General features: G+C 64.0%; 59 protein-coding genes (2 of these 59 only partly in view). 37 read left to right on the plus strand and 22 right to left on the minus strand.

All coding sequences use genetic code 11. The features are described from left to right. The 3 genes from rapZ to CJD35_RS22370 form a co-directional block, all read right to left on the minus strand. Positions 1-201, minus strand: the 5' end (the start) of a protein-coding gene (rapZ, locus tag CJD35_RS09300) for an RNase adapter RapZ (RefSeq protein ID WP_017181077.1). Its footprint begins 738 nt before the window's first position; only the first 201 of its 939 coding nucleotides appear in the window; it begins with the start codon at positions 199-201; the stop codon falls past the left edge of the window. Beyond that, positions 198-644 (minus strand): HPr kinase/phosphorylase, encoded by a 447-nt coding sequence (locus CJD35_RS09305; RefSeq protein ID WP_017181078.1) that lies wholly within the window; start codon positions 642-644, stop codon positions 198-200. Before CJD35_RS09305 ends, rapZ begins: the two co-directional genes overlap by 4 nt. Positions 645-857: 213 nt before the next feature. Continuing rightward, on the minus strand, positions 858-1,307 hold the full coding sequence (locus CJD35_RS22370; RefSeq protein WP_140159547.1) for a hypothetical protein: 450 nt from the start codon (positions 1,305-1,307) through the stop codon (positions 858-860). A gap of 35 nt (positions 1,308-1,342) precedes the next feature. Here CJD35_RS22370 and CJD35_RS22375 point away from each other — a divergent pair, with 35 nt between their 5' ends. Then, a complete protein-coding gene (locus CJD35_RS22375; RefSeq protein ID WP_017181079.1) occupies positions 1,343-1,663 on the plus strand; it encodes a hypothetical protein in 321 nt (106 codons plus the stop codon). Between the two features lie 198 nt (positions 1,664-1,861). On the opposite strand, the gene rplL is transcribed toward CJD35_RS22375, so the two are convergent. From rplL to CJD35_RS09325, 3 genes are all read right to left on the minus strand, one after another. Further along, positions 1,862-2,236 carry a 50S ribosomal protein L7/L12 gene (gene rplL / locus CJD35_RS09315; protein ID WP_017181080.1) on the minus strand — a complete coding sequence of 125 codons (375 nt, stop codon included), beginning with the start codon at positions 2,234-2,236 and terminating at the stop codon, positions 1,862-1,864. Between the two features lie 72 nt (positions 2,237-2,308). Next, positions 2,309-2,824 carry a 50S ribosomal protein L10 gene (rplJ, locus tag CJD35_RS09320; RefSeq protein WP_017181081.1) on the minus strand — a complete coding sequence of 172 codons (516 nt, stop codon included), beginning with the start codon at positions 2,822-2,824 and terminating at the stop codon, positions 2,309-2,311. Between the two features lie 383 nt (positions 2,825-3,207). Further along, a complete protein-coding gene (locus CJD35_RS09325; RefSeq protein ID WP_017181082.1) occupies positions 3,208-5,313 on the minus strand; it encodes a RelA/SpoT family protein in 2,106 nt (701 codons plus the stop codon). 111 nt (positions 5,314-5,424) lie between these two features. Here CJD35_RS09325 and CJD35_RS09330 point away from each other — a divergent pair, with 111 nt between their 5' ends. From CJD35_RS09330 to CJD35_RS09340, 3 genes are all read left to right on the plus strand, one after another. Then, the gene (locus CJD35_RS09330; RefSeq protein WP_019053964.1) at positions 5,425-5,907 is read left to right on the plus strand and encodes a winged helix-turn-helix transcriptional regulator; all 483 of its coding nucleotides are present in this window, start codon (positions 5,425-5,427) and stop codon (positions 5,905-5,907) included. An 85-nt stretch (positions 5,908-5,992) separates the two neighbouring features. Next, the gene (locus CJD35_RS09335) at positions 5,993-7,099 is read left to right on the plus strand and encodes a sensor histidine kinase (protein WP_017181084.1); all 1,107 of its coding nucleotides are present in this window, start codon (positions 5,993-5,995) and stop codon (positions 7,097-7,099) included. Next, complete coding sequence (locus tag CJD35_RS09340) at positions 7,096-7,899, plus strand: LytR/AlgR family response regulator transcription factor (RefSeq protein WP_017181085.1); 804 nt, start codon at positions 7,096-7,098, stop codon at positions 7,897-7,899. The genes CJD35_RS09335 and CJD35_RS09340 overlap by 4 nt, the downstream gene beginning before the upstream one ends. Positions 7,900-7,978: 79 nt before the next feature. Here the strand turns inward: CJD35_RS09340 and CJD35_RS09345 are convergent, their stop codons facing one another. Together CJD35_RS09345 and CJD35_RS09350 are read right to left on the minus strand one after the other, a co-directional pair. Further along, a complete protein-coding gene (locus CJD35_RS09345) occupies positions 7,979-8,272 on the minus strand; it encodes a GIY-YIG nuclease family protein (protein WP_017181086.1) in 294 nt (97 codons plus the stop codon). A 105-nt stretch (positions 8,273-8,377) separates the two neighbouring features. Next, a complete protein-coding gene (locus CJD35_RS09350) occupies positions 8,378-8,794 on the minus strand; it encodes a GtrA family protein (protein ID WP_017181087.1) in 417 nt (138 codons plus the stop codon). Between the two features lie 42 nt (positions 8,795-8,836). Here CJD35_RS09350 and CJD35_RS09355 point away from each other — a divergent pair, with 42 nt between their 5' ends. Further along, positions 8,837-10,735 (plus strand): hypothetical protein, encoded by a 1,899-nt coding sequence (locus CJD35_RS09355; RefSeq protein WP_017181088.1) that lies wholly within the window; start codon positions 8,837-8,839, stop codon positions 10,733-10,735. Here the strand turns inward: CJD35_RS09355 and CJD35_RS09360 are convergent. Both CJD35_RS09360 and CJD35_RS09365 read right to left on the minus strand, forming a co-directional pair. Then, positions 10,697-11,155, minus strand: coding sequence for a nucleoside deaminase (locus tag CJD35_RS09360; protein WP_017181089.1), 459 nt, complete (start codon positions 11,153-11,155; stop codon positions 10,697-10,699). The two genes, CJD35_RS09355 and CJD35_RS09360, sit on opposite strands and share 39 nt — an antisense overlap. A 40-nt stretch (positions 11,156-11,195) precedes the next feature. After that, positions 11,196-11,417: a hypothetical protein gene (locus CJD35_RS09365; RefSeq protein WP_017181090.1), complete on the minus strand. Its 222-nt coding sequence runs from the start codon at positions 11,415-11,417 to the stop codon at positions 11,196-11,198. A 143-nt stretch (positions 11,418-11,560) separates the two neighbouring features. Here CJD35_RS09365 and rpmB point away from each other — a divergent pair, with 143 nt between their 5' ends. Further along, positions 11,561-11,854 carry a 50S ribosomal protein L28 gene (rpmB, locus tag CJD35_RS09370; protein ID WP_017181091.1) on the plus strand — a complete coding sequence of 98 codons (294 nt, stop codon included), beginning with the start codon at positions 11,561-11,563 and terminating at the stop codon, positions 11,852-11,854. 186 nt (positions 11,855-12,040) lie between these two features. Here rpmB and CJD35_RS09375 read toward each other — a convergent pair whose 3' ends face one another. Beyond that, positions 12,041-13,024, minus strand: coding sequence for an esterase-like activity of phytase family protein (locus tag CJD35_RS09375; protein WP_017181092.1), 984 nt, complete (start codon positions 13,022-13,024; stop codon positions 12,041-12,043). A 208-nt stretch (positions 13,025-13,232) separates the two neighbouring features. Between CJD35_RS09375 and CJD35_RS09380 the strand changes: the two genes are divergently transcribed. After that, positions 13,233-13,643: a glycine zipper 2TM domain-containing protein gene (locus CJD35_RS09380; RefSeq protein ID WP_017181093.1), complete on the plus strand. Its 411-nt coding sequence runs from the start codon at positions 13,233-13,235 to the stop codon at positions 13,641-13,643. Between the two features lie 72 nt (positions 13,644-13,715). On the opposite strand, the gene CJD35_RS09385 is transcribed toward CJD35_RS09380, so the two are convergent. Next, positions 13,716-13,958 (minus strand): hypothetical protein, encoded by a 243-nt coding sequence (locus CJD35_RS09385; RefSeq protein WP_017181094.1) that lies wholly within the window; start codon positions 13,956-13,958, stop codon positions 13,716-13,718. 78 nt (positions 13,959-14,036) lie between these two features. Further along, positions 14,037-14,252, minus strand: coding sequence for a hypothetical protein (locus CJD35_RS09390; RefSeq protein ID WP_017181095.1), 216 nt, complete (start codon positions 14,250-14,252; stop codon positions 14,037-14,039). A 216-nt stretch (positions 14,253-14,468) separates the two neighbouring features. Here CJD35_RS09390 and CJD35_RS09395 point away from each other — a divergent pair, with 216 nt between their 5' ends. The 5 genes from CJD35_RS09395 to CJD35_RS09415 all read left to right on the plus strand — a co-directional run bounded on the left by CJD35_RS09395 (position 14,469) and on the right by CJD35_RS09415 (position 21,433). Then, positions 14,469-15,440: an ArsR/SmtB family transcription factor gene (locus tag CJD35_RS09395; protein WP_017181096.1), complete on the plus strand. Its 972-nt coding sequence runs from the start codon at positions 14,469-14,471 to the stop codon at positions 15,438-15,440. Then, positions 15,437-16,348: a methylenetetrahydrofolate reductase gene (gene metF, locus CJD35_RS09400; protein WP_017181097.1), complete on the plus strand. Its 912-nt coding sequence runs from the start codon at positions 15,437-15,439 to the stop codon at positions 16,346-16,348. Before CJD35_RS09395 ends, metF begins: the two co-directional genes overlap by 4 nt. Before the next feature lie 118 nt (positions 16,349-16,466). Further along, on the plus strand, positions 16,467-17,513 hold the full coding sequence (locus CJD35_RS09405) for a homocysteine S-methyltransferase family protein (protein ID WP_017181098.1): 1,047 nt from the start codon (positions 16,467-16,469) through the stop codon (positions 17,511-17,513). 65 nt (positions 17,514-17,578) lie between these two features. Continuing rightward, on the plus strand, positions 17,579-20,179 hold the full coding sequence (gene metH, locus CJD35_RS09410; protein WP_017181099.1) for a methionine synthase: 2,601 nt from the start codon (positions 17,579-17,581) through the stop codon (positions 20,177-20,179). 114 nt (positions 20,180-20,293) lie between these two features. Next, on the plus strand, positions 20,294-21,433 hold the full coding sequence (locus CJD35_RS09415) for a 2OG-Fe(II) oxygenase family protein (protein ID WP_017181100.1): 1,140 nt from the start codon (positions 20,294-20,296) through the stop codon (positions 21,431-21,433). 88 nt (positions 21,434-21,521) lie between these two features. On the opposite strand, the gene CJD35_RS09420 is transcribed toward CJD35_RS09415, so the two are convergent. Together CJD35_RS09420 and CJD35_RS09425 are read right to left on the minus strand one after the other, a co-directional pair. After that, positions 21,522-22,688: a pyridoxal phosphate-dependent aminotransferase gene (locus CJD35_RS09420; protein WP_017181101.1), complete on the minus strand. Its 1,167-nt coding sequence runs from the start codon at positions 22,686-22,688 to the stop codon at positions 21,522-21,524. Positions 22,689-22,824: 136 nt separating this feature from the next. Continuing rightward, positions 22,825-23,982 (minus strand): pyridoxal phosphate-dependent aminotransferase, encoded by a 1,158-nt coding sequence (locus CJD35_RS09425; RefSeq protein ID WP_017181102.1) that lies wholly within the window; start codon positions 23,980-23,982, stop codon positions 22,825-22,827. Between the two features lie 140 nt (positions 23,983-24,122). Between CJD35_RS09425 and ptsP the strand changes: the two genes are divergently transcribed. The 9 genes from ptsP to CJD35_RS09470 all read left to right on the plus strand — a co-directional run bounded on the left by ptsP (position 24,123) and on the right by CJD35_RS09470 (position 35,280). Beyond that, positions 24,123-26,399 (plus strand): phosphoenolpyruvate--protein phosphotransferase, encoded by a 2,277-nt coding sequence (ptsP, locus tag CJD35_RS09430; RefSeq protein ID WP_017181103.1) that lies wholly within the window; start codon positions 24,123-24,125, stop codon positions 26,397-26,399. Positions 26,400-26,483: 84 nt separating this feature from the next. Next, positions 26,484-27,428, plus strand: a complete 945-nt coding sequence (locus CJD35_RS09435; RefSeq protein ID WP_095686996.1) for a helix-turn-helix domain-containing protein — start codon at positions 26,484-26,486, stop codon at positions 27,426-27,428. A 94-nt stretch (positions 27,429-27,522) separates the two neighbouring features. After that, complete coding sequence (locus CJD35_RS09440; protein ID WP_017181105.1) at positions 27,523-28,464, plus strand: tol-pal system YbgF family protein; 942 nt, start codon at positions 27,523-27,525, stop codon at positions 28,462-28,464. Then, positions 28,455-29,435 (plus strand): tRNA lysidine(34) synthetase TilS, encoded by a 981-nt coding sequence (tilS, locus tag CJD35_RS09445; RefSeq protein ID WP_017181106.1) that lies wholly within the window; start codon positions 28,455-28,457, stop codon positions 29,433-29,435. The genes CJD35_RS09440 and tilS overlap by 10 nt, the downstream gene beginning before the upstream one ends. Positions 29,436-29,529: 94 nt before the next feature. Continuing rightward, positions 29,530-29,721 carry a hypothetical protein gene (locus CJD35_RS09450; RefSeq protein ID WP_017181107.1) on the plus strand — a complete coding sequence of 64 codons (192 nt, stop codon included), beginning with the start codon at positions 29,530-29,532 and terminating at the stop codon, positions 29,719-29,721. Between the two features lie 77 nt (positions 29,722-29,798). Then, positions 29,799-31,748 carry an ATP-dependent zinc metalloprotease FtsH gene (ftsH, locus tag CJD35_RS09455; RefSeq protein ID WP_026002053.1) on the plus strand — a complete coding sequence of 650 codons (1,950 nt, stop codon included), beginning with the start codon at positions 29,799-29,801 and terminating at the stop codon, positions 31,746-31,748. Positions 31,749-31,928: 180 nt separating this feature from the next. Beyond that, positions 31,929-33,386, plus strand: coding sequence for an IMP dehydrogenase (guaB, locus tag CJD35_RS09460; RefSeq protein WP_017181109.1), 1,458 nt, complete (start codon positions 31,929-31,931; stop codon positions 33,384-33,386). 105 nt (positions 33,387-33,491) lie between these two features. Beyond that, positions 33,492-34,667: an RsmB/NOP family class I SAM-dependent RNA methyltransferase gene (locus CJD35_RS09465; protein WP_086485408.1), complete on the plus strand. Its 1,176-nt coding sequence runs from the start codon at positions 33,492-33,494 to the stop codon at positions 34,665-34,667. A gap of 91 nt (positions 34,668-34,758) precedes the next feature. Beyond that, on the plus strand, positions 34,759-35,280 hold the full coding sequence (locus tag CJD35_RS09470) for a tetratricopeptide repeat protein (protein ID WP_026002692.1): 522 nt from the start codon (positions 34,759-34,761) through the stop codon (positions 35,278-35,280). Positions 35,281-35,500: 220 nt separating this feature from the next. Here the strand turns inward: CJD35_RS09470 and rsmA are convergent, their stop codons facing one another. The 4 genes from rsmA to CJD35_RS09490 form a co-directional block, all read right to left on the minus strand. After that, positions 35,501-36,358 carry a 16S rRNA (adenine(1518)-N(6)/adenine(1519)-N(6))-dimethyltransferase RsmA gene (gene rsmA, locus CJD35_RS09475; RefSeq protein ID WP_017184736.1) on the minus strand — a complete coding sequence of 286 codons (858 nt, stop codon included), beginning with the start codon at positions 36,356-36,358 and terminating at the stop codon, positions 35,501-35,503. Then, positions 36,348-37,388, minus strand: a complete 1,041-nt coding sequence (gene pdxA / locus CJD35_RS09480; protein WP_017184737.1) for a 4-hydroxythreonine-4-phosphate dehydrogenase PdxA — start codon at positions 37,386-37,388, stop codon at positions 36,348-36,350. Before pdxA ends, rsmA begins: the two co-directional genes overlap by 11 nt. Beyond that, positions 37,366-38,751, minus strand: a complete 1,386-nt coding sequence (locus CJD35_RS09485) for a peptidylprolyl isomerase (protein WP_086485409.1) — start codon at positions 38,749-38,751, stop codon at positions 37,366-37,368. Before CJD35_RS09485 ends, pdxA begins: the two co-directional genes overlap by 23 nt. An 86-nt stretch (positions 38,752-38,837) precedes the next feature. Further along, entirely contained in the window at positions 38,838-41,018 is a 2,181-nt protein-coding gene (locus tag CJD35_RS09490) for an LPS-assembly protein LptD (protein ID WP_420876372.1), read from the minus strand. A gap of 268 nt (positions 41,019-41,286) precedes the next feature. Here CJD35_RS09490 and CJD35_RS09495 point away from each other — a divergent pair, with 268 nt between their 5' ends. The 3 genes from CJD35_RS09495 to ndk all read left to right on the plus strand — a co-directional run bounded on the left by CJD35_RS09495 (position 41,287) and on the right by ndk (position 43,829). Continuing rightward, positions 41,287-42,732, plus strand: a complete 1,446-nt coding sequence (locus CJD35_RS09495; protein ID WP_017182741.1) for a leucyl aminopeptidase — start codon at positions 41,287-41,289, stop codon at positions 42,730-42,732. 147 nt (positions 42,733-42,879) lie between these two features. Continuing rightward, positions 42,880-43,317: a DNA polymerase III subunit chi gene (locus CJD35_RS09500; protein WP_017182740.1), complete on the plus strand. Its 438-nt coding sequence runs from the start codon at positions 42,880-42,882 to the stop codon at positions 43,315-43,317. Between the two features lie 89 nt (positions 43,318-43,406). Further along, the gene (gene ndk / locus CJD35_RS09505; RefSeq protein ID WP_006953431.1) at positions 43,407-43,829 is read left to right on the plus strand and encodes a nucleoside-diphosphate kinase; all 423 of its coding nucleotides are present in this window, start codon (positions 43,407-43,409) and stop codon (positions 43,827-43,829) included. 68 nt (positions 43,830-43,897) lie between these two features. Here the strand turns inward: ndk and CJD35_RS09510 are convergent, their stop codons facing one another. Both CJD35_RS09510 and CJD35_RS09515 read right to left on the minus strand, forming a co-directional pair. Further along, complete coding sequence (locus CJD35_RS09510; protein ID WP_017182739.1) at positions 43,898-44,542, minus strand: hypothetical protein; 645 nt, start codon at positions 44,540-44,542, stop codon at positions 43,898-43,900. 4 nt (positions 44,543-44,546) lie between these two features. Continuing rightward, positions 44,547-45,221, minus strand: coding sequence for a glutathione S-transferase family protein (locus CJD35_RS09515; protein WP_017182738.1), 675 nt, complete (start codon positions 45,219-45,221; stop codon positions 44,547-44,549). A 302-nt stretch (positions 45,222-45,523) separates the two neighbouring features. Here CJD35_RS09515 and CJD35_RS09520 point away from each other — a divergent pair, with 302 nt between their 5' ends. The 5 genes from CJD35_RS09520 (at position 45,524) to CJD35_RS09530 (ending at position 50,114) form a co-directional block, all read left to right on the plus strand. Next, positions 45,524-47,671 (plus strand): phage/plasmid primase, P4 family, encoded by a 2,148-nt coding sequence (locus CJD35_RS09520; RefSeq protein ID WP_157742295.1) that lies wholly within the window; start codon positions 45,524-45,526, stop codon positions 47,669-47,671. 120 nt (positions 47,672-47,791) lie between these two features. After that, positions 47,792-47,941 (plus strand): hypothetical protein, encoded by a 150-nt coding sequence (locus tag CJD35_RS22380; RefSeq protein WP_020821228.1) that lies wholly within the window; start codon positions 47,792-47,794, stop codon positions 47,939-47,941. Continuing rightward, positions 47,938-48,150, plus strand: coding sequence for a hypothetical protein (locus CJD35_RS09525; protein ID WP_095686998.1), 213 nt, complete (start codon positions 47,938-47,940; stop codon positions 48,148-48,150). The genes CJD35_RS22380 and CJD35_RS09525 overlap by 4 nt, the downstream gene beginning before the upstream one ends. 82 nt (positions 48,151-48,232) lie before the next feature. After that, complete coding sequence (locus CJD35_RS23565) at positions 48,233-48,532, plus strand: HNH endonuclease (RefSeq protein WP_380823328.1); 300 nt, start codon at positions 48,233-48,235, stop codon at positions 48,530-48,532. 82 nt (positions 48,533-48,614) lie between these two features. Beyond that, on the plus strand, positions 48,615-50,114 hold the full coding sequence (locus CJD35_RS09530) for a terminase large subunit (RefSeq protein WP_095686999.1): 1,500 nt from the start codon (positions 48,615-48,617) through the stop codon (positions 50,112-50,114). Here CJD35_RS09530 and CJD35_RS09535 read toward each other — a convergent pair. Continuing rightward, positions 50,111-50,317: a hypothetical protein gene (locus CJD35_RS09535; RefSeq protein ID WP_095687000.1), complete on the minus strand. Its 207-nt coding sequence runs from the start codon at positions 50,315-50,317 to the stop codon at positions 50,111-50,113. The genes CJD35_RS09530 and CJD35_RS09535 overlap by 4 nt on opposite strands. Positions 50,318-50,415: 98 nt before the next feature. On the opposite strand from CJD35_RS09535, the gene CJD35_RS09540 reads away from it, so the two are divergent. The 8 genes from CJD35_RS09540 to CJD35_RS09575 form a co-directional block, all read left to right on the plus strand. Beyond that, the gene (locus tag CJD35_RS09540; RefSeq protein WP_095687001.1) at positions 50,416-50,763 is read left to right on the plus strand and encodes a hypothetical protein; all 348 of its coding nucleotides are present in this window, start codon (positions 50,416-50,418) and stop codon (positions 50,761-50,763) included. 86 nt (positions 50,764-50,849) lie between these two features. Continuing rightward, positions 50,850-51,422 (plus strand): hypothetical protein, encoded by a 573-nt coding sequence (locus CJD35_RS09545; RefSeq protein WP_095687002.1) that lies wholly within the window; start codon positions 50,850-50,852, stop codon positions 51,420-51,422. 245 nt (positions 51,423-51,667) lie between these two features. Further along, positions 51,668-52,867 (plus strand): phage major capsid protein, encoded by a 1,200-nt coding sequence (locus CJD35_RS09550; RefSeq protein WP_244917179.1) that lies wholly within the window; start codon positions 51,668-51,670, stop codon positions 52,865-52,867. Between the two features lie 3 nt (positions 52,868-52,870). Next, the gene (locus CJD35_RS09555) at positions 52,871-53,137 is read left to right on the plus strand and encodes a spike base protein, RCAP_Rcc01079 family (RefSeq protein WP_020821223.1); all 267 of its coding nucleotides are present in this window, start codon (positions 52,871-52,873) and stop codon (positions 53,135-53,137) included. Next, on the plus strand, positions 53,137-53,676 hold the full coding sequence (locus CJD35_RS09560; RefSeq protein WP_020821222.1) for an HK97 family phage prohead protease: 540 nt from the start codon (positions 53,137-53,139) through the stop codon (positions 53,674-53,676). Before CJD35_RS09555 ends, CJD35_RS09560 begins: the two co-directional genes overlap by 1 nt. Then, positions 53,667-54,860, plus strand: a complete 1,194-nt coding sequence (locus tag CJD35_RS09565; protein WP_095687004.1) for a phage portal protein — start codon at positions 53,667-53,669, stop codon at positions 54,858-54,860. The genes CJD35_RS09560 and CJD35_RS09565 overlap by 10 nt, the downstream gene beginning before the upstream one ends. Next, positions 54,853-55,143, plus strand: a complete 291-nt coding sequence (locus CJD35_RS09570) for a head-tail connector protein (protein WP_095687005.1) — start codon at positions 54,853-54,855, stop codon at positions 55,141-55,143. Before CJD35_RS09565 ends, CJD35_RS09570 begins: the two co-directional genes overlap by 8 nt. A 23-nt stretch (positions 55,144-55,166) precedes the next feature. Further along, a protein-coding gene (locus tag CJD35_RS09575; RefSeq protein ID WP_216628939.1) for a phage head closure protein crosses the window boundary here: on the plus strand, positions 55,167-55,246 show its 5' end (the start). The gene runs 214 nt beyond the window's last position; only the first 80 of its 294 coding nucleotides appear in the window; its start codon is at positions 55,167-55,169; its stop codon lies off the right edge, out of view.

A 55,246-nucleotide genomic window follows, 5' to 3' on the forward strand; every position in this document is an offset into this window, starting at 1 on the left:
GATGCCGAGCGCCAGCGGCCGGTCGTCCGCGCCCGCATGGCCCGCGGGTAGGGGGGTGTCGAGCAGCCGGTCGAGCAGCACCAGCGGCAGATTGTCCACCACTTCCCAGCCCATATCCTCCAGCGTTTTGAGCGCCGTGGTCTTGCCCGCGCCCGACAGGCCGGACAGGAGGAGGATGGATTTGGGGTGAGACTGGGTCATGGGGTGTCCGCCCCCCGATCCGGCATCCGCAGCGCCAGTTCGACCTTGATCGGCGCGGAGGCTTCCAGCGGCGCGATTTTGACGACGCGCACGTTGATCCCGGCCACCGTGCGCATGACCGGCTCCAGCGGCATCCGGTCGACCTTGTCGAACAGATCGACGATCAGCGCGACCGGCACGTCGGCGACATGGGGCATCGCCACGATGCCAAGCCCGCGCACCTCCATCTTGCCGATGATGGTCGCGGGTGCAGTGGCGACCAGTTGCCCGTCCACCCGCTTGACCAGCGTGTAATCATCGCTGATCAGCACCGCCCCTCGGTCGATCAGCCGTAGCGCAAGGTCCGACTTCCCGATCCCGCTCACCCCGCACAGCAGCACCGCGCGGCCGCCAATGGCCACGCTGGTCGCATGAAGCGTTTCGGATGAAAGGGCGCGCGGCATATCTGTTCCACTTGTAGAACAGACTGGGGGAAAGTGGGAACGGGTTTTTGGGACAGGGGCGTGCCACTGTGGGGCGGGGAGGGGGGCGGTTGCGCGGGGGCTTCGTCATTGCGGCGCACGGCGGGATACAGGGTGGTGTGCGTGACACTGGATGCTGACTTTCGTCAGCATGACGGGGAGGTGGTGGGTAGCGGACTGGCGGCTTTTGGACGCTTAACGGCTTTGGCTGCCGTTGGGACATGAAGGAAGCTCGGTGCCGTAAATCATGTCCAAGTGGCCCTTACCGCCGTCAGACCAAATCGTCACGATGTAGTTCTTTCCTCTGATCAGCGGTTGAGCTTCTTGTTGGATTTCCCAACCAACATACCGATCACCGTAAAGAATGATGCTTCGCTGCGGCTGATATGTATGTTCCCGATTGTCAGCCAGGCCGAAGGGTACTTTCGTCTCCCAAGCCAGTCTGGTTCGATATTCGAATACTGACACGCTCCAAGGTCGGGCAACGCTATCTGAGAACCAACCGCGCGTATTCTCCACATGAAAAGCGAGATTTTTCCCGAGGAGGCACGCATAAATTTCGATTGGACTAGGCGAACAAGACGTCAATAGCGTTGCAGATGTTACCGCAACAATCATCGCAAGTTTTTTGTTTTGCGTCTGCATGTGAGGATGGTGCCGAAGCATGGGCGGGACCGCAAGTGGTCACCGTCGCCGCCGTTAAGGCGCTAATCATCTTCGCCGCGAAAAAGGGCATCAACGTCTTCCGGCCGCATTCGCTTGAGTTTTTCATCGAGTTTGCGATCAAAGCCGCGATCATTTGGTTCCTCGCCTTTTTGCGCCTTCCGCCCGATCTGCCGCAGATAGTGGGCAGTCGCTTCGGTCAACCGCAACTTCTTCTGGCGAACTTTCATGGGCTTGAAAATATCACGATGGGCGACGTCTGCAATCGGGATGTGCACGGCACGGCGGGAGCGGCAAAAATTGGTCGTCACCCGCCATCACCACTGCCGTCATCCTGACGAAAGTCAGGATCCACTGGCTCTACCTCTCGTAGAATCACGACCGCCCGGTGAAGGGATCCCGGATCAAGTCCGGGATGACGGAGAGTGCGAACGCAATATCGCAACACAGAAAAAGGGCGGCACCTTTCGGCACCGCCCTATATCCGCCAGCCCAAAGGCCAGCCGGTCAGCCTCGCATGAAGCGAGGCATCCCGATTACTTGAGTTCGACGGTTGCGCCGGCTTCTTCAAGCTGCTTCTTGACCTTCTCGGCCTCTTCCTTGTTCACGCCTTCCTTGATCGCCTTGGGAGCCGACTCAACCAGGGTCTTGGCTTCGGTCAGGCCCAGGCCGGTGATGGCGCGGACTTCCTTGATGACGTTGATCTTCTTGCCACCGTCGCCGGTCAGGATCACGTCGAATTCGGTCTGCTCTTCAGCAGCGGCGGCGGCGGGGCCAGCGGCGGGGCCAGCGACGGCGACGGCTGCGGCGGCGCTAACGCCCCACTTTTCTTCCAGAGCCTTCGACAGGTCGGCGGCTTCGAGGACGGTCAGGGCCGAAAGCTGTTCGACCAGTGCGTTGATGTCTGCCATGATATTTTTCCTTCTAAACGGGGTGAACCCCGCAATATGTTGAAACGATTACAGGAAGCTGGTTGCGACCGATCAGGCCGCTTCCTTCTCCGCATAGGCGTTGAAGACACGAGCGAGCTGCGAAGCCGGCGTCTGGATGACGGTGGCGAGCTTGGTTGCCGGGGCCTGGATGAGGCCGACAATCTTTGCACGCAGTTCGTCCAGCGAGGGCATCGATGCGAGCGCCTTGACGCCATTTGCATCGAGCAGCACACCGCCCATTGCGCCGCCAACGATCTCAAGCTTGTCGTTGGTCTTGGCGAAATCGATCACCACCTTGGCGGCGGCGACCGGATCGGCCGAGGTGGCCAGCGCAACCGGGCCGGTCAGCATGGAGCTGATCGTTTCGTATTGCGTGTCCTTCAGCGCGATCTTGGCGAGCTTGTTCTTCGTAACCTTGTAGGACGCGCCAGCTTCGCGCATCTTCTGCCGCAGGATCGTCGACTGTGCGACGGTCATGCCCAGGTTACGTGTGACCACGACAACACCCAGGTCGGCAAAAGTAGCGTTCAGCGTGGTGACGACCTCAGATTTCTGATTACGATCCATGCCATTCTCCACTTCATGTCCACCGGAAAACCCGATGAACGGCAAAAACCCGCGTGCAAGCACACGGGATGTTTAGTCCGAAGGGGAGAGATCGACTGGCCGTTCGTCCATATGAAGGAAAGCGGCAGACCCGAAACAGACCGTGATGGCCCGCCCGGTAAAGAACTTTTCCCCGTCTAGGCTGGACATTAAGAGGGGCAGATTCCCCTCACCAACTGTCTCGGACGGTGAACCCGCAAGGGGTTCGCTGCGGGGCCATTAGCGGGGAAGGGGCGCAATGTCACGCGGAAATTCCTGACACCGTTCGCCCTGAGCGAAGCAAGGTGCCTTCGCCTCCGCTCAGGGGAAGGCTTCGACTTCACTCAGCCCGAACGGCTGATGCCTTAAACCCTGTCCGCCTGTACCACTGTGTCGAGCGCGCGCAGCGCGGACAATATCCGCATCAGATGCTGGGCGTCGGCGACTTCCAGGTCGATGATGTCGGTGTGGAACGGGCCTTCGCGGTTGACCAGTTGCAGGTTGAGGATGTTCGCCTTGGTCGCGCCGAACACATTGGTGACCGCGGCCAGCGCGCCCGGCTGGTTCTGGACGATGACCTGCAATCGCGCGGTGCCGCCCTTCGACTTGCTGTCCCATGACAGGTCGACCCAGTCGTCATCCTGCCCCGCTTCGAGCGTGCGGCAGTCGATCGTGTGCACCTCGATCGGCCCGCCGGTGCGGCGGATGCCGACGATGCGGTCGCCCGGCACCGGGTGGCAGCAATCGGACAGGCTGTAGGCGATGCCCGGTGTCAGCCCACGGATGGAGATGGGCGCATGCTGGCGCGGATGGGATTGTTCCATGTCCTTGCCCGTGGTGGAGCCGGGAACCAGCGCCTCCATCACTTCCGAATCGAGCAGCCGATGCGTCGCGATCGCCACCATCAGCGCGGCGCGATCATCGAGCTTCAATCGCTTGAGCGCCGCCTTGAGCGCCTTGTCGCCCAGTTCGCTGGCCAGATCGGGAGAGAAGCGGCCGACGATTTCCTCATACAGTTTTTCGCCCAGCGCGACTTCCTCGCCACGCTGCTTCTGACGAATATAGCGGCGGATCGCCGCGCGCGCCTTGCCGGTGATGGCGAAGGTCAGCCAGCCCGGCTGCGGTTCCTGCCCGTCGGATTTGAGGATTTCGACCTGATCGCCATTGTCCAGGCTGGTGCGCAGCGGCACGACCCGTCCGTTGACCTTCGCGCCCACTGTCTGGTTGCCGAGCGAGGTATGCACCGCATAGGCGAAGTCCACCGGGGTCGATCCCTTGGGCAGCTGGTGCAGTTCCCCCTTGGGCGAGAAGGCGAAGATGCGGTCCTGATACATGGCCATGCGGGTATGTTCGAGCAGCTCGTCCGCATCCTGGCTCTGTTCCAATATTTCGACCAGATCGCGCAGCCATGCCGCATTACGGTCGCTCGCGTCGCCCTTCTGCTTGTAGGCCCAATGCGCTGCCAGTCCGAGTTCGGCGTCATGATGCATGTCGCGGCTGCGGATCTGCACCTCGATCCGGGCATTGTCCTGATGGATGACGGTGGTGTGCAGCGAGCGATAGCCGTTGCGCTTGGGCGTGGAGATATAATCCTTGAACCGGCCCGGCACCATCTTGAACGTCTGGTGGATGACGCCCAGCGCGCGGTAGCAGTCCGCGGTCGTCTCGGTAATCACGCGGAACGCCATCACGTCGGTCAGCTGTTCAAAGCTGATATGGCGCTCCTGCATCTTCTTCCAGATCGAGAAGGGATGTTTTTCGCGCCCCGACACGGTGACCGGAATGTCCGATCCGCCCAGCAACAGCTGCAATTCCGCGCCGATCCGGTCGACCTTGTCATGGCCGCCTTCCTTCAGCTGCTCCAGCCGCCGGGTGATGCTGGCATAGGCTTCCGGCTCAATCTCGCGAAAGGCCAGCAACTGCATTTCGCGCATGAAGTCATACATGCCGATCCGTTCCGCGAGCGGCGCGTAGATATCCATCGTCTCCTTGGCGATGCGGCGGCGCTTGTCGGGATTCTTGATGAAATGCAGCGTGCGCATATTGTGCAGCCGGTCGGCCAGCTTGACCAGCAGCACCCGGATGTCGTCCGACATGGCGAGCAGGAATTTGCGGAGATTTTCCGCCGCCCGCTCATTTTCGCTCATCGCCTCGATCTTGGAGAGCTTGGTCACGCCATCGACCATGCGCGCGACATCCTTGCCGAACGCCGCCTCTATCTCCGCATAGGTGACCAGCGTATCCTCGATCGTGTCGTGTAGCAGCGCGGTCACGATCGTCTGGTCGTCCAGCCCGAAATCAGTGAGGATGCCCGCCACCTCGATCGGGTGGCTGAAATAGGGGTCGCCGCTGGCGCGCTTCTGGCTGCCATGCTTCTGGACCGAAAAGACATAGGCGCGGTTGATCATCGCTTCATCCGCGTTGGGATCATAGCGTTTGACGCGCTCGACTAGTTCATACTGGCGTAACATCGTTTCCCGATTGTGTGGGAAGTGCCTTGCAGCGCAACAAAAAAATCCCATCTGCCCTAAATACACAGCGCTTTTGCAACTGTCGCTGCTTTGGGCTATCTAGTCATCACCATGAAACATAATCTGGCACAGGATCTGGAACAATGCGCGCTCCCCAGTGCGCTGGAGGCGATGGGAGAGCGCTGGTCTTTCCTTATCCTGCGTGGCGCCCTGTCGGGAATCCGCCATTTCGAGGAGTTTCAGTCGACGCTGGGAATCGCCCGCAACATCCTGGCCAACCGCCTCGCCCGGCTGGTCGAAAACGGCATCATGCTGCGCCAACCCATGCAGTGCGACCGGCGCAAGGTGGAATATCGCCTGACGGAAAAGGGGCGGGAACTGGCCCCGGTCATGATCGCCCTGCGCCAGTGGGGCGAAAAATGGAGCTGCGGCACCGTGTCGTGCCAGGTGCTGGCCGACCGGCGCGACGGCTTGCCGATCCGCAGGGTCACGATACAGGCGCATGACGGGCGCGAACTGGACCTGAACGATCTGGTCTGGCTGTGTCCCGACCAAGTCACCCCGATGGCGGAGGATTCCGCTGCCGCCGCCTGACGGGCGGGCGCAACGCGGCCAGGGTGAGGACGTCCTGGGCGGCGGCGGCTTCACCAGCCGCTTCAAATCGCCTAGGCTGCCTGCAATGTCTGTTCATCCCTTTCAGCCCCAGCCCTTTTTCGCGGACAAGAATCGCGCCTTCTGGAACCTGCAATCGCTGGGCTGGGCCGGCGCGTTCCTGTTGCGCGGATCGTCCACCATCGCCAATGGCCAGCCGCTATCCAGCCTGGTGCCGGTGCTGATTTCCACCGTCACCGGCTATTCGGTGACGTTGTTGATCGCGGTGATGTTTCGCTTCCTGCTCAAGCGCAAACCGATCGTCACCTGGGGCGCATCGATCCTGACGGTCGTGGCCGCCGCCGCGCTGGTCGCCTTTATCGACGCCTGGGTCTTTTCGACCCAGAACAAGGGCAGCGAGACGGCGGGGCTGCAACTGTTCCTGGGCGCTTTCTATCTGTCGATGACGCTATTGGGCGCATGGTCGGCGCTCTATTATGCAATCAATTTCTATCTTACGGTGGAGGAGCAGGCCGACCAGCTGCTCCATCTGGAAAATCAGGCGTCGAGCGCGCAGCTGGCGATGCTCCGCTACCAGCTCAACCCGCATTTCCTGTTCAACACGCTCAATTCCATCTCCACGCTGGTGCTGCTCAAACAGACCGATCGTGCCAATGCGATGCTCTCGCGCCTGTCCTCCTTTTTGCGCTACACCCTCATCAACGAGCCGACCGCGCAGGTGACGATCGAGCAGGAGATAGAGACGCTCAAACTCTATCTGGAGATTGAGAAGATGCGGTTCGAGGACCGGCTGCGTCCGGTATTCACCATCGACCCGGCGGTCGCGCGGGCGCGCCTGCCATCCCTGCTGCTTCAGCCGTTGGTCGAAAATGCGATCAAATATGCCGTGACGCCCAAGGAGGAGGGGGCGGACATAACCGTCAGCGCGCAGCCTGCCGGTGAAAATGTGCGGATCGTCGTATCCGATACCGGGCCGGGATTGAATGAAAGCGGAATGAAGCCACACATTGCCGTCAGCGAAGGGACGGGCGTGGGCCTGCCAAACATCCGCGACCGGCTCATTCAGGCTTTCGGGGAACGACAGAGCTTTGAAACACGTTCAAGTCCCGGCGGTTTTTCGGTGATCATCGAAATCCCGCTCAATTTGGAAGATTCATCGAAAGTGGCCGCATGACCATCAGAACAATCCTCGTCGACGACGAAAGCCTTGCTACGCAAGGGCTTATGCTGCGTCTGCAAGCGCATGAGGATGTCGAAATTATCGAAACCTGCAACAATGGGCGCGAAGCGATCCGCGCTATCAAGACGCATAAGCCCGACCTTGTGTTCCTGGACATCCAGATGCCCGGTTTTGACGGATTTTCCGTCGTTCAGGGGATCATGGAAGTCGAACCGCCGCTCTTCATCTTCGTCACCGCCTATATGGACCATGCGATTCGCGCGTTCGAGGCGCAGGCGGTCGATTATCTGCTGAAACCCGTGGAGGAAGGCCGTCTGGCCGACGCACTCGACCGGGTGCGCCTGCGCCTGTCGGACAAGCGGCAGGTGCAGGAAGCGGAGAAGCTGCGCGAGGTGCTGGCTGAAGTCGCGCCCCAGGCGATGAGCGACTTCATCGTGGCGGAGGAGGAAGGTCCGGCGTCCAATCGCTTCGAAAAGCTCATCAACATCAAGGATCGCGGCCAGATTTTCCGCGTCGATGTCGATTCGATCGAGCGGATCGATGCAGCGGGCGACTATATGTGCATCTACACCGCCGACAATAGCCTGATCCTGCGCGAAACCATGAAGGATCTGGAAAAGCGGCTCGACCCGCGCAATTTCCAGCGCGTCCATCGCTCCACCATCGTGAATCTCAGTCAGGTGAAGCAGGTCAAGCCGCACACCAATGGCGAATGTTTCCTGGTGCTGGAATCAGGCGCCCAGGTAAAGGTCAGCCGCTCCTACCGCGACGTGGTGGCGCGGTTCGTGCATTAAATAGAACATCGTATTCCCGCGCAGTCTGGAATCCAGTTCGCAGAACGGGACTGGGTTCCCGCCTGCGCGGGAACACGGCTTATGTGGCGATATCCTCAAACAGGTCGCGCCACGTTGGGTTCATTTCCTCGATCACACGCAGCTTCCATTTGCGCTCCCATTTCTTCATCCGCAACTCGCGCTGGCGCGCTTCCTGAATGTCGTCATAGGCTTCGTACCAGACCAGCAAGTGGCAGCGATATTTGGCGCTGAATTCACCGCCAAAGCCGTTGCGATGTTGCCAGGCCCGTTGAACGAGATCGCTGGTCACGCCGAGATACAGTGTCCCATTCTGGCTGCTTGCCATCAGATAGACGTAACCGGGCTTGGTCATGCCGAAATTCTACCGTGTTCCCGCGCAGGCGGGAACCCAGTCCAGAGGGCGGACCCAGGCTCCCGCCTGCGCGGGAGCAGGCTGTGTTAAAAATTGCCCAATGGACTATTTGAACACCCATTGGCGGTTCAGTCCGAACATGACTGCGGGCGTTACGAAGATCATTGCCGGGATCGGCGACCATTCGGGCCAGCCCATATGGGTCACGCACAGCCATACCCACAGGGCGTTGAGCGCATAGCTGACCAGTGACACCGCGACGAAGCGGATGCCGCGCGATGCGGCCTTGTCGCGGGTGCCGTGGCCGCGGAAGGTGAAGGCGCTGTGGCTGACATAGCCGATGACGACCGCCGCGCCATAGCCGATCAGATTGGCCAGTTGCGGATGCAGACCGGCGAGCGCGGCGAGGCTCCAGTAGATGACCGCCTGACAGGCGGTGACGAACAGGCCGGTCACGCCATAGCGGACGATTTGCCAGAAGAGCGCGCGATGCTGCGGTGAAAGTCGGTTGATGATGGCCATGGTCCCCGTTGCGCTTTGCCACGGCTCGTTTAGGGGGCATGAATGAGCTTGAAAAGCGCCGATACCCTGCGCGCGCGGGTGACCCATATTTGGCCTGTCCTGCTGGCGTGGAGCGCGCGGCACTGGAAGTGGCTGACCTTCCTTATCTGGATCGCGATTGCGGTCGCCATGGTCGTCAGCCGCTGGCCCGCCATACACTGGCTGGTGCTGGGCGATACGGACGACAATATCCGCTATGTGCAGGTGAAGGACTGGCTGGCCGGGCAGGGGTGGTACGACCTGCGCCAATATCGGCTCGATCCGCCGGGCGGCGCCAATATCCACTGGTCGCGTCTGGTCGATATTCCCATTGCCGGGCTGATCCTGTTCTTCCGCGCCTTTGTCGACCAGGGGCTGGCCGATCGGCTGGCCTGCGGCATCGCGCCGCTGCTGCCGCTGTTGCTGCTGATGCTCAGCCTGGGCTTTATCGGGCGGCGGCTGGCCGGGCCGCATGGCTGGTTGCTGGCCGCGCTTGCCCCGCTGGCCGCGCAGATGGGGCTGGGCATGTATGCGCCGATGCGGATCGACCATCATGGCTGGCAACTGGCGCTGGCGGTGACGATGCTGGCCGGCGTCATCGACACCAACCGGCTGCGCGGCGGGGTGATGGCTGGCGTCAGCAGTGCGCTGTCGATCGCGATCGGCATGGAGATGATCGTCTATCTGGCGGCGGGCGGCGGGCTGATCGCGCTGCGCTGGGTGTTCCGCGAAGGGGCGGAACGGCGGATGCTGCCTTATGCGCTCAGCCTGGGCGGGGCGACTTCGCTCTGCTATCTGCTGTTCGCCAGCTATGCCAATCGCGCGATGGTGTGCGATGCGATTTCGCCCATCTGGGTGGCGGTGTTCGGCGCGGCGTCGGCGGGCATGGTGCTGCTCTCGCTTGCCCCTTTGCGCGGCTGGGCGATGCGGCTGGCGGCAGGCGCAGTCGTGGGCGGCGCGGTGGCGGCCTTCTTCTGGCTGAACTGGCCGCAATGCCTGAGTCCCTATCAGATTTCGCCCGAACTCGAACGACTGTGGCTGGCCAATATCCGGGAGGCCAAGCCGATCACCGCGCAGGCGCAAAGCCTGGTCGTGCCGCTGCTGGCGATTCCGCTGGCGGGGCTGGTCGGGCTGATCTGGGCCTTGTGGGATGCGCGGCGCGATGCGGAGCGGCTATGGGCCTGGGCGACTGTCGGCCTGATGATGCTTTTTTCCACCGCCTTGCTGTTCTGGCAGTTGCGCGCGGGGCCAGCGGCGCAGCTGCTGGCGATCCCGCCTGCTGCCTGGGCCTCGCACCGGCTGATCGTCGCGATCTTTACCGGCACGCGCCGGGTGCGAATCGCGGCGGGGGCAGGGGTGGCGCTGCTGGCGGCGATCGCCTGCGCCTATCCGCTCTATCCGCAGATCATGCGCGGATGGGCGGAATTGACCGGCAACAAGCCCAGGCCCTGGCGGCCATCTGCCATCGCCCGCAACGATGCGATCAAGAAAGCCAATAGCCGGTGTCGCACGCTGCCCGCGCTGGAGGTGCTGGACCAATTGCCCCCCGCGACCATCTTCACCATGGTCGATCTGGGGCCGCGCCTGATCGCGACGACGCATCATAGTGCGCTGGCCGGTCCCTATCATCGCAATGGTGCGACGATCCTGGACATGCACCACGCCTATGACGGCCCGGCCGATGCCTTCCGCCCCATCGCGGCGCGGCATCACGCGACCTATTTGCTGGTGTGCCCCAATTTCCCCGAAGGCACGATCTATCAGTCGCGCAGCCCGCAGGGTTTCTATGCCGACCTGATGCGGGGCGCAATTCCGCGCTGGCTGGTGCCGGTGACGCTGAACAGCGGCATGACATTGCCCTATCAGCTCTACCGCATCGATTATTCAGCGTCGGGCGGCAAAAAAGTCCCTGAGCAGCGCTGAGGCTTCGGCTTCGGCCAATCCGCCATAGACTTCGGGCCGGTGCAGGCATTGCGGCTGAGCGAACAGGCGCGGCCCCTGCTCGATCGCGCCGCCCTTGGGATCGCCCACGGCATAATATAGCCGCGCGATCCGGGCGTGGGAAATGGCCCCCGCGCACATCGGGCAAGGCTCCAGTGTGACCCACAGGTCGCAGCCTGTCAGGCGGAAATCGCCCAGATGGATGGCCGCCGCCCGCATCGCGACGATTTCGGCATGGGCGGTGGGATCATGATCGCGGCGGTTGCGATTCTCGCCCTCGCCAATGATGATGCCGTTTCTGGTCACCACCGCGCCGATCGGCACTTCGCCCGCCGTTTCGGCCGCGCGGGCCAGCGCCAGCGCGCGGCGCATCGGATCAGGCAAGGGAAAGGGCGAGGACATGACATCCCCGCCCTTACAGCATCTTGCCCGTCACGCGAACTCAGGGTTTCTTGACGGCGACAGTCGGCACTTCGACGGTTTCGTTGCGGGTGCCAACCTCTACCTTGGCGACGCTGGCTTCATATTTGGGAAGCGCGCCTTCCTTGACGGCGATTTCGGGAAGCCGTCCGTCCCGCGTTTTCTGCAAGTCGATGAAGCCGGTGGCGATGCCGCCAGCCAGCACGAGCAACAGAATGATCAACAGCCCGCCAATGAATCGCATTTCAACCTCCCATATGTTACGGGGCGACAACGCTTCGCCGCGCAAAAGGGTTGCGACACGCCGAGCGGCGGGTTGACGGCCAGAGGGAATCCCGTTATCGGCGCGGCTTTCCGAACGAACCCGAATTACAAGGTTGATTGACTATGTCGCGCATTTGCGAGCTGACCGGCAAGGGTCGCCAGGTGGGTCACAATGTTTCCCACGCCAATAACAAGACCAAGCGGGTGTTCCTGCCGAACCTGCAGAATGTTTCGCTGATCTCCGAAGCGCTGGAAACCAGCGTGAAGCTGCGCGTGTCGACCCATGGTCTGCGTTCGGTCGAACATAATGGCGGCCTGGACAACTGGCTGCTCAAGACCAGCGACGACAAGCTGTCGCTCAAGGCGCGTCGCCTGAAGCGCGACATCGTCAAGAAGCAGGCTGCCGCAGCCGCCTGATTTCTCGATTCGTTTCGGCATAAGAAGCGGCCCCGCAACGGGCCGCTTTTTTGCGTGCGAATGGGGTGCAGGGTGGCCCGCAAGCCGCGCCTTTCTGCGCTTCCGGTGCTCACGTACTGAAGTACGCTGGGCGCCGGTTCTCGAAATTCACGACTTGCGATCCACCCTGCACCCCATTCGCAGCTATCAATCCAGCCCGAATTTCAGCAGCAAGGTCCGCTGGAAAAATTCGTGATTGTCGTCGGACACGACCCAGATGATCGTCCGTCCGTTCTCCCGGCTGATCGCCAGTCCTTCGAAATTGTCGGCCAGCAGCGGCGGGGCGAGGCGGGCGAGGGTGCGGGCCTTTAGTTCCATGCCCGGTTCCAGCCGTTCGGGCAGGTCGACGATCGCGATCGTCGCGGTGAACAGTTCCTGCAAGGTCAGGCGGCGATTGAGGACCAGCAGGTGCCGCGCATCCAGCGCCACAGCGTCGGTCGGGCGATAGCCCTGCGGCGGGGTGTAGCGCAGATGGATCGGATCGGCGGTGTCGCTTTCTGCCGGGTCGCCGGGAAATAGCAGCGTGTCATGACGCCCATCGGCCGTCATCCCCATCTCGCCGATTGCGATGAAGCGGCCATCGGGCAGGCGCGCGAGTGATTCGATCGATCCGGTCGGGGGCCATGCCATGATCTGCGGCCAGGTGCGGCACGCCTCCACCCGCGCAAAGCCGGGCGCATAGCGGCAGATTGCCTGCTGCAATTCGAACCCCACCCAATAACGGTCGGTCGCACGATCATGGGTCAGCGATTCTGAATCCCAGGCCCACCAGGGGCGATCGCGGTCCTGTGGCCGAATGGGCAGGGGGGCGATGAACGGGCGGCGGCGCGTTTCGCCCGGCCCGACATGCAGCCCCATCAATATGCCGGAATCGCTCAAGGCCAGCACATCGCCCGGCGGCGAGACCAGCATGGCGGAAATGCCGCCAAAGCCCGGATTGGCGCTGCGCAGTTCCCAACCGCCCAGATAGGCAAGCGCGCCCACACGCCGCAGCGCAGGATCGTTGGTGCTGAGCGGCAGCGCGCGCGTGGTCACGAGCAGCGCGCCCGGCTGCACGGTTGCGGGCTTGCTGTTGTGCGGGGCGGGCAGCAGCAGGATGGCGAGCGCCAGGACGATCAGGATTCGCGACATTCCCTTCGCCATAGGATAATATCCTGCCGGGCGCAGCAGGCGGTTGTGCGCTTCGAATTGTGCTTTTCAGCGGAGGTCGACTCTGAACCATGGCTGTCAGCCCCATTCAGGGTCGGCTCAAGGCGAATCGGTCATAAGACGATCATGACTGGCGAAACCCGTGCGTGGGACGCGCCAAGGCATTGATGGTTTTGGAAGGAGCAACGCCATGAAGATGAAGTTTCTGATCAATATGGGAGCCGCTCTGGCAATGGGCGCTGCTTCCCTGGCCGTGACTGCAACCCCGGCTATGGCCCGCGATGGCTATTATCGCGGTTATGACCGTGGCGACTATTATCGCGGTGACCGTTATCGCGGCTATCGCGGCGACCGCTATTATCGCGGCAATGACCGCTATTATCGCAACAACGCCTATCGTGGTGGCTATCGCGGCGGTTATCGCTGCCGGGACAATGGCACGGGTGGCACCATCATTGGTGCGATCGCCGGTGGCCTGCTGGGCAACGAGGTCGGCAAGGGTTCGGGCCGCTATGGCCGTCGCGGTGACGGCACGACCGGCGCGATCATTGGCGCAGGCGTCGGTGCCCTGGCGGGTCGCGCGATCGATCGCGATTGCTGAGCGGGTGATGTGAGGCCTGCGGTTTCCGCAGGATAAGGGAAAGGCCGTCTCTTGTGAGGCGGCCTTTCTGCGTCAGGGGTTGGAGGCTGGCGCTGGCGCTACCCGGCCGCGATCGGCGCGGGCCGCCGTGCTGGCCGCCGGATTGAGACCTGCGTTATCATTTTGCGCCGCCCCCTTTTGTGCGTCGAGCATCGCCGCTGCATCATTGAGCGCACTGGCTTCGCTGGCGCTGACCCCGCCGACGCCATCGGGCGACCCCGAACCGCAAGCCGTTAGCGACAGCAGCGCCGTGGCGATGAAGATGGTGCGGATCATCAATCGGTCCCCAATGGAAAAGGGGCCGCTCCGTTTCCGGCGCGACCCCCAATCAAATTCTGAAAAGTCCAGCTGGACTTACATCGCGTTCGCGACGTTGTTGGTCGCGTTCGACGCAGCGTTGGCGGCATTGTCGGCGGCGTTCATCGCAGCGTTCATGGCGTTGTCAGCAGCATTCGATGCGTTCTCAGCCGAGTTGGCGGCGTTGTTGGCAGCGTTTTCCGCGCCACCCGAGCAGGCGGCCAGGCCGAGCGAAGCAGCGAGAACGAGCGAAAGAGCGATAGACTTGGTCATGGGCAGAAACCCCTCTCTGAGAATAAAAACGGTGCAGACCACTCTCGGAGAAAAGCTCACCCCCCATTGCGCCTGCGCATCGATTCGTAATGCTTTGGATGATGCAAGGCAATCCCATTCCTGCAATCCGGGCCGCAAAGCCGGGCGCTTTTGTTCGCAGTTGCGGAAATTCTGCGGGCATTGACGTATATAAAGATTTCTTTATATGATGCCGCCATGCACACGGCACTCGATATTTTCCGGGCACTTGGCGACCCGACGCGGCTGCGCATCATCCACCTGCTGCGCGCGATGGAGCTGGCCGTGGGGGAGATTGCGCAGGTCGTGGGGCAAAGCCAGCCGCGCGTGTCGCGCCATGTCCGTATCCTGGCCGAAGCTGGCCTTGTGGAACGGCGCAAGGAAGGCAATTGGGTATTCCTGCGGCTGGGCAAGGGGGACGATGTTGCGCCCTTCATCGCGCTGTTCGACCGGCTGACGCCGTCGGAAAGCGAAACATTGTGGCAGGCGGCCGATCTGGCGCGACTGGCGGCGGTGCGGGCGGATCGGGCACGCGCTGCGGAGGATTATTTCGCCGACCATGCCGAAGAATGGGACGCGATCCGCTCGCTCCATGTGGCCGAGGCGGATGTAGAGGCGGCGATGACAGCGCTGCTGGAGCGTGAGCCGATCGGCCACTTGCTCGACATCGGTACTGGCACCGGGCGGATGATCGAGCTGTTCGGCGGCGCGGCGCAGGCAGTGACCGCGATCGACCGCAGCCCCGACATGCTGCGGCTGGCGCGGACCAAGCTGCCTGAGGATGCGCGCGACAAATATGCGCTGCTGCTGGGTGATTTTGGCGCGTTGCCGCTGGAGCCGGGCAGCGTGGATACGGTCGTGCTGCATCAGGTGCTGCATTATGCGCAGGCGCCTGAGCAGGTGATAGGGGAGGCTGCGCGTGTCACTGCGGCCGATGGCCGGGTGCTGATCGCCGACTTCGCGCCGCATGAGCGGGAGGAGTTGCGCGTGCGCGACCAGCATGCGCGGCTAGGCTTTTCCGACGAACAGATGGAAGGCTGGTTCGCCGCTGCGGGCCTGCAACTGGAACGGGTGGAGACTTTGCCCGGCCATGAACTGACGGTGCAACTGTGGCTGGGGCGACGCAAGGGCGCGCCCGTCCGGCAGCAAGAAGGACGGATTTCCGCATGACTTTGAACGATCCCGCCGCGCCGCTCTATGCGGACCTTGCGGGCGACTGCCATGTCAGCTTTGAATTTTTCCCGCCCAAGACGGAAAAGATGGAAGCGCAGTTGTGGTCGGCGATCGAAACGCTGACGCCGCTCCAGCCCAAATTCGTGTCCGTAACCTATGGCGCGGGCGGATCGACCCGTGAGCGCACGCATAATACGGTCGCCCGGATCGCGCGGGAAACGCCGCTGGCCGCCGCCGCGCACCTGACCTGCGTGGGCGCGAGCAAGGCGGAAATCGGCGAGATTGCAGACGCCTATTGGGAGGCGGGGGTGCGCCATATCGTGGCGCTGCGCGGCGATCCGCCCGAAGTGGGCGGGACGTTCGAGCCGCACCCGGAGGGTTACAAGGGCGCAGCCGAACTGGTCGAAGGGCTGATGCAGCGCCATCCGTTCGAAATTTCCGTGTCCGCCTATCCAGAGGTGCATCCCGAAGCGGCGAGCGCGCAGAGCGACCTTGATAATCTCAAGCGCAAGCTGGACGCCGGGGCGACCCGTGCGATCACGCAATTCTTCTTCACCCCCGACGCCTATTTCCGTTTCCTGGACAAGACTTTGGCGGCGGGGATCAAGGCGGACATCGTACCCGGCATCATGCCGGTCAGCAATTTCGCCGCGACGCAGCGCATGGCGGCGATGTGCAATACGCAGGTGCCCAGCTGGATGGGCCGCCTGTTCGAAGGGCTGGACGATCATCCCGCATCGCGCCAGCTGGTGTCGGCGACGATCGCGGCGGAACTGTGTCGCAGCCTTTACGGCGGGGGCGTGCGCGATTTTCATTTCTACACGCTCAACCGCGCTGAACTGAGTTTTGCGATCTGCCATTTGCTGGGCCTGCGGGCGGCGGCGAGCAATGGGGGAACGGCATGATCTATCCTCATCCGTTCGCCCTGAGCTTGTCGAAGGGTTCCACCGACCGCAGGGAGGTGTCTTTGCCTCCGCTCAGACAAGGGCTTCGACTGCGCTCAGCCCGAACGGAGTTTTTGATATGACAGCCGAACAGACATTGCGGGCGCTGGCCGCAGACAAGATCCTGATCTTCGACGGCGGCTATGGCACGTCGATCCAGAAACATGGCCTGACCGAGGCGGATTATCGCGGCACGCTCGACCTGCCCAAGGATCAGAAGGGCAATAACGACCTGCTCTGCCTGACCCGTCCCGACATCGTGGAAGGTATCCACAGCGCCTATCTGGACGCGGGCGCGGACATGATCGAAACCAATACGTTCAGCTCGACCAAGATCGCGATGGCCGATTATGGCTGCGAACATCTGGTGTGGGACATCAACATCGCCGCTGCGAAGCTGGCGCGCACCGCGTGCGAAAAGGCAACGGCCAAGGATGGCAGACCCCGCTTCGTCTGCGGTTCGATCGGCCCGACGAACAAGACGCTGTCCATATCCCCCGACGTCAACGACCCCGCTTTCCGCGAGGTCGACTTCGACACGCTGAAAGCCGATTATCGCGAGCAATGTGACGCGCTGATCGCGGGCGGGGTCGATTTCCTGCTGGTCGAAACCTGCTTCGACACGCTCAACGCCAAGGCGGCGGGCATGGCCGCGCGCGAGGCAGAGGAAGCGGCTGGCCGCTCCGTGCCGCTGATGCTCAGCTTCACCATCACCGACATGTCGGGCCGGAATCTCTCAGGCCACACGATCAACGCCTTCTGGTATTCGCTGCGCCATCTGAAGCCGCTCACCATCGGGGTGAACTGCGCGTTCGGCGCGGATCTGTTGCGGCCCTACCTCGCTGAACTGTCCAAAAATGCCGACACGCTGATCCTGGCCTATCCCAATGCGGGCCTGCCCAATGAACTGGGGCAATATGACGAGATGCCCGCCACCACCGCGCGGCTGATCCGCGAATGGGTGGACGAAGGGCTGGTCAACATGGTCGGTGGCTGTTGTGGCACGACGCCCGCGCATATCGGTGCGGTGGCCAAGGCGCTGGAAGGACACAAGCCGCGCGCGGTACCGCAATTGCCCGTCGTTACGCGGTTGGCGGGGCTGGAGCCGATGCATATCGCTGCCTAATACCATCCTCCCCTCGATAGCGTGATACCCCTCCCCCTAAGGGGGAGGATTTTTGGAAGAAGCGAATGACCACCAAATCCACCGCCAGCTTCGTCAATGTCGGCGAACGCACCAATGTTACCGGATCAGCCAAGTTCAAGAAGCTGATCATGGCGGGCAATTATGCCGCTGCGATCGACATTGCGCGCGAGCAGGTGGAAAATGGCGCGCAGATCGTCGACGTCAACATGGACGAGGGGCTGCTCGATGCGGTCGAGGCCATGACGACCTTCCTCAAGCTGATGACGTCGGAGCCGGACATCAGCCGCGTGCCAGTGATGATCGACAGCTCCAAATGGGAGGTGATCGAAGCGGGCCTCAAATGCGTGTCGGGCAAGCCGATCGTCAATTCGATCAGCATGAAGGAGGGCGAGGAGGCCTTCCTGTTCCATGCCCGCAAATGCATGGCCTATGGCGCCGCCGCGGTCATCATGGCCTTTGACGAAACGGGGCAGGCCGATACCAAGGCGCGCAAGGTCGAGATTTGCGAGCGCGCCTACAAGCTGCTGATGACCATCGGCTTTCCGCCGGAAGATATCATCTTCGATCCCAATATCTTCGCGGTCGCGACGGGGATCGAGGAGCACAACAACTACGGCGTCGACTTCATCGAGGCCTGCCGCGAGATCAAGGCGCGCTGCCCGCACGTCCATATCTCCGGCGGCCTGTCGAACCTCAGCTTCTCGTTCCGAGGCAACGAGCCCGTCCGCCGCGCGATGCACAGCGTATTCCTCTATCATGCCATCCCCGCTGGCCTCGACATGGCGATCGTCAATGCAGGACAACTCGACGTCTATGACACGATCGATCCCGAACTGCGCACTGCGTGCGAGGATGTCGTCCTGAACCGCGACCCGGAAGCGGGCGACCGTCTGGTCACGCTGGCGGAAAAATATCGCGGCACCGACGCGGTCGCCGACAAGGCCGCCGAAGCCTGGCGCAGCTGGCCGGTCGCCAAGCGGCTGGAACATGCGCTGGTCAAGGGCATCGACATGTATGTCGTCGACGATACGGAGGAAGCGCGCCTGTCCGCCGACAAGCCGATCGAGGTGATCGAAGGGCCGTTGATGGACGGCATGAACGTGGTTGGCGACCTGTTCGGCGCGGGCAAGATGTTCCTGCCCCAGGTGGTCAAGTCCGCCCGCGTCATGAAGAAAGCGGTCGCGCACCTGCTGCCCTTTATCGAGGCCGCCAAGGAACCGGGCGCCAAGGGCAAGGGCAAGATCATCATGGCCACGGTCAAGGGCGACGTCCATGACATTGGCAAGAATATCGTCGGCGTGGTCCTTCAGTGCAACGGCTTTGAGGTCATCGACATGGGCGTGATGGTCCCCTGGCCCGACATCATCAAGGCGGCGAACGAGAATGACGCCGACATGATCGGCCTGTCCGGCCTTATCACGCCCTCGCTGGACGAGATGGTGACAGTGGCTACCGAAATGCAGCGCGCGGGCATGACCATGCCGGTGCTGATCGGCGGCGCGACGACGTCCAAGGTGCATACCGCGCTGCGCATCGACCCGTCCTATACTGGCCCGGTGGTCCATGTGCTGGACGCCAGTCGCGCGGTCGGGGTGGCGACGGCGCTCGTCTCCGAAACGCAGCGCAATGATTTCGTCCAGAAGACCAAGGATGATTATGAGCATGTCCGCGTCGCCCGCGCGAACAAGGGGCAGAGCGCGCTCGTCAGCCTGGAGGACGCGCGTGCCAATGCGTTCGAGATTGACGAGAGCCTGAAAGCGCCGCGCCCGCGCCTGCCGGGCGTCCATCGCTTCCCCGACTGGGATCTGAAGGATCTCGTCCAATATATCGACTGGACCCCATTCTTCCGTGCCTGGGAACTGGCGGGCAATTATCCCGCGATCCTGACCGATCCGGTGGTGGGCGAAAGTGCGTCCAGCCTGTTTGCCGATGCGCAGGCGATGCTGGACAGGATCGTCAACGAAAAATGGCTGGTCGCGCGCGGGGTTGCGGGCTTGTGGCCGTGCCGTCGCGAAGGCGACGACATCATCGTCCATGTCGAGGATGAGAAGCACTACACCCTGCCGATGCTGCGTCAGCAGATCCAGAAGCGCGAAGGCCGGGCGAATATGTGCCTTGCCGACTTCATCAGCCATGACGGCGACTGGATGGGTGGCTTTGCCGTCGGGATGCACGGCATCGAGCCGCATCTCGCCCGGTTCAAGGCGGCGATCGATGACTATTCGGACATACTTTTGAAAGCGCTGGCCGATCGCCTTGCCGAAGCCTTTGCCGAACGCCTGCACCATTATGTCCGCACGGCGCTGTGGGGCTATGCGGAGGGCGAACAGCTTACCAACGAAGCCCTGATCAAGGAACAATATCGCGGCATCCGCCCCGCGCCGGGCTATCCCGCCTGTCCCGAACATAGTCTGAAACCCATATTGTTCGAGATGCTGGACGCCCATCACGCCACCGGCATCACGCTGACGGAGAGTTTTGCGATGCTCCCCACCGCTGCGGTCAGCGGCTTCTATTTCGGCCATGCTCAGGCGGAATATTTCGGCGTGGCCCGTGTCGGCCGCGACCAGCTGGAGGATTATGCGGTGCGGCGGGGGATCGATATTGATACGGCGGAGCGCTATTTGAGGCCGAACCTGGATTGAGGGGGCGGGCGACCGGGCGGTCTCTCTCCAACATCGACTGGGGCGGCGAAGGTTGCGTTGAACGCCGGGCTTGGGCAGACCTGTGCGAACGATCGTGATCCTCAAGGAATTGACATGCTGTTGGTCGGTGACCCTGTCCCCTCATTCTTCGCTCGAGGAATCACAAATCCCCGGTTTTCATTCGACAGCGCAGCCGGGCGCTACATCGTCGTTACGTTCCTGGGCAGCGGTGCTTCTCCCGGCGCGCAGGCGTTTCTGGCGGCCATGCACGCCGAAACCAAGTGCCTGGATGACCGGTTTGCATGTGCGTTCATCGTCACGAACGACCCGCGCGACGAACAGAGCGGGTTGCTGACGGAGCGTCAGCCCGGAATTCGGCTATTCCTCGACTTCGACCTGGAGATGGCGACATTATTCGGGGCTGTCGGGCGCCAGAAGGACAATGGCTCCGCCGTGGCGCTCATGACCTGGATACTTGACCCAGGCATGCGCGTACTCAGGATTTTGCCGATCAATGACCTGGCGACGCATTATGACGACATATGTGCTGCGCTGGACGGGCAACCGGCGCCGAAGGCGGATATGGATGCATGGGCGCCCATATTGGTGGTGCCCAACGTGCTGGAACCGGATTTCTGCCATAAGCTGATCACCTATGCCGAAACGGTCGGGCTGAACGACAGCGGCTATATGAAAACGGACCCAAAGACCGGCGAGACGGTCCAGGTGCTCGATCATGTCCACAAGCGCCGGTCCGACTGCAGCATTGATGACGAGCAGCTGCGCAATGCGTTGAAAGCGCGCATTCGCCGGCGGCTTGTTCCGCCGATCGCCAGGGCATTTCAGTTCACGGTGTCCCGGATGGAGCGATACATCGTTGCGCGCTATGATTCCAAGTCCGGGGGACATTTTCGCCCTCACAAGGACAATACGACGCTGGGAACGGCGCATCGCAGATTTGCGGTTTCCATCGGTCTCGACGCTGATCGCTATGAGGGCGGGGATCTGCGGTTCCCCGAATTTGGCCCGCGCACCTATCGGCCCCCGACCGGCGGGGCGATCATATTCTCCTGCTCGCTGCTCCACGAAGTTCTGCCCGTGACCAGTGGGGAGCGATATGCGGTTCTGCCATTTCTATATGATGAAGCGGCGGCCCAGATCAGGCTGGAAAATGCCAAGCATCTTCAGGATGCCGGACTGCGGGAAAATGTCATCCAGTCCGTGACGGGCGATTCCAGGTCCAAGGCGGAATAGGGCGCTTCTTCCGCACCTCCCCCCCTGGCCAAAAAGGGCGCCCGGTTGCCCGGACGCCCTTCTTCGTTTCGTAAGGAAAGGGGATGCCTTACGCTTTATAGACCTTGTCCACCGCTGCGCGGAATTTGGCCATGTCGTCGGCGGAGCCGACGGTGACGCGGGATACGGTGGGCCAGATCGCCCAGCTGCGGCCGATCTGTACCTTTTCCGGGGTCGCCAGCAGCGCGGCCTGCATGTCCTTGGCGGGCTTCTTCCAGTTCACCATGAACATATTGGCCTGGCTGCCCGGCTGGACCTCGATGCCCTTCTTGGTGAGCCAGGCGATGGTTTCGTCGCGATTGGCGATCATTTCATTGCGGCGCGCCTTGATAAGGGCGGCTTCGGTATAGACCGCATTGCCGCAATGCATCGCGGTGATCGCCAGACCGCCGGCTGCCGGGCCGAACAGCATGATGCGCTTCTGCACTTCGGGATCGGCGAAGGTCAGGCCAAGGCGCACGCCGGCCATGCCGAACAGCTTGGAGAAGGTCCGCATGACGATGATGTCCTTGCGGTTGCCGATCAGCGTGGCGGCGCTGGGGCTTTCCGAGAAGTGGATATAGGCTTCGTCCACCAGCAGCATCGAATCGGCGGGCTTGTTGTCGAGCAGCCACTGGATGTCGGCCAGCGGCGTGATCGTGCCGGTCGGGTTGTTGGGCGTGCAGATATAATAGAGGCCCGCATTGGGATTGGCGGCCAGCATCGCCTTTACGTCATGGCCCTTGCCGATGGCCTGCGGAGCCTTGGCGATGGGGGCCTTCATATAGTCGGCGGTGCGCCAGGCGGATTCGAAGGTCGGGTCGGCGGTGACCAGACCCTTGGTCGGCGAGCAATAGGCCGCGACGATGCTGACCAGCGGGCCGCCGGAACCGGGCCAGAGCATGACATGGGTTTCGGGAAGTCCCTCGACCGAGGCGACGGTCTTGACCAGATCGCCACGATAATTGTCGGGATCATACCAGTTGCCAAAGGATGCAGCCTCGGCGGCGGCGGCGACGCCAGACGGGAAGGGGCCGGTCCAGCATTCATTCGCACCGATGCGCACCGCGCCCTTGATGCCGCGCCCGGCCTGCTGCTGCGCCATCGCGCTGTTGTCCAGCAATGTGCTGGCGGCGACGCCTGCACCCAGCAGAGCGGCCACTTCGGCCAGTTGGCGGCGCGAATAGCCGCGTTCGATCAGATCGTCTCTGGCATCCTTGTCGAGCATCATCGTCATGTCGTCTGTCCCCTTTGTCCTGCCATCCGGGCGTTCGTTCCGGGCGTTCATGGGGTAAAACGAAGCGGCGGCGCATTTCCGCAATGCGCCGCCGCCAGAAATCGTAACTTTTTGACGTTGGGAAGGCGAGGTGCCGTCAGGCTTTCCACACCTTGTCCACGGCGGCGCAAAAGGCGTCCATGTCCGCCGCAGAGCCAACCGAGACGCGCGAGACATTGGGCCAGATCGGCCAGCTGCGCCCGATCTGCACATTTTCCGCCAGCAACGCATCGGCCATGGGCTTTGCGGGCTTGCCCCAATCGATCATGAACATATTGGCATGGCTGCCGGGGATGACCTTGATCTTCTTCTTCGTCAGAAAGGCGATCGCCTTTTCGCGATTGGCGATCATTTCGGCCCGCCGTGCCTTGATGAGGTCCGCCTGCGCGACCGACACCGTGCCGCACGCCACGGCGGTCATCGGCAACATCGCCGTCACCTGCCCGCCATCATAGCGCATCATCTTTTCCATCAGCGCAGGCGCGGCGAAGGTCAGGCCCAGCCGCATCCCCGCCATGCCGAACAGCTTGGAGAAGGTACGCAGCACGATGACATCGTCACGGGTCGCGGCCATTTTGGCGGCGGTGCCGATTTCGGTCCAGTGAATATAGGCTTCGTCCACGACCAGGATCGCGTCCTTGGGCTTGTTGTCGGCCAGCCACTGAATGTCGGCGACCGGCGTTACGGTGCCGGTCGGATTGTTGGGCGAACAGATATAATAAAGCCCGGCATTGGGGTCCGCCGCCAGCATCGCCTTGACGTCATGGGCATAATCCTTGGTCAGCGGCACCTTGGTCACTTTAGCGCCCAGCCAGTCGCCGGTCCGCCAGATCGCTTCATAGGTGGGGTTTGCCGTCACGATGCCCCGCGTAGGCGAGGCAAAGGCGACAGCGACGCGGCTGAGCGGATCGGACGATCCGGGCCAGGCGACGATGCGATCCACCGGGATGCCCTCTACCGCGGATACAGCGTCGAACAATTTCTGATGCTCATTGTCCGGTTCGTAGCGATTGCCTTCGGTCACCAGCTTGAAACCGGCTTCGGCTGCAATCGGGAAAGGGCCGGTCCAGCATTCGTTCGCGCCGATTCGGACCGCGCCCGCGACCGGCTTGGCCGCCTGCTGCGCCAGGGCGCCCGTCGCGCGGAACGCCGCTGCGCCAGCGCCCAGCAGGGCGGTTGCCTTGGCCAGTTGCCGCCGCGAATAGCCGCGGTCCAGAAGGTCGCGCTCAAACGCCGTTTCATCCCGTGTCGCCATGGTCCCATTCTCCCAGAAAGCCGATTTTATCTTCTTAGACGATCGTACAGAATGTTTCCGCCATGCAAATGACATCTGTCGGCGATCGCGCTGCATGAATGGCTTGGAAAGCAGGCCGCCGATCTGATAGCGCTGCTATCATGCCCAGCACGCCCGCCGCCGCCGCCCGCCAGATACTCACCCGCCTTCAGGAAGTGATGGCGTCGCGCACCAGCGCGCAGGCGAAACTGAACAAGGTGGTGGAGATTATCGGCCAGTCGCTGTCGAGCGAGGTCTGCTCCATCTATCTGGTGCGCGAAGGCGTGCTGGAACTGTTCGCGACCCGTGGCCTCAAGCAGGAAGCGGTCCATGTCACCCGCATGGCGATGGGCGAGGGGCTGGTCGGCCTGATCGCCACCAATGTCGAAACGCTGAACCTGGACGAGGCCGCGTCGCACCCCGACTATAGCTATCGCCCCGAAACCGGGGAGGAGCTGTTCCACAGCTTTGCCGGTGTGCCGATCGTGCGGCGGGAAAGGTCGATCGGCGTGCTGTGCGTGCAACATGCCGAGCCGCGCAAATATGAAGAAGTGGAGATAGAGGCGCTTCAGACCGTCGCCATGGTGATGGCCGAACTGATCGCCAATGCGGAACTGGCCGATGACGGACCAAGCGACCAGCGCGTCGCCGATACCGGCACGACCATGCTGCACGGCCTGCAACTGGTGATGGGCATGGCGCGGGGCCATGCGGTATTCCACCAGCCGCGCGTCCATATCGAACATACGGTTGCGGAGGATATAGAGGCCGAGCGGCAGCGGGTCATTTCCGCCTTCGCCAAGATGCGCGAACAGATTGACCGCATGACCGGCGCGGCCGAGTTCGGCATGGAGGGCGAGCATCAGGAGGTTTTGGAAACCTACAAGATGTTCGCCTATGACGAAGGCTGGACCCGCCGGATCAACGAGGCGATCGACAGCGGCCTGACCGCCGAAGCGGCGATCGAGCGGGTGCAGCAGCGCACCCGCATGCGGATGCGCCAGATTGACGATCCGCTACTGTCGGACCGGATGCATGATCTGGAGGATCTGGCCAACCGGCTGCTGCGGATCGTGTCGGGGCAACTGGGCACGGCGGCGCAGATGGGTCTGCGGCAGGACGCGATCCTGATCGCGCGCAACCTGGGCCCGGCCGAACTGCTGGAATATGATCGCCGCCGGTTGAAGGGCGTGATCCTGGAGGAAGGATCGCTGACCGCCCACGTCACCATCGTCGCGCGCGCCATGGGCGTGCCGGTGCTAGGCCGCGTCCGCGACATTCGCCATCTGGTCAATGAGGGCGACCTCATCCTGATGGACGTCAACACCAATACGCTGTTGATCCGCCCTACGCCCGACATGGACGAGGCGTTCGACAACAAGCTGCATGTCACGCAGAAGCGTCGCGCCGAATTTGCCGCGATGCGCGACCTGCCGTCTGTCACGGCCGACGACCAGCGGGTGGAGTTGATGGTCAATGCGGGACTGCGCGAGGATGCGCAGGCGCTCGACATGGTGGGGGCGGACGGCATCGGCCTGTTTCGCACCGAATTCCAGTTTCTGGTGTCCGCCACATTGCCGCAGCGGGAAAAGCAGCAGCGGCTTTACAAGGATGTGCTGGATGCGGCGGGTGACCGCCCCGTCATCTTCCGCACCGTCGACATCGGCGGGGACAAGGCGCTGCCCTATATGCAGCGCGACGATGACGAGGAGCTGGAGGATAATCCGGCGATGGGCTGGCGCGCGCTGCGGCTGGCGCTCGACCGCGATGGTCTGATGAAGGCGCAGGCCCGCGCCTTGCTGGAAGCGGCGGCGGGCAAGGTGTTGCATGTCATGTTCCCGATGGTGTCGGAACCCTGGGAATATGAGCAGGCGCGCGCGCTCGTCGAACATCAGCGCCTGTGGTTGCAGGAGCGCAAGAAGAAGCTGCCGATCGCGGTCAAATATGGCGCGATGCTGGAAGTGCCTGCGCTGGCCGAAGTGCTGGACATATTGCTGCCGCGGCTCGATTTCCTGTCGATCGGCACCAATGACCTGACCCAGTTCCTGTTCGCCGCAGACCGCGCCCATCCGCGTCTGGCGGAACGATATGACTGGTTGAGTATCGCCATTCTGCGCTTCCTGGACCGGGTAGTGCGGACCTGCGCCGACTATCAGGTGCCCGTCGGCGTGTGCGGCGAAATGGGTGGGCGGACGCTCGAAGCGATGGCGCTGGTTGGCCTGGGCATTCGCCGCCTCTCGATCACGCCTGCCTCGGTCGGTCCGGTCAAGGCGATGATCCGCGCGGTCGATGCGGCGGAACTGCAGGCGTTGATGCGCGAATTGCTGGACGGGGGCGCGCGCGACATTCGGGCGAGCCTGACCCAGTGGGCGGTTGAACGGAACATCGAACTGGGGTGAGGTGAACGGCAAAGGCGCGGCGCGCCGTTGACAATCCCCGTCCCACAGTGAGACAAGACCGACCATCGAAGGTCGCGGAGCAGCATGGCAGACGAAACAGAATTGGACACCGGTGCGGGCCCCGCACCGGAAATGCAGCCCGACACCCCCGGCGCGAAGCTGCGTGCCGCGCGGGAGGCAGCGGGCCTGTCGCTGGCGGAAGTCGCCACCCGCACGCGGATCGCGCTGCGGCAACTCGAAGCGGTCGAGCGCGACGATTATGCCGCCCTGCCTGGCATCCCCTATGCGGTCGGGTTCGCGCGCGCCTATGCCCGCGCGGTCGACCTGGACGAAGTGGCGATTGCCGCCGAAGTGCGCGAGGCCGTGCATAGCAGCGACATGGCGACCAATCGCTACGAAGTGTTCGAGCCGGTCGATCCCGCTCGCGTGCCCTCGCGCACGCTGGCCTGGACGGCGGCCATCATCGTCATCCTGCTGATTGCCGGTTACACGCTCTGGCGATCGCAATCGCTGACGCCGCCAACGGGCGAGGAAATGGCGCAGGAAGAGGCGAAGGCCAAGGCTCCGGTCGCCGCCAGCACCGCACAGGTCGCGCCAGCTGCGCAGCCAGTCGTCTTTACCGCAACCGACGATGTCTGGCTGCGTATCTATGACGAGGCGGGCGAGCGGCTGAAGGATGGCCTGATGAAGAAGGGCGAGGTTTTCACTCTGCCTGCCAGCGCGCGTAATCCGATGATCCTGACCGGGCGGCCACAGGCGCTCAGCGTCACTGTCGGGGGCAAGGTGGTGGCGCCTTTGGGCGCGCCGGACCGGACGATCGCCGACGTGCCGGTCAGCGCCGAAGCGCTGCTGGCGCGCGGGACTGCCGCCGCAGCGCCCGCTGCCGCTTCGTCTGCCGCAGCGCCATCCCTCCGGCCCGCGCAGCGCCCGGCAGCCCAGCGTCAGGCCGGGCCGTCCTCCGCTGGCGAAACCGCACCCGCGGCACCAGCGCCCGCGCCAGCGGCAGTGGGCGACGGAACGGGTGGCTAAGCCTGGTTCCGGACGCGGGCAGCGTGAAACGTGACGCTTTACCGCGCGAAATAACGCCTTATGGTTAAGGCGAGAGAATTAGTCGGGGAATATCATGCGTCACGCCTTTTTCGCGACCTCCTGTCTGGCATGGAGCGCGCCGCTTCTGCTGGCGATCGCGCCGCCCGCCATTGCGCAAAATGCGCCGGTCGAGGTGCGGGTCGACCGGCTGGAAAAGGAAATGAAAGCCGTTCAGCGCAAGGTGTTTCCGGCTGGCGCGCCCGTCGAAGCGCAGATCGTTCGCCCCGCCGCCCCGGCCGTCGCCCCCGGATCGCCATCCTCCTCGCCCATATCGGACCTGACGGCGCGGGTGGGGGCGCTGGAATCGCAGCTCGCCTCGATCACTGGCCAGGTCGAGGAAAACAGCTTCAAGCTCAAGCAGCTGGAAGAAGCTTTCACCAAATATAAGGCCGAAATCGAAGGCCGTCTGCTCCAGCCCGAAACCCCGCCTGAAGTCAGGCCGACCGCGGCTGCGCCTGTTGCGGCCGACCCGGCGCCGGTCGCGGCCAAGCCAGCGCCTTCCAAGCCTGCGCCCGCGCCCGCGACACCGGCCGCCAGCGAAGCCCGCAAGGCAGCGATCGCCGCGATCGAGCGACCGGATACCGGCGACGCAGCCATGGACTCCTACAGCTATGGCTTTCGCCTGTGGGACGCGAAATTTTATCCCGAAGCGCAGGCGCAGTTGAAGGCCACGGTCGACAAATATGGCGACGCATCCGTTGCCAGCCGTGCGCAGAACCTGCTTGGTCGCGCCTATCTGGACGATGGCAAGCCTGCTCTGGCCTCGGTCGCTTTCTATGAAAATTATCAGAAGCGTCCGCGCGGCGACCGCGCGCCCGATAGCCTGGCCTATCTGGGCGAAGCGCTGATCCAGCTCAAAAAGCCTGCCGATGCCTGCAAAGTCTATGCAGAGCTGGAGCAGGTCTATGGAACAAGCCTGTCCGCAAGTCTGCGCGGCATGATGGACAAGGGCCGCACCAAGGCGAAGTGCAGCTGAGCAGTGACCGATCCGGCCTGCAAGCGCGGCTGATCGCGGCGACCCGGGCGCTGGCGGGCGATGACCCGGCGGCGCGTTTTGGTGTCGCAGTGTCGGGTGGACCGGACAGCATGGCGCTGCTCTATCTGGCGGCCCGCGCCTTTCCTGAACGGGTGGCGGCGGTGACCGTTGACCATCGCCTGCGTCCCGCCTCCGCCGACGAAGCGGCCATGGTCGCGCGCTGGTGCGCGGGGCAGGGGATCGCCCATCATGTCGCAAAGCCGGACGCGCCGCCCTCCGGCAATATTCAGGCCTGGGCGCGGGCGCAGCGTTACCGCCTGATCGAACAATGGCGCAGCGCGCAGGGCGTCGACTGGATCATGACCGCCCACCATGCCGACGACCAGCTTGAAACGCTGTTGATGCGGCTCAATCGCGGATCGGGCGTTGGTGGCCTTGCCGGGGTGCGGGGGCGGTCCGGCACGGTCATCCGCCCGCTGCTGGGCGTGCGCAAGGCAGCGTTGCAGCGGCTTGTCGACGAAGAGGCGGTGCCGCATGTCCATGACCCTTCCAACGCTGACCCACGGTTCGACCGTGCGGCATTGCGCGTGGCCCTCACCGGAGCAAACTGGTTGAACCCGGAAGCGGCGGCCCGCAGCGCTGCCGCGCTGGCGGAGGCGGAAGCGGCGCTGGACTGGAGCGTCGCCGAACTGGCCGCACGCCATGTCGGCCGCGATGGCGATCAGTGGCGGCTTGATCGCACTGACCTGCCGCGCGAATATCTGCGCCGCCTGGTCCTCCACATGCTCAATGCCGCCGCGCCGAATGCGGCCCTGCCGCGGGGCGATGCACTCGACCGGGCGATCGGTGCTGCGCAGGTGGGAGGACAAGCGAATCTGGGCGACTGGCTGCTGCGCGGAGGGCGAGTATGGACGCTGCGCGCCGCGCCCCCGCGCGGACATTTCCAAAAAGTTCCGCAGTCCGACGCATGAACCCAACGCCCTGCCGTTTTTGTGCGCCGCAATAGTCTTTCTTTAACGCCGCCCATGCTTCATCCTGCATCCGAATGAGCGGAGATTTACAGTAATGATGGAATTTGCGGCGCTGACCTATGGCCTGTTGGCCAGTGTCATCCTTTCGGCAGCGCAACGTAATCATAAGCTGGCCCGGCCGCACCCGCCGTTGCTGCTGTATCTGGGCTATCTGCTGTGCGGCCTGTCAGCGGGCCTGGCGCTGGCGCTGGCCTGTCTCGCGATCGTCCAACTCACTGCCGGTTAATCCTTGTCCTGTAGGGCGGTTGCCAAGCTTGCGCTTTGGCCGATGCGCCCTATCTTGGCCGGTGAAAGAGAGTGATGATGAACGACGAGAAAGACCCGCAGGGCAACCCCTGGATCAAGAGCGCGATGATTTGGGCAGGGGTGATTGTCGCCCTGTTGCTGTTCGTGTCGATGTTTGACAGCCGTTCCGCCTCCACGGCAGGGACCGGCATCGCCTATTCCGAATTCCGATCGAAGGTGCAGGAAGGGCAGGTCAAGGATGTCGCCATCGCGCCCAACAAGATTTCGGGCACGCTGGCCAGCGGCCAGAAGTTCAGCACCGTTCCGGTCAATGATCCGGGCCTGACGGGCCTGCTTGACGATTATAATGTCAAATATTCGGGGCAGGCCGAAGAACAGCCCAGCTTCTGGATGATCCTGATCTACCAGTCGCTCCCCTTCCTGCTGATCCTTGGCATCGCCTTCTTCGTGCTGCGCCAGATGCAGAAGGGCGGCGGTGCAGGTGGTGCGATGGGCTTTGGCAAGTCGAAGGCCAAGCTGCTGACTGAAAAGCATGGCAAGGTCACATTTGATGACGTTGCCGGCATCGACGAAGCGCGCGAGGAATTGCAGGAGATCGTCGAGTTTCTGAAGAACCCGACCAAGTTCGCCCGGCTGGGCGGCAAGATTCCCAAGGGTGCGTTGCTGGTCGGTTCGCCCGGCACCGGCAAGACGCTGCTGGCCCGCGCGATCGCGGGCGAGGCGGGCGTGCCTTTCTTCACCATTTCCGGCTCCGACTTTGTCGAAATGTTCGTCGGTGTGGGCGCAAGCCGCGTGCGCGACATGTTCGAGCAGGCGAAGAAGAATGCGCCCTGCATCGTCTTTATCGATGAAATCGACGCAGTGGGCCGTCATCGCGGCGCGGGCCTTGGCAATGGCAATGACGAGCGTGAGCAGACGCTGAACCAGTTGCTGGTCGAGATGGATGGCTTTGAAGCCAATGAAGGCATCATCATCGTCGCGGCCACCAACCGTCCCGACGTGCTGGACCCGGCGCTGCTGCGTCCGGGCCGGTTCGACCGTCAGGTGGTGGTGCCCCGTCCCGATATTGAAGGCCGTGAGAAGATCCTTGCCGTCCATATGAAGAAGGTGCCGCTGGCGCCCGACGTCGAACCGCGCACGATCGCGCGCGGCACGCCGGGCTTTTCCGGCGCGGACCTTGCCAATCTGGTGAACGAGGCGGCGCTGATGGCGGCGCGGCGTGGCAAGCGGCTGGTCGCGATGGACGAGTTCGAGGCGGCCAAGGACAAGGTGATGATGGGCGCGGAACGCCGCTCTATGGTCATGACCGACGATGAAAAGAAGATGACCGCCTATCATGAGGCCGGCCATGCCATCGTGTCGGTCCATGAGCCTGCGTCCGACCCGATCCACAAGGCGACGATCATTCCGCGCGGTCGTGCATTGGGCATGGTCATGCGCCTGCCCGAACGCGACAGCTACAGCTATCACCGCGACAAGATGCATGCGAACATGGCCGTGGCCATGGGCGGCCGCGTCGCCGAAGAGATCATCTTCGGCTATGACAAGGTGTCGAGCGGCGCATCGGGCGACATTCAATATGCGACGAAGCTGGCGCGCGACATGGTCACCCAGTGGGGCATGTCCGACAAGCTGGGTCCGCTGCAATATGAAGAGCAGCAGGGCGAGACTTTCCTCGGCTATTCGCAGAGCGCCCGCGTCCATATGTCGGACGAGACCGCCAAGCTGATCGACAAGGAAATTCGCGGGCTGGTGGAGCAGGGCTATAATCGGGCCAAGGAATTGCTGACCGGTCATGAGGACCAGCTGCACCTGCTGGCCAACGCCATGCTGGAATATGAAACGCTGAGCGGCGACGAGATCAAGGCGCTGCTGGAAAAGGGCGAGATCACCCGCGACGATGGCACGACGATCAAGCCGTCGGTCATTCCGGCGGCAGGGTCTTCCATCCCGCGCGCAGGCAAGCGCAAGGGGCCTTTCGGAAACCCGTCTCCCGCCGGAGCCTGATCGGCAAGGACAGGAAATGGGGCGCGCGACCATCGGGTTGCGCGCCCTTTTTCATGTCCCCGCAACCCGCGCAATAAAATGGGCCAAAGGGACTGGCCGTCCGCGCCCATAGTGGTTACATGGGCCGCCACAAATCCCCGGAACCAACCCCAGGGTTCGCATCAGAAAGTGGCATTTTCCATGGACATCCGCCTCGGCCTCACCTTTGACGACGTGCTGTTGCAGCCCGGCGAATCCGACGTGCTGCCCAGTCAGGCGGACACGTCCACCTATGTCACGCGCGAGATAAAGCTGAACATCCCGATCCTGTCGTCGGCGATGGACACGGTGACGGAGGCCGACATGGCGATCGTCATGGCGCAGTTGGGCGGCATCGGCGTGCTGCACCGGAACATGACCGTGGAAGAACAGGCGGACGCAGTGCGCGCCGTCAAGCGGTTCGAAAGCGGCATGGTGGTCAACCCCATCACCATCCTGCCCAGCGCCACGCTGGCCGATGCGCAGATGCTGATGCAGAAACATCGGATCAGCGGCATTCCGGTGGTGGAGGAATCGGGCAAGCTGGTTGGCATATTGACCCACCGCGATACCCGCTTCGCCGAAAATCCGGCCCAGCCGGTCAGCGAACTGATGACCAAGGACAATCTGGCCGTCGTTCCAGCCGGTGTCAGCCAGGACGAAGCCAAGCGGCTTCTGCATCAGCGCCGGATCGAAAAGCTGCTGGTGGTGGACGACGCCTATCGCTGCATCGGCCTGATCACGGTCAAGGATATGGAAAAGGCCGTGACATACCCACAGGCGACCAAGGACGGGTCAGGCCGCCTGCGCGTCGCGGCGGCGACCACGGTGGGCGACAAGGGGCTGGAGCGCAGCGAGGCGCTGATCGACGCGGAATGCGACCTGATCGTCATCGATACCGCCCATGGCCACAGCAAGCAGGTTTCGGCTGCGGTAGAAGCGGTCAAGCGCCTGTCCAACCATGTCCAGGTGGTCGCGGGCAATGTCGCCACTGCCGAGGCAACGCGCGCGCTGATCGGCGCGGGCGCGGATTGCGTGAAGGTTGGCATCGGGCCGGGGTCGATCTGCACCACGCGCGTTGTCGCGGGCGTGGGCGTGCCGCAGCTGACCGCGATCATGGATTCGGCCGAAGCCGCCGCCAAGCTGGGCGTGCCGGTGATCGCCGATGGCGGGTTGCGCACGAGCGGCGACGTGGCCAAGGCGCTGGCGGCTGGCGCCGGTTGCGTCATGGTCGGATCGCTGCTGGCAGGCACCGCCGAGGCACCGGGCGAAACCTTCCTCTATCAGGGGCGGGCCTATAAGAGCTATCGCGGCATGGGCAGCGTCGGTGCCATGGCGCGGGGGAGCGCCGACCGCTATTTCCAGGCGGACATCAAGGACCAGATGAAGCTGGTCCCCGAAGGGATTGAGGGGCAGGTGCCGTTCAAGGGCCCGGCCAAGGATGTGATCCACCAGCTGGTCGGCGGCGTGAAGGCGGCGATGGGCTATACCGGCAGCCGCACCATTCCTGACTTGCAGGAGCGCGCCCGTTTCGTGCAGATCACCAATGCCGGGCTGTCCGAAAGCCATGTCCATGACGTCACCATCACGCGTGAAGCGCCCAATTATCCGACGCGCTGATGATATTCCCCTTCCGCTTGCGGGAGGGGTTAGGGGAGGGCGTGTGCTGATCGTCGATTACTGCGACATGCCCTCCCCCAACCCCTCCCTAAAGGGAGGGGAGTCTTGACCCCCGCCGCCCGCCTTCAGGCCGCGATCGAATTGCTTGACGCGATCATTGCGTCGGCGCGGGACGGCGGGCCTGCCGCCGACACGCTGATCGCGCGCTATTTCAAGGAGCGGCGCTACGCCGGGTCGCGCGACCGGCGGGCGGTGCGTGATCATGTCTATGATGCGATCCGCCGCGCGGGCGAACGGCCCGACACCGGGCGCGAAGCGATGATCGGACTTGCGATGGAGCGGCCCGATCTGGCCACGCTGTTCGACGGATCGACCCATGCGCCGATGCCGATCGAACCGGGCGAGGTCGGGGCCAGCGCCGGGGCGGTGCCAGCCTGGCTTGCGCCGCTGCTCGCTGCGCCGGTCGAGCAGGCGGCGCTGCTGGGCCGCGCGCCGGTCGATCTGCGGGTCAACCGGCTGAAGGCGACGCCTGCCACGGTCGCGCGGCAATTGCCCGACGCGCAGCCGATCGCGGGCTTGCCCGATGGCCTGCGCCTGCCCGAAGGCTTCCCGGTCGAACAGGCCGACCCATGGAAACAGGGTCTGGTGGAAGTGCAGGATGGCGGCAGCCAGATGATCGCGCTGGCCTGCGCCGCCGCGCCCGGCATGACTGTGGTTGACCTGTGCGCCGGGGCAGGGGGCAAGACATTGGCGCTGGCCGCCGCGATGGCGGGGCAGGGCATGCTGATCGCCGCCGATACGATCCGCGCGCGGCTGGCGCGGCTCAGTCCACGGGCGGAGCGGGCTGGCGCGACCTTCATCGAAACGCTGCTGATCGATCAGGGGCATGAAGGGCGGGGGCTGGACAGCCTGCACGGCAAGGCCGACGTCGTGCTGGTCGACGCGCCCTGTTCGGGCACCGGCACCTGGCGTCGCAATCCGGAGGCGCGCTGGCGGCTGACGCAGGCGCGGCTTGACCGGCTGGTCGCGGAACAGGCGCGCATCATGGATTTCGCCGCGCCCCTGCTGGCTCCGGGCGGCGCGCTGGTCTATGCTACCTGTGCGCTGACGGATCGGGAGGGACGCGATCAGGTGGATGGCTTTCTGGCCCGCCATGATGGATGGACGGCGGAAGCGCTGGATATGCCGCTGGGCCGCGCCCATGGCGACGGCTGGCTGTTGACGCCGGGGCATGACGGGACGGACGGCTTTTTCTTTGCGCGCCTGCGCCGGTCTGCCTGAAAGCGGCGGCGTGAAACAGGCCATGGACAAGCGCCCGCAAAATGGCGACACTTGGACAAAATCAACGCCTGAAACATGGCTGGAGACTCTTATGCGTTTTACCCCCGCCTCGATCGCGCTTGCCATCGTCCTGACCACTGTGTCCAGCGTCGGGCTGAGCCAGCGGCCCGATGCGCAGATCGAGCCGCGATCGATAGAATGGCAGAAGGCGGGCGCCGCGGCCTTCGCGGCGGGCAATCTGAGCGGTGCGACCGATGCGCTGGAAAGCGCGCTGGCGGTCGATCCGCGCAACCGCGCCGCCTATATCGATCTGGCGCAGGTCGCCCGTGCGCAGGGGCTGCAGGGCAAGGCGATCCGCCTCTACAAGGAAGCGCTGCTGCTGGACCCGACCGATGTGGTCGCGCTGGCGGGGCAGGGCGAGGCGATGGTGGAAAAGGGCGCGCTGGCCAAGGCCAAGGAGGTGTTGGCCAAGGCGCAGACGCTGTGCAAGGGTGAGTGCGCGCCCGTCAGCCAGCTGGCCGCCGCGATCCAGAAAGGCCCGCCTGCCGTCGCCCTGACGGCCAAGGATGCCGTCCCGACCGCGCCCAAAACGGTGCCGACCGAGACGCCGTAAAATAGGATTTGCGACGCTTAACTTCGCATATTTCCCGGTGAACGCGATATTTTATTATCGGGCTGGGATAGATTGTTGTGCGATCCGTTTGGCTGTCGACGGTGAGAAAGAGCCGGTCGGCGCGATAGTAGCAGGGCGGGCGGCGTGTAGGACAGTGGTTCCCGTGCGCCCGGTGTGGGGCGTTTAGGTTCAATTCTCTACCTCCGTGAAATCATCGCGCCTAAGGCGCAGCGCGAGCCTGCCGCCCCAGCACCCTTGCCACCGCGACAAATTCATCGACGCTGACCGTTTCGGCGCGGCGTTGCGGGTCGATGCCGACCTCTGCCAGGGCATCGAGCGCGCCGGGCAAGCCCTTGAGGCTTTGCCGCAGCATTTTGCGGCGCTGGCCAAAGGCGGCGGCGGTCAGGCGTTCGAGATGCTTTAGCTGCACGCCGTCCGGCGCGGCCTTGGGCGTCAGGTGAACGACGGCGGACATGACCTTGGGCGGCGGGGTGAAGGCGCTGCGGTGGACCTTCATCGCGATGCGCGCGTCGCTGCGCCATTGGGACAGGATGGCGAGGCGGCCATAATGATCCGTGCCGGGCTGGGCGACGATGCGTTCGGCGACCTCCATCTGGAACATCAGCGTCAGCGTGGACCACCAGGGGAGCGGCGACCAGTCAGCCGACAGCCAGCCGATCAGCAGCGCGGTGCCAACATTATAGGGCAGGTTGGCGATGATATGCGCGCCATCGCCCGCTTCCGCGCGGGCGTCGATTTCCATCGCGTCGCCCGACAGGATGCGCAACTGCCCCGGAAAGGCGGCGTCCAGTTCCGCCAATGCCGGCAGGCAACGCCGGTCACGCTCCACCGCGACGAGGCGTGCGCCCGCGCGCAATATGGCGCGGGTTAGGCCGCCGGGGCCGGGGCCGACCTCGAACGCGGGCTGGCCGTCGATCGCGCCGGGGATAGCGGCGATCCGGTCGAGCAATTGTTCGTCGAGCAGGAAATTCTGCCCCAGCGCCTTGCTGGCCTGAAGCCCGTGCGTGGCGATCACGTCCCGCAGCGGCGGCAGCTTCACCCTGGCTTCAGGCGGCATAGGCGAGGCGCGCACGGGCGGCGTCGGCGGCCATGCGCAGCGCCGCGATCATTGCGCCGGGATTGGCGCTGTCGGTGCCTGCAATGCCAAAGGCGGTGCCATGGTCGGGCGATGTGCGCACGATCGGCAGGCCGAGCGTGATGTTGACGCCATCGTCGAAATTCAGCGTCTTGATAGGGATCAGCGCCTGATCATGATACATGCACAGCGCCGCGTCATAGGTTTCGCGCGCGCGGGCATGGAACATGCCGTCGGCGGCGAGCGGCCCGACTATGTCGAAGCCTTCGTCACGCAGCGATTCGACGGCCGGGCGGATGATGTCGATTTCCTCCCGCCCCAGCGCGCCGCCTTCCCCTGCATGAGGGTTCAGCCCGGCGACGGCGAGGCGGGGGCGGGCAATGCCGAAATTCTTTTGCAATCCCTTGGCCGTCGTGATCGCGCGGGCGCGGATCAGGTCGATGGTCAGCGCCGCCGGCACTTCGCTCAGCGGAATATGGATCGTGACCGGCACCACCTTGAGCGATGGCCCGGCCAGCATCATCACGGCATTATGGGGCGATACGCCGCAACGTTCGGCGACGAATTCGGTCTGGCCCGGATGGGTGAAGCCCACGCCGTACAGCTGTTCCTTGCCCACGGGCGCGGTGACGATGCCCGCCGCCGATCCCGACCGGGCGAGGCCGACCGAGGCTTCGAGCGATTCAAACGCGGTGCGCGCGCCATCGACGCTGGGGGTGCCGGGAATAATCTCCCCCGCCTGTCCGACCTGAAGGCAGGGCAGCGCCGACCCGAAGGCGGCGGCAGCATCTTCCGGCGCGCTGATCAGCGCGATCGGGCCGAGCCAGACCGCGCGCAACGCCGCGACGTCGCCCACCGCGAAAAAGGGCGGCAGGCCACGCGCGTCGCGCATGACCCAGCTTTTGGCGACGATTTCCGGCCCGATCCCGGCGGGATCACCGAGCGAAACCGCAAAGGGCAGCGGCGACTGGCCGGGCAGGGGCGCGGTGTCAGTTATATTCGATGATCGCATCACGACGCAGATCGCGCAGATAGATGCGCGCACGCTTGTTGACCCGCTCTTCTTCCAGCTGCGCCATGATCTGTTCGGGATTGGGCGCATTGGCCGACACTGGATCATCGCGGCCGCACACGATCAGGACGCGCACGCCGTCGGTGATGGAGCCGAACGGGGGCGTGGCTTCGCCGACCTGGAGGTTCAGCAGAATCTCCTGCAGCTGGGGCGGCAGATCGCGCAGCTTCACATTGTCATTGTCGACCACGTCCGCGCCGATCTTTGCGCCGACCTCATTGGCCTGCCCGCAGCCCTTGATCTCCTTGATGGCGGCGGCGAAGCTTGCGGCCTTGGCGCTCGCCTGCTCCTTGGTCGTGCCCTGCGGGAACAGCACCGACAGCTGTTTCAGGCTGAGCAGCGAATCGCGCGGATCGGCGGTCAGCACCTTGCGCTTGTCCATCACGTAGATCAGCGACACGCCGCCAGCGACCTCGATCGGCCCGGCAATCTGCCCGACCTGCATTTCGACGGCGGCATTCGCCAGTTCGGGCGGCAGCTGGGCGGGGCGGACCCAGCCCAGATCGCCACCGACCGCTGCGGTCGATGCTTCGGAGAATTGCCGGGCATAGGCGGCAAAGCTGCCACCCTGCTTGATTTGTTCGATGATGTTGCGGGCGTTGGCGATGATCTGGTCGCGATTTTCCGGGGTCGCCGACAGATAGATTTCGCCGATCCGGAATTCGTCGCTGCCCTTGGCCGCGTTCAGCCGGTCGACCACCGATTTCACTTCGTCTTCCGACACGTTGACGAACGGCTGGATATTGCGCCGCAGCAGGCGGCTCCACGCCAGTTCGCCTTCAATCTGGCGCTTGATGCTGGCCGAGGAACTGCCCTGGCTGCGCAGATAGGCGTCGAACTGGGTCGGCGACTGGCGGAAATTGGCCGCGACACGTTCATAGCTTTGTTCGATTTCAGCCGGATCGACCTTGATGTCGTTGGCGGCGGCTTCCTGAATCTGGAGCGTTTCGTCGATCAGGTTGCGCAGCACCTGCACCCGCAGCCGCTCCTTTTCCTCCGGCGCCACCTTGCCGCCATTGGCAGTGATGATCAGCGCGAGGCGCTGGTCAATGTCCGTGCCGGTGATGATGCGACCGTTGACGATCGCCGTCGCCTTGCGGACATTGGGGTCGCTCTTGCCGAAAACGGTGACGTCCTGCGGCAGGTTGAGCTGCTGGCTGGCGATGTCGCCGCCATCATCGACCGTTTGCGCGGTGACGCCCTGCACCCCCACGCCAAGCAGCGCGGTCGACAGGAACAGGGTGCGCAGGGCCGAACGAACGGCCGGAAACATGCGGGTGGACGTGGAAACGACAGGCAGCATCGTCGGCAAATATCTCCAATACGGTCTGGCACGAATGCGCCAATCCGCCTGAACCAGCCCTGACAGGGAAGCGGGAAGGGTGATCCTTATATGCCAATATTGCGGAAAGCTAGCCGAAGCTGGAAAGCATTGCCCTTTCGCGCGTCACCATTGGCCTGATAATCGCGCCGCCAGGTGATGCCGAGGGTGAGGCAATCATCCTCATAGGCGATGCCAAGGCGATGGCGGACCGGCTCATAACCATCGGCCATGCTGAGCGGATCTTCCTTTGCATCGGTCAGGTCGATCACGGTCGAGCCGAACACCGACCAGAAGCGGGCGAACTGAACGCGCCCGCCCAGCCGCAATTCTTCGCGGTCCTGCAAATCCTCCAGCCCCGCCAGCGCATTGCGGTTGAGCCGCAGATAGCCGACCATGGCGTAGGTATCCCTGCTGCCCACGGTCGCGTCCAGTTCGTTGCGCCGGACGGACAGATGATCCTTGTCCAGCCGGAAACGGTGGGTGAAGCTGATGAAATCCTTGTAGCGGATCGTGGTGCGGCCAACGATGTCGGACGTGCGGTCCGACAGGCCGGTGCCGTCGGGCAGGATGCTGGTGCGGCTGTTGAGCCGATAGCTTTGCCCGACGATGCTCTGGAGCGAGAAGTCGGGCAGGGACAGGCTATATTCCAGCCCATAGGTGATGCGGGTCGAATCCTCGAACCGGTCATAGCCTGCGAAGCGATTGAGGGCGAAGAGGTTGCTGTCCTCCAGATCGACGGCGCGGGCATCTTCATTGGGTAGCCGCAGATTGGCGAGTTTGGGCGCCGCGACGATCTGGATGCGCGGGGTAATCCGCTGCACGCCGCCGAACGCCTCGCCCATGAACGGCCAGCGCATGTCCACCGCGGCAGCGGCGATGCCGCGCGCCTGCCAGCCCGGATCGCCCGCATAGCTGGCGGTCGGCGTCAGGTCATTGTCGCTGCTGTGATAGACGTCGCCGCGCAGATAGCCGGTGAAGGTCACTTCCTGACCCATGCCGGTCAGGGTGCGCAGGTTCCATTCGGCCGCCGAGAAGGCGCGCTGCGTATCCTGACCATGGGTGCGCGTGATCGCCAGCGTATTGGCCTGCAATTGCAGCACGCCGCCCAGCAGCGGGTCTTTCAGGCGCAGGCGATAGTCCATGACCGGCAGCGCGATCGGCGTCTGCCCCTGCGAATCGCCCGCGCGCAGGGTCTGCACCGCCCAGCCGCGCAAGGAGAAATAGCTGTTCTGGCCGATTCGCTGCGCGCCGATGGTCGAGCGCAGCCGGTCGTCGCGGTTGATGTCGTAGCGGCGCAGGAAGGTGCGGTCGCTGGCGACGCGAATCGATCCGTCGACGCTCCATTCCGGCGTCAGTTGCAGGGCGCCGCTGGCGTCGAGATAGCCGCGGAAATCCTTTTGCGACGCTGCGGGCGGGGTGCCCACGCTGCTGTCGCCGGTCGCGACGCGGCTGCCATACGTCGCATAGCCGGTGATCTGATACGCGCCGCGATCATAGAGATGGCGGAAGGTCGTTTCGAGCATCGGCAGGCTGTCGGTATAGACATGCGGCGTGACCGTCAGGTCGCGATTGGGCGCGAGCTTGAAATAATAGGGCAGCGCGACTTCAAAACCATTGTTCCGGTCATAGCGCAGATTGGGCACCATCAGGCCGCTGCCGCCGCCTTCGCCGACGGGATGGGACAGGCCGGGCAGCGGAATGAGCGGCAGGCCGAACAGTTCGATATTGGCGTTGGTATAGGTGACCCTCTGGCGGGTCGGGTCATAGACGACCTTGACCGCGTTGATCTGCCATGTCGGTTCCTTGGGGCAGCCCTTGCTGTCCTCCACCGCGCAGCCAGTATAGGCGGCGCGATTGAGCGTGTAGAGGCCGTTGGTGCGCGTGCCGGTGGCCGCCGCCAGGCGACCGCCCGACTGTAGCACCAGCAAGATGTTGTCGACCAGGCCGTCCTTGAGCGTATCGGTCACGTCGAAGCGGTCGCCATAGGCGATATTGCCGTCGGGATCAGTCACGGAAACGTTGCCGATCGCTTCCACCTTGCCGCTGTTGCGATTCCACACGACCTTGTCGGCGCGCAGGCGATTGCCGTCGCGCAGCAACTGGACCGCGCCGCTGGCCGTGACGATGTCGCTATTGCTGTCATATTCCAGCGCGTCGGCGGAAAAGCCGATCTGGTCGTCGCTGGCCGGTACCGGCGCGTCCGGCGCGCTGATCGGCGCCTGCGGTTCGTTCAACTGCTGCGCCATGGCCGGGCTGGCGATGGCGAGGGACGTCAGGGCGCAACCGACCAGCAGGGCAGGACGCAATGTAAGGGATGCAGGGAGGATAGCCAAAAGGTCGGGCCTCATCAAGGGGCGGTATCAGCGCCTGCCTATCGCATTGCTTGGCGCGCGCCGCAATCGCCCTGCTGCGCTCTTTTCGGGCAAAATCGGTCGAACGCCTTTGCCAGACGGGGCAAGCCGCACTATTTGGCAAAGATTACGTCTTACAGCCCCATGCAGAAAAGGTCCCTTGATGGATATCGCGATCAGCCCGACCCGTCCCGATGCCGACACTCTGGTCCTGGCCATGCCCAAGGGCACGCCCGACCGCCTGCCGGTCGCCGCATCCGCGACGCTGGTGGCGGGCGCTGCGGCTGCGCGCTTTACCGGGGAAGTGGGCACGACGTTCGAGAGTTTTGCGGACGAGGGCGGCAAGGTGCTGCGCATCGTGCTGCTGGGCACGGGGACGGGGAATGACGCGGACCTGGAGCGCGCCGGTGGCGCATTGACCGCCCGCCTGCTGACCAGCGGGGCGACCCATGCAGCGGTCGAATTTGTCGGCGGCGCGAGTGGCGCTGGCGCGGCGCGGCTGGCGCTGGGCGCGCTGCTGCGCGGCTGGCGGATCGACACATATCGCACCCGCCAGCCGGAAAAGGCCAAGCCGACGCTGACGACGGTGACGATCGTGTCGGCCGACGCTGGCGCGGCGTGGGAGCGGCATGCCGCCGTCGCGGCGGGTGTCGCGCTGACCCGCGAACTCGTGTCGGAACCGGCCAATATCATCTATCCCGAAAGCTTCGTCGAGCGTTGCCAGCATCTGGCCGAACTGGGCGTGAAGATCAGCGTGCTGGACCGCCCGGCCATGGAGGCATTGGGCATGGGCGCGCTGCTGGGCGTGGCGCAGGGTTCGGCGCGCGACGCGCGGTTGCTGGCGCTGGAATGGGACGGCACTGACGGCGCGGTGGAAACGCCGCTGGTGCTCGTCGGCAAGGGCGTGACGTTCGACACGGGCGGCATATCCATCAAGCCCGCCGCTGGTATGGAAGATATGAAGTGGGACATGGGCGGCGCGGGCGCCGTCGCCGGCGCGATCAAGGCGCTGGCCGGGCGCAAGGCCAAGGCGCATGTCGTGGGCATTTGCGGGCTGGTCGAAAATATGCCCGACGGCAATGCGCAGCGCCCCGGCGACATTGTGACATCCATGTCGGGTCAGACGATCGAGGTGATCAACACCGACGCCGAAGGGCGGCTGGTGCTGTGCGACGCGCTGACCTGGGCGCAGAAAAACTACAAGCCCGATACGGTGGTTGATCTGGCGACGCTGACGGGCGCGATCCTGGTATCGCTGGGCGATCAATATGCCGGGCTTTTCTCCAACGATGACGGCCTGTCGGACGATCTGACCGCGGCGGGCAAGACGGCTGGCGAACCGCTTTGGCGCTTCCCGCTGTCCGACGCTTACAACAAGCTGATCGACAGCCCGATCGCCGATATGAAGAATATCGGTGGCCGCTATGCCGGGTCGATCACCGCCGCGCAGTTCATCAAGCGGTTCATCGACGATGGCGTCAAATGGGCGCATCTCGACATTGCAGGCATGGTCTGGTCCGACAAGCCCGGTGCGACGTTCGACAAGGGCGCGACCGGCTATGGCGTGCGGCTGCTCGACCAGTTTGTCGCGGACAAGTTCGAACGGTAAGATGCCCCCACGCCCGTTCGGGCTGAGCCTGTCGAAGCCTTGTCCTTCTTCGAAAAGAAGAACGCCCCCCTTCGACTGCCTGCCAAGGCAGGCGCTCAGGACAGGCTTCGACAAGCTCAGGGCGAACGGAGTTAGGATTTTAAGGCCATGCAGGTCGATTTCTATCAGTTGAGCCGTGATCCCGTCGATCAGGTGCTGCCGGCTATCGCCGCGCGCATCCTGGCGATGGGTGCGCGCCTGCTGGTAGTGGCGCAGGAGCCGGACTGGCTGGAGCGGATTTCCGCCGGGCTGTGGAATGGCCCGCCCGACAGTTTCCTGGCGCATGGCCATGCGGGCGAAGCGGGGGAGGGGCATCAGCCGATCCTGCTCGGCGCGTCCTGCGATGCCGCCAATGGCGCGCGTCATGTCGCGCTGGCCGATGGGTTGTGGCGCGAACAGGCGCTCGATTTCGACCGGGTTTTCCACTTCTTCGACGACAGCACGATCGAGGCGGCGCGGGCGAGCTGGCGGGCATTGGCCAAGCGCGACGGGATCGAATCCCGCTATTTCAAGCAGGACGGACGCAAGTGGCTGCAAATGGCATAGCCGGGGCTTAGGCGAAGCCCCTTGCGGCCCGGCCCGGCCCCGTCTAAAGGCGCGCGCAGCATTTCCAACCATTCGGAGTATCGAGGGCCATGGCCGTCACGCGCACTTTTTCGATCATCAAGCCCGACGCGACCCGTCGCAACCTGACCGGCGCTGTCACCAAGATGCTGGAGGAAGCCGGTCTGCGCGTCGTCGCATCGAAGCGCATCCGCATGAGCCGCGAACAGGCCGAAGGCTTTTACGGCGTCCACAAGGAACGCCCCTTCTTCGCTGACCTCGTCGCCTTCATGATTTCCGGCCCGGTCGTCGTGCAGGTGCTGGAAGGCGAAAACGCCGTGCAGCGCAACCGCGACATCATGGGCGCGACCAACCCGGCCAATGCCGACGCTGGCACGATCCGCAAGGAACTGGCCGAATCGATCGAAGCCAATTCGGTCCATGGTTCGGACAGCGAAGAAAATGCCGCGACCGAAATCGCCTTCTTCTTCAAGCCGGAAGAAATCGTCGGCTAACGCCGCGATCCCATCGGTCTGAAAAAGCCCGGTCCTTCGGTGAAGGGCCGGGCTTTTTCATGGCTCTGCTATTTGCGGGCCGCCACCAGCGTGGACCAGCGGGTGTCGATTGCGGCCACAGGCGCCTTGCCGACATTGCGCGTCACCAGAGAGAGGCCGCGCAACGTCACGTCATGCCCCGATAGCCAGCGGCCCGCTATGCCATAGCCGATGTCATAGATCGCGCTATCCTCCCGCGCTTCGCCATTGACGACGAAGCGCGTGGTGATGACGACCGGCAGCTTTTCATCGCCCACGCTGTTGTCGGGCAGCTTGGCCTTCGCCCTGGCCTTTTTGAGCGCGTTATCGAACCAGTCGGCCTCGATCCGCGGTTCGCCTGTCGTGGATACCGGCGCAACGCCCAGCGCAGCAGGGAAGATGAGCGTCTGGCTCTGCACGATCTGGTCGGGCGCGGCAGGCTTCAGCACCAGCCGGTCGTCCCCGTCCGCCTTGGCCTCCAGCACCAGCTTGGCAGCGCGGGCCGAAGCCTGACGGCTTTCGCTGGCCTTGTCCGCGCGCGCGTCGCGCTTGTCCGACCAGTTGAGATAAAGGGTCAGCGCGGAAATACCCACCGCCAAGACCGCCAGCATTTCACCCAGGCTGATCCAGCGGCGACGGATCGCGGCAGCTTCCTGTGCACGGGCTTCCTGAGGCGTGTCGGGTGCGTCGCTCATCGTTTCAGGCCACCTGCGGCGGCACCTCGAACCGGTCGATGACCCAATCTTCGGCCTGTGCGCCGCCAATCCACTCCTGCATCCAGGGGTGGGCGATGATGGCGTGCATATAGGCTTCGGCAAAGCGGGCCACGGGCAGTTGATAGGTGATGAGGCGCGTGACCACCGGCGCGAACATGACGTCGGTCGCCCCGAACGGGCCGAACAGGAAGTCGCCTTCGCCGCCATGGCGGGCGCGGGCCTGCGCCCAGAGCTGCATCAGTCGCGCCAGATCCTGCTTGACCGCTTCGGACGGCGGCACCGCATCATAAATCTGACGGATGTTCATGCTATGCTCGCGGCGGAGCGCGGCGAAGCTGGAGTGCATTTCGGCCGCCATCGACCGGGCCATGGCGCGCGCGGCGGGATCGGTGGGCCAGAATTTCTCGTTCCCGGTTTTTTCATTGAGATATTCGACAATCGCCAGGCTGTCCCACACGACAATATCATCGCCGTCCCACAGGATCGGCACCTTGCCGGAGGAGGGGGCGAATTCGTCGCCTTCGCGCCGCTTTTCCCACGCTTCGTCATAGAGGGGGACGACCGCCTCTTCAAAGGGCAGGCCGGACAGCTTGCACGCCAGCCAGCCGCGCAGCGACCAGCTCGAATAGGCTTTGTTCCCGATAAACAGCTTCATCATGCCCCCGCTTTAGCCGGAGCGGCGCGCAGAAGTCGAGGGGCGGGACAGCGGCGACGAAACAGGATTTTGGAGGCCCGAGCCGGGCTTCCAGAAACACGGATTTACGCGGGCTCCAAACGTCTAACAAGCAATTTTCGGGGCACGGAATATCAGGCGGTTGCGTGCCGACTGTCTAACCTCCCGGCCGCTCCCCCTGGCCTGAAACGAAACGCCCCCGCTCCGGCTGGCACCGAGGCGAGGGCAGACCATTCCATAGCGGCGGATTGGCGGGCGAACCCTACCGGAGACGGGAGGGCGGCGCAATGACGGTTCAACCCCAGGCAGCGGCATTCGAGCTGCCGAAAGCATGGCGTGAGCCCTACGACCTGGGCTTTAGCGTGATCCCGATCGAGCACGGCGGGAAGCTGCCGAGCGTCAAGTGGAAGGCATACCAGACAGCACGGGCACCGATCGAGGTTGTCCGCCAGTGGGCGGCGCGGCCGTCGAATATCGGCATAGCGACCGGGGCAGTCTCCGGCTTGCTGGTGCTCGACCTCGACAGCGCCGAGGCGATTGCCGAGGCGGAGCGGCGGGGCATTCCCGACACTGTGACGGTTCGCACCGGCAAGGGCCGGCACGTCTATTTCCAGCATCCGGGCGGCACGTTGACGAACCGCGCGGGACTTCTGCCCGGCTGGGATATTCGCGGCGACGGCGGCTATGTTGTCGCGCCTGGCAGCGTGCACGAAAGCGGCGCAACCTACGCCTGGGAAAATCCCCCCGGCCTGTTCCCGATAGCGCCCCTGCCCGAATGGCTTGCGGCGATGCTGGCCAAGCCGGAGCGCGAGCAGCCCGACAATGTGCGGCCCTTCCCGACCGATCGCACCGGGCCTTGGGCAGAGGCAGCGTTGCGAAACGAGCTGGCTGTGCTGATGGGCGCGCCCGAGGGCAGGCGGAACAAGGCGCTGAATGATGCGGCCTTGAAGCTGGGGCAGATCGTCGCTGGCGGGCACCTGAACGAAGGCGAGGTAAAGCGCCGGCTGCACACTACCGCCGCCGCAATCGGGCTTGATCCTGAGGAGATCGGGCCGACGATCGAAAGCGGCTTCGCGAAGGGCATGACCGAGCCCCGCGATCCACCGGAGCGGCCGGAGCGGCAAGAGACGCCTAAGCGCCGGGAGAAAAACACCGACGTTTCGGAAGATCAGATTGCGGTCGCATTCACCGAGTCGCACGGCGACCGGCTCAAGTTCGACCACCATGCCGGCAAATGGTTCGAGTGGACCGGGACGCGGTGGCAGCGGAACGAAACTAAGGTGGCGTTCCATTATGCCCGCAAGCTGGCGGTCAAGATCAGCGGCGGCGATCCGTCTTTCAGCCGCTCCAGCGTGGCGAACGGTGCTGAGGCTTTTGCACGCGCGGACCCCATGCACGCTGTCACGGCGGACGTGTGGGATCGCGACCCCTATCTGATCGGCACCCCAGGTGGCACCGTGGACCTGCGAACGGGAGCGTTCTTCCCGGCGCGGCAAGCCGACATGATAACGAAGCAAACCGGCGTTGCGCCGGAGCATGGGGAGCCGAGCCTATGGCTTACCTTCCTAGAGCAAGCGACGGCCGGCGATCGGGAGCTGATGCGCTTCCTTCAACAGATGGCGGGCTATTGCCTCACCGGCCTAACGAACGAACACGCGCTGTTCTTCATCTATGGGCCGGGCGGCAACGGCAAGAGTGTCTTTCTCAACGTCCTGAATTACATCATGGGCGACTATGCCACCACAGCCGGCATGGACACGTTCACGGCGAGCAAGAGCGATCGTCACCCTACCGACCTTGCAATGCTCAACGGCGCGCGGCTGGTTTCCGCCAGCGAAACCGAGGAAGGCCGGGCCTGGGCAGAAAGCCGGATCAAGCAACTCACGGGCGGCGACAAGATCAGCGCGCGCTTTATGCGGCAGGACTTCTTTGAGTTCGTCCCTCAGTTCAAGCTGGTTATTGTCGGCAATCATGCCCCCGTGCTTGCGAATGTGGACGACGCGGCAAAGCGCCGGTTCAACATCGTTCCGTTCACGCAAAAGCCTGAGCGTCCCGATCGGCAGCTAGAGGAAAAGCTGCGGCAGGAAGCCGGTCGCATTCTCGCCTGGGCAATCGCAGGCTGCAAGGATTGGCAGGCGAATGGCCTTGTCCGCCCTGAGATCGTCACGGCCGCGACAGCGGATTATTTCGAGGATCAGGACTTGTTCGGCCAGTGGATCGAGGAACGGTGCGATCGAGCGCCGGGCAAGTGGGAGATGCCGACCCCGCTCTATAACGATTGGGCAGACTTCGCGAAGGCGGCCGGCGATGATCCGGGCAGTCAGCGCGCCATGAGCAGCCGCCTCGCGCGGGCTGGCTTTCACCGGAAAAAGAGCAACGGCATTCGCGCCTATCACGGCCTCGCCCTCAAACCGAGGGCCGCTTACCATGACTAAGGGGCACATAGGGACACTTAGGGCGCTTGGTCCTGTTAATCGCCACACACGCGCGCGCACCTGTGACCGTTATAGGTTTCATCCGACCCTAAGCGTCCCTTGCGACCCTGAGGCGGTGATATGACAGCCGCCCGCACCGCTCGCCTGATCGCGCGTGAGCTATCCCGGCTCCGCCCGGATTGGCGCGACCCCGAACGCTATTTCGAGAACAGGCAGGAGATCGAGCACGCCTTGCGCCGGCTCGCCCGCACGCTGGAGGAAACCCGATGAACCCTATCACTGAGCAACTGGCGGCGATGGGGCCGCAAGCCCTGGAGGGCGCATTGATTGCGCTTGATGCCGTCTCCCGTCCGCTCACCGTGCGCGAGATCGAGGCGGCCATGGTGGGCAAGGGCGTCTCCCGCTCTCAGCGCAAGATACTGAGCAAGGCGATCGAGCGCCTGCATATCATCGCAGTGGTTGGGCCTGAGCATGGCTGATTGGCCCTACAACACCGCCAACTGGAAGCGGCTCCGCACCGCGCACCTTCGCGCCTTCCCGTTCTGTGAGGGGCACAAGGCCATGGGCTCGCCCTACGTCATCGCCAACACGGTGGACCATCGGGTGCCGATCAGCGAGGGAGGGCCTGCCTTCCCTGGGCATGATGGGCTCGCGAGCTATTGCCCGGCCTGTCACTCCGCCAAGACAGCACGGGGCACCGAGGCAGGGGCAGTGCGATCGGCCAAGCCCAGGCGCGGGTGCGATGCCGAGGGCAATCCGCTCGACCCGACGCACCATTGGAAATCGCTCAGGGCTGACCCCTTAGGACCGCCGCCGAACCTTCAAAATCAATTAGTTTCTAAAGGTAACTGCGATGGGTAAACGCGGACCCGGTGCCGGCCGCCTGAGGGCCGCCGCGCAAGCTGCCCCTGCGACCGTTTCGCACCCTTGGGAAAAGGAAGGGATGCCGGAAGCCGATCAGGTGCTGGCGTTCCTCGAAACCCTGCCGATCGTCTCCGGCCTTCGCGCTGGCGAGGCGATGGAGCTGCTGGAGTTTCAGCGCCAGTTCGTTCGCGGCGTCTATGGACCGCGCGACGATGACGGCTTGCGCCTGGTTCGGCTGGCGGCGCTGAGCGTGGCGCGCGGCAACGGCAAGAGCGCGCTGCTATCGGGCCTGTCGCTCGCGCACCTGCTGGGGCCTTGTCTGGAACCCTACGGCGAATGCTACGCGGCGGCGCTCGATCGCGAGCAAGCCGGCGTGCTCTACAATCAGACGCGGGCCTATATCGAGGCAACCCCGTGGATGGCGGCGCGGGTGAATATCCGCGACTGGCACAAGGAGATCATAGACGAGGAATCGCAATCGCGGTGGCGGGCGCTCACGTCCGACGCGCGCAAAGCGCATGGTCTCGCCCCGTCATTCTGGATCGCGGACGAGGTGGCGCAATGGCGCAACCGGGAGCTGTGGGACAACCTCGCAACCGGCATGGGCAAGCGTGCCCAGGCGCTTGGCGTGACGATCAGCACGCAAGCGGCCGATGACCTGCATTTCTTCTCCGAGATGCTGGACGCGGAGCCGGTGCCCACGATCTACACGCAATTGCACGCTGCACCGGACGATTGCCGGCTGGACGATCGGGAAGCGTGGGCCGCGGCTAATCCCGCCCTGGGCGAGTTCCTGAACGACGATCAGTTTGCCGACGCGGCGGCGCGTGCGATCCGCTCCCCGTCATTCGAGCCCAGCTTCCGCCTGTTGCAGCTCAATCAGCGGATTGCGGCCGAGGGCCGGTTTATCGAGCAAGCGGATTGGGAGGCGAACGCGGAGCCCTTCGATCCGCTGGAGCTGGAGGGGGAGCGATGCTTTGGCGGCCTCGATCTATCCAGCACGCGCGACCTTAGCGCCCTGTCTCTCTACTTCCCGGACAGCGGCCGGCTGATCGCCTGGCACTGGCTTCCGGCCGATACGATCCCGGCGCGCGTGGAGCGGGACCGGGTGCCCTATGATCGCTGGGCAGCGGACGGCTGGGCAACGGTAACGGTGGGCAACGCCCGAGACGACCTGGCGATTGCGCTCCAGCTCGCGGACATTCGGGCGCGGTATGACGTGCAGGGGATCGCCTTCGATCGCTGGCAGATGGCGCGGCTGATGAAGCTGCTGAGCGACGAGGGAATAGACCTGCCCATGCGGGAGTTCATTCCCGGCTTCAAATCCTACGCGGCGGCCGTGGATGCTTTCGAGCGGGCCTTGCTGGGCAGGAAGCTCCAGCACAACGGCAACCCGCTGCTGCGCTGGCAGGCTGGCAACGTGATCGTGGAAAGCGACCCTGCCGGCAACCGCAAGCCGACGAAGGCAAAGAGCCTCGATCGTATCGACGGGATCGTTTCGGCAATCATGGCGTGCGGCCTGGCGGCGACCGACGAAGGCCCAGCCGTTTACAAGGGCGCGGGCCTGATGTGGGTTTAGAGCCGCTGAATTAGGGCGTTGCCAATGTCGTCATAAGAACCGCTCATCAGCTTCACTTTACCGCGCCGATCGAGTTCCTTCATTACTTCGGACCAGATACGGACAGCGAGCGGCGCAAACTTTTCTACCTTCACGACGCACTCAGTCATCATGTCATCATAGGCCAATAGGGCCTCATCAGTGAGCTTGCTTGCCTCGATCATTGACCTGACTCCCCTTTGCGCCCATACCTCAAGGCGGCCCGACACCGCGCGCCAACGCGATGCCGAGCCTGACCACAACCGATCGTTAGGAGATCGACATGGCTGTTACTTCCCTACAGGCGGAATCCGCCCAAACCAACCCAACCTCTTCGCGGGCGCTGTATTACGCCTACCGGCGCGCCAAAGCGGCCTGGGATATTGCGCTCTACGCGCCTGAGCTATTGGACGATGATCTTGCCGAAGAGATCAACGAGCCGCTCAGTGAAGCCCACACACAAGCCTTGAACGACTTCATGCTCTCGCCAGCCGATCGCATGTTTGACTTGTGCCGCAAGCTAGAAGTGTTCCGCGACGAGGAGCTGGCCAACTGGTATTTGGCCAATGGCTTCATTTGCCAGCTCGCCAGCGACGCGCGCCGATTGGCGCTGGACCTTCGCCGTCCCTGACGAAAGTGCCCCCGGTTGGCGACGGGGGCTTGACCTTCGACAGGTGAAGTAGCATAAGGGCTTCGACACCTGACGAAGGACCGCAAATGCTCAACCTCAACGATCCGCAAAATTGGGACACTCCGTTGTTCCCGGTTGCCGTCGCGGCCCAGGCGGCGCTTGTCGCTCCCGCAACGCTGCGCCAGTGGATCGTTCGCGAGCGGGTGAAGCTGTGGGAGCCTGAGGGCGGTATGCTGGCCGCTGGTGGCGTTCCCGCTGAGGGCGAAGGCAAGGCCGCGCTTCTCACCTTGCGCGCTGTTCTCCATATTTCCGCCGCCGCTCGACTGGTTAGCAAGGGCGTTGATGTTGCCGACGCTTACGGCGCTGCGATGTGCTGGGCTCACCTTGGCGACGGCGTTAGCTATTGGGCGGGCGAGGAAGTTCCGCCGATCGAGCGGCTTCCCCTTGGCCTCTATCCCGATCCCGATTGGACGTTCTTGATCCACCATGCCGGGAATGACGCGCGCGTTGCTCGCGCTCGCCCGACTGGTGGCACGCTGCCGTTTCAGTTCTCGGACCTCTTTGCGAATGGCGGCCCGCTCTACACTCCGCCCACCATCGTTTTCCTGAACATGGTGGACCGGCACGCGCGCGGCGTCTGCGAAGGCTACCTGCGCTGATGAGATCGCCGCTCCCCACGGCGTCCCTGGCGCGTCTGCCGATAGGGAAAGGGGTGCACCCCCTGGGGACGAATAATTCCGCTGTCCTACAACGAACCAAATCGGTTAGCTGTCAGGGACTCGGAAAGAGCTTGCGGGGCCTCCCCGCTCACAAGGCCAACGTCGCGAGACAGTCGGCATTCACCGTGCGGGGGCTTCGGCTCCCCGCCAGATTGAAGGACGTTAGAATGAAAACTGCGGACCTGATGGAACAGCGGGCGGCCATTCTGGACCGCATGAACGCTGCCCACGAGAAAGACGACAATGCCGCATTCGAGGCGGCGGAAACCGAGCTGCGGACGATCGACGGCAAGCTGGATCGCCAGCGCAAGATCGACGCGGCCGATCGCGCTGCACCGGGCACCCCGCTCAACGGCACGACCGACGAACACCTGAGCAAGGAGCTTCGCAGCTTCTCGCTGGTGAAGATGCTGGCGCACGCTGCCGGCCTCAACGTCGATGCCGGCCGGGAGCTGGAATTGCAGGGCGAGCTGGCAAAGCGCGCCGGCAAGCCTGCCCAGGGCTTCTACGTGCCGACCGAGATTTTCGAGACGCGCGTGCAGACCACGAGCAACGCGGGCACGCTCACCCCGACCACCTTCCGCCCCGACCTGTTCACTTCGGCGCTGACTGCCACGGCGGTTGTGACGACGCTGGGGGCGACCACCCTTAGCGGCCTTACCGGCGATGTCGTCATTCCGCGCGAGACGGACAGCCCGGCCGTGGGCTGGGTCGCGGAGAACGTGGCGCTGAGCTACGATGACGCGGCCTTTGACAGCCTCTCGCTTGAGCCGCACCATGTCGGCGTTATCAGCGAGATCAGCCGGCAGATGCTCCAGCAATCGAGCCCGGCGATCGAGCAGCTTTTGCGGAACATGCAGGCGCGCAACATCGCCCTGGAGATCGACCGCGCGGCGATCAATGGCAGCGGCACCGGAGCGGAGCCGCGCGGCCTGCTGAACGATCCCGACATTGACGCTGTGGCGTTCGATACGGACCTGTTCATCACCACGGCCAACATGATCGCGGCGGCGGACTTGGCGAACGTCTCCCCCAATCGCGGCTTCCTCGCGACGAACGGGATCAAGGGCGATGCCATGAAGCTGCGCGATGCGAACGGCCGGCCGATCCCGTTTGGCGAGACGTTCCACAACGAGCCGGTGCAGTTCACCAATCAGGCGCCCAGCGACCTGGGCACCGGCGATGACGAGCACGCGCTTGTCTATGGCGATTGGGCCGACTTCCTGATCGGCATTTGGTCGCAAATCGACGTGCTGGTGAATCCGTTCGCGGAGACGGCTTATTCCAAGGGCAACATCCTGGTTCGCAGCATGGCGACGGTGGACTTCGGCGTCCGCCGCCCCGCGTCCTTCACCAAAGCCTCTGGCGTGATCCTGGGAGCCTGAGCCATGTCCGATCCCTATAGCCATTTCGTGAACGCAGCGAGCGCCCCGGCACGGAGCGCCAAGGCTGTTACGACCCACAACACCAACCCGCTGGCGGACGGCGCAACGCGCGGCCTCTATGTCGGCGTGAGCGGTGACATTGCCTGCCGGCTGGTGGGCGATGAAACAGACGTGCTTATCAAGGCGGCTCCGGTGGGCATTCTCCCGCTGCGGGTGACGCACGTTCGCACCACGAACACGACCGCCACCAACATGCTGGCGCTCTACTGATGGCGGCGGCAACCCTCGAACGGCGCGCCTTTACCGAGCTTCGCACGGCGGGGCGTAGGATCGAGGGCTATGCCGCTACCTTCGGGACCGAGGCGGACCTTGGGGCATTCCGGGAGCGCATTGCTCCCGGTGCCTTCCGGGCCGCTATCGCGGGCGACGTGCTGGCGCTTCTCGACCATGACGCGGGCAAGGTGCTGGGGCGCACACGCTCCGGCACGCTGCGCTTGACCGAGGATAGCAGGGGCCTCGCCTTCTCTCTGGACGTGCCGGAGACGCAAGCCGGCCGTGACGTGCTGGCGCTTGCCGAGCGTGGCGACCTGGGAGGCATGTCCTTCGGCTTCAACGTGCCGGAAGGTGGCGAAAGCTGGGACGGGCGCACGCGCACGCTGCGCTCGATCGCGCTGAAAGAGATCAGCGTTGTTTCCGCATGGCCTGCCTATCCCGACACTGAAATTGCCCTGAGGGCGCTCCAGCGCGGCAGTGACGCGCAACGGCGCACGCGGGCGCTCGCACTGGCGGAGGCGCGGCAATGGGCGTGATCGACCGCATGGCGGCATTCATGGGCTTTGAGCGGCGGAGCGATGCCAGCCCGCTCGATCCATCCTGGCAGGCGCTGGGCAATTCGACCGGCTATTTCTCCGGCGTCTCCGCTCGCGCGGCCGAGAACCTTTCCACGGTGCTGGCCTGCACCACGGCCGTTGCATCGGCGCTCGCCTATGTGCCCGCGCTGATCTACCGGCGCGACGGTAACGGCAACCGGATCGAGGTAGCAACGCACCCCCTGGGCCGGCTGGTGAAGGGCGGCGTCAATCCACAACAGACCTGGCCCGACTTCCTGGAGCACTGGATTGCATCGGCGCTGCTGACCGGCAACGGCCTTGCGGAGATCATTCGCGGCGGCAACGGGCAGCTTGCCGGCTTCGCATGGGTGCCCTGGGGCATGGTGACGGTGCAGGAGCTGCCCAGCGGCCGGCTGGCCTATGACATTGGCGACGGCAAGGGCCGCACCCGGCGCTTGCTGGAGGGCGAGGTGCTGCACCTGAGGGACCGCACCGACGATGGCCGCATTGGCCGTTCGCGCCTCTCTAGGGCGGCAGAGACGGTGCAGGGCGTTGACCTTGCCAACCGGCACGCGCGCAACTTCCTCGCCAACGGTGCCAGCCCTTCCGGCGTGATCGAGCATCCCGGCACAATGACGATGGAACAGCGCAACGGGCTCCGCTCGCAATTCGCTGATCGTCATTCGGGCGCGGCCAATGCGGGCTCGACGCTGATCCTCGACGGTGGCCTGACGTGGAAGGCGGCGCAAATCTCGCCTGAGGACGCGGAGCTGCTGGAGACGCGCAAGTTTGGCGTGATCGAAATTTGCCGGCTGTTTCAGGTGCCCCCGCCGATCGTGCAGGCATATGAGAACAACACGTTCACGAACGCTGCCCAGGCGGGCCTATGGTTCGCGACGTTCTGCCTCGCGCCCTGGGCTCGCAAGATCGAGGCGGAGTTCGCTCGCAGCGTCTTTACGGCCGGCAGCGGCTATGAGCTGGAGCTAGACCTTTCCGGCTTCCTTCGCGGAGATCCCGAAACCCGGTGGAACGCGCACAAGATCGCGCTGGAAACCGGCGTGCTCGACACTGACGAAGTGCGCCAGATCGAGGGCTGGAACCCGCGCCCTGCTGACGGCGGTAACGCCCAGCCGAACAATCAGGGAGAACCGGCCAATGGCTGATCTAGTCTCTCTGGCGGAAGCAAAGGACTTCCTGCGCGTCGATGGCACCGACGATGACGGCACGCTTACCGTGCTGATCGCGGCGGCAAATGAAGGCGTGACCGAGCTGGCGGACGCATGGGACGGCGAGGGCGACGTGCCCGAGCGCCTGCGCCTCGCTGCGCTGATGCTGGTTGCCGACTGGTTTGAGAACCGGGAAGCGGTGAACGTGGGCACGAGCGTTGTTCCCATGCCGCACGGCGTCCGCTGGTTGACGCAGCCCTATCGGAGCCTCGCAACATGAGGGCCGGCGCTCTTGACCGGCGCGTGACGATCGAGCGCGCCACCATCACCATTGACCCGGACTATGGTTCGCAGATTGAAACCTGGGGGCCGCTGGTGACTGT

The sequence above is a fragment of the Sphingobium xenophagum genome (assembly GCF_002288285.1).
Lineage (GTDB): Bacteria > Pseudomonadota > Alphaproteobacteria > Sphingomonadales > Sphingomonadaceae > Sphingobium > Sphingobium xenophagum.

Coding starts and splice junctions, on each gene's coding strand:
- CJD35_RS23565 (WP_380823328.1), top strand. CDS start 48,233: ATGGGCTCGCCCTACGTCATCGCCAACACGGTGGACCATCGGGTGCCG.
- CJD35_RS09355 (WP_017181088.1), top strand. CDS start 8,837: ATGAGCTTGAAAAGCGCCGATACCCTGCGCGCGCGGGTGACCCATATT.
- CJD35_RS09520 (WP_157742295.1), top strand. CDS start 45,524: ATGACGGTTCAACCCCAGGCAGCGGCATTCGAGCTGCCGAAAGCATGG.
- CJD35_RS09375 (WP_017181092.1), bottom strand. CDS start 13,024: ATGTCGCGAATCCTGATCGTCCTGGCGCTCGCCATCCTGCTGCTGCCC.
- CJD35_RS09485 (WP_086485409.1), bottom strand. CDS start 38,751: ATGCTGCCTGTCGTTTCCACGTCCACCCGCATGTTTCCGGCCGTTCGT.
- pdxA (WP_017184737.1), bottom strand. CDS start 37,388: ATGCGATCATCGAATATAACTGACACCGCGCCCCTGCCCGGCCAGTCG.
- CJD35_RS09365 (WP_017181090.1), bottom strand. CDS start 11,417: ATGCGATTCATTGGCGGGCTGTTGATCATTCTGTTGCTCGTGCTGGCT.
- CJD35_RS09490 (WP_420876372.1), bottom strand. CDS start 41,018: ATGGCGCAGCAGTTGAACGAACCGCAGGCGCCGATCAGCGCGCCGGAC.
- CJD35_RS09525 (WP_095686998.1), top strand. CDS start 47,938: ATGAACCCTATCACTGAGCAACTGGCGGCGATGGGGCCGCAAGCCCTG.
- rplJ (WP_017181081.1), bottom strand. CDS start 2,824: ATGGATCGTAATCAGAAATCTGAGGTCGTCACCACGCTGAACGCTACT.
- CJD35_RS09530 (WP_095686999.1), top strand. CDS start 48,615: ATGCCGGAAGCCGATCAGGTGCTGGCGTTCCTCGAAACCCTGCCGATC.
- CJD35_RS09470 (WP_026002692.1), top strand. CDS start 34,759: ATGCGTTTTACCCCCGCCTCGATCGCGCTTGCCATCGTCCTGACCACT.
- CJD35_RS09330 (WP_019053964.1), top strand. CDS start 5,425: ATGAAACATAATCTGGCACAGGATCTGGAACAATGCGCGCTCCCCAGT.
- guaB (WP_017181109.1), top strand. CDS start 31,929: ATGGACATCCGCCTCGGCCTCACCTTTGACGACGTGCTGTTGCAGCCC.
- CJD35_RS09440 (WP_017181105.1), top strand. CDS start 27,523: ATGCGTCACGCCTTTTTCGCGACCTCCTGTCTGGCATGGAGCGCGCCG.
- CJD35_RS09350 (WP_017181087.1), bottom strand. CDS start 8,794: ATGGCCATCATCAACCGACTTTCACCGCAGCATCGCGCGCTCTTCTGG.
- CJD35_RS09560 (WP_020821222.1), top strand. CDS start 53,137: ATGGCGGCGGCAACCCTCGAACGGCGCGCCTTTACCGAGCTTCGCACG.
- metH (WP_017181099.1), top strand. CDS start 17,579: ATGACCACCAAATCCACCGCCAGCTTCGTCAATGTCGGCGAACGCACC.
- CJD35_RS09555 (WP_020821223.1), top strand. CDS start 52,871: ATGTCCGATCCCTATAGCCATTTCGTGAACGCAGCGAGCGCCCCGGCA.
- CJD35_RS22370 (WP_140159547.1), bottom strand. CDS start 1,307: ATGCAGACGCAAAACAAAAAACTTGCGATGATTGTTGCGGTAACATCT.
- rpmB (WP_017181091.1), top strand. CDS start 11,561: ATGTCGCGCATTTGCGAGCTGACCGGCAAGGGTCGCCAGGTGGGTCAC.
- CJD35_RS09415 (WP_017181100.1), top strand. CDS start 20,294: ATGCTGTTGGTCGGTGACCCTGTCCCCTCATTCTTCGCTCGAGGAATC.
- CJD35_RS09380 (WP_017181093.1), top strand. CDS start 13,233: ATGAAGATGAAGTTTCTGATCAATATGGGAGCCGCTCTGGCAATGGGC.
- CJD35_RS09510 (WP_017182739.1), bottom strand. CDS start 44,542: ATGAGCGACGCACCCGACACGCCTCAGGAAGCCCGTGCACAGGAAGCT.
- CJD35_RS09545 (WP_095687002.1), top strand. CDS start 50,850: ATGCTCAACCTCAACGATCCGCAAAATTGGGACACTCCGTTGTTCCCG.
- CJD35_RS09565 (WP_095687004.1), top strand. CDS start 53,667: ATGGGCGTGATCGACCGCATGGCGGCATTCATGGGCTTTGAGCGGCGG.
- CJD35_RS09325 (WP_017181082.1), bottom strand. CDS start 5,313: ATGTTACGCCAGTATGAACTAGTCGAGCGCGTCAAACGCTATGATCCC.
- CJD35_RS09435 (WP_095686996.1), top strand. CDS start 26,484: ATGGCAGACGAAACAGAATTGGACACCGGTGCGGGCCCCGCACCGGAA.
- CJD35_RS22380 (WP_020821228.1), top strand. CDS start 47,792: ATGACAGCCGCCCGCACCGCTCGCCTGATCGCGCGTGAGCTATCCCGG.
- CJD35_RS09570 (WP_095687005.1), top strand. CDS start 54,853: ATGGCTGATCTAGTCTCTCTGGCGGAAGCAAAGGACTTCCTGCGCGTC.
- CJD35_RS09450 (WP_017181107.1), top strand. CDS start 29,530: ATGATGGAATTTGCGGCGCTGACCTATGGCCTGTTGGCCAGTGTCATC.
- CJD35_RS09335 (WP_017181084.1), top strand. CDS start 5,993: ATGTCTGTTCATCCCTTTCAGCCCCAGCCCTTTTTCGCGGACAAGAAT.
- CJD35_RS09405 (WP_017181098.1), top strand. CDS start 16,467: ATGACAGCCGAACAGACATTGCGGGCGCTGGCCGCAGACAAGATCCTG.
- CJD35_RS09305 (WP_017181078.1), bottom strand. CDS start 644: ATGCCGCGCGCCCTTTCATCCGAAACGCTTCATGCGACCAGCGTGGCC.
- CJD35_RS09550 (WP_244917179.1), top strand. CDS start 51,668: ATGGAACAGCGGGCGGCCATTCTGGACCGCATGAACGCTGCCCACGAG.
- ndk (WP_006953431.1), top strand. CDS start 43,407: ATGGCCGTCACGCGCACTTTTTCGATCATCAAGCCCGACGCGACCCGT.
- rplL (WP_017181080.1), bottom strand. CDS start 2,236: ATGGCAGACATCAACGCACTGGTCGAACAGCTTTCGGCCCTGACCGTC.
- CJD35_RS09420 (WP_017181101.1), bottom strand. CDS start 22,688: ATGACGATGATGCTCGACAAGGATGCCAGAGACGATCTGATCGAACGC.
- CJD35_RS09425 (WP_017181102.1), bottom strand. CDS start 23,982: ATGGCGACACGGGATGAAACGGCGTTTGAGCGCGACCTTCTGGACCGC.
- CJD35_RS09535 (WP_095687000.1), bottom strand. CDS start 50,317: ATGATCGAGGCAAGCAAGCTCACTGATGAGGCCCTATTGGCCTATGAT.
- metF (WP_017181097.1), top strand. CDS start 15,437: ATGACTTTGAACGATCCCGCCGCGCCGCTCTATGCGGACCTTGCGGGC.
- CJD35_RS09360 (WP_017181089.1), bottom strand. CDS start 11,155: ATGTCCTCGCCCTTTCCCTTGCCTGATCCGATGCGCCGCGCGCTGGCG.
- CJD35_RS09500 (WP_017182740.1), top strand. CDS start 42,880: ATGCAGGTCGATTTCTATCAGTTGAGCCGTGATCCCGTCGATCAGGTG.
- rsmA (WP_017184736.1), bottom strand. CDS start 36,358: ATGCCGCCTGAAGCCAGGGTGAAGCTGCCGCCGCTGCGGGACGTGATC.
- CJD35_RS09515 (WP_017182738.1), bottom strand. CDS start 45,221: ATGATGAAGCTGTTTATCGGGAACAAAGCCTATTCGAGCTGGTCGCTG.
- CJD35_RS09495 (WP_017182741.1), top strand. CDS start 41,287: ATGGATATCGCGATCAGCCCGACCCGTCCCGATGCCGACACTCTGGTC.
- CJD35_RS09345 (WP_017181086.1), bottom strand. CDS start 8,272: ATGACCAAGCCCGGTTACGTCTATCTGATGGCAAGCAGCCAGAATGGG.
- ftsH (WP_026002053.1), top strand. CDS start 29,799: ATGAACGACGAGAAAGACCCGCAGGGCAACCCCTGGATCAAGAGCGCG.
- CJD35_RS09340 (WP_017181085.1), top strand. CDS start 7,096: ATGACCATCAGAACAATCCTCGTCGACGACGAAAGCCTTGCTACGCAA.
- CJD35_RS09390 (WP_017181095.1), bottom strand. CDS start 14,252: ATGACCAAGTCTATCGCTCTTTCGCTCGTTCTCGCTGCTTCGCTCGGC.
- CJD35_RS09395 (WP_017181096.1), top strand. CDS start 14,469: ATGCACACGGCACTCGATATTTTCCGGGCACTTGGCGACCCGACGCGG.
- CJD35_RS09540 (WP_095687001.1), top strand. CDS start 50,416: ATGGCTGTTACTTCCCTACAGGCGGAATCCGCCCAAACCAACCCAACC.
- ptsP (WP_017181103.1), top strand. CDS start 24,123: ATGCCCAGCACGCCCGCCGCCGCCGCCCGCCAGATACTCACCCGCCTT.
- CJD35_RS09385 (WP_017181094.1), bottom strand. CDS start 13,958: ATGATCCGCACCATCTTCATCGCCACGGCGCTGCTGTCGCTAACGGCT.